This is a genomic window from Algibacter agarivorans (genome assembly GCF_039543245.1).
GTDB lineage: Bacteria > Bacteroidota > Bacteroidia > Flavobacteriales > Flavobacteriaceae > Algibacter_G > Algibacter_G agarivorans.
In genome coordinates this window covers 1-57,671 of record NZ_BAABJJ010000010.1, presented here as the reverse complement: position 1 = coordinate 57,671, position 57,671 = coordinate 1, and the positions used below count along the sequence as shown (strand labels likewise).

54 protein-coding genes and 1 pseudogene (1 of these 55 running past the window's edge) are annotated in these 57,671 nt (G+C 33.1%); 19 read left to right on the top strand and 36 right to left on the bottom strand.

The genetic code is table 11. The features are described from left to right. The 3 genes from ABD935_RS03525 to ABD935_RS03515 all read left to right on the top strand — a co-directional run. Positions 1 to 951: the 3' portion of an elongation factor G gene (locus ABD935_RS03525; RefSeq protein ID WP_345190205.1), read on the top strand. The gene continues 1,170 nt to the left of window position 1, outside the view; the window shows 951 of its 2,121 coding nt (coding positions 1,171-2,121); its start codon lies off the left edge, out of view; the stop codon is at positions 949 to 951. 17 nt (positions 952 to 968) lie between these two features. Next, complete coding sequence (locus tag ABD935_RS03520) at positions 969 to 1,349, top strand: hypothetical protein (RefSeq protein WP_345190204.1); 381 nt, start codon at positions 969 to 971, stop codon at positions 1,347 to 1,349. A 388-nt stretch (positions 1,350 to 1,737) separates the two neighbouring features. Beyond that, on the top strand, positions 1,738 to 2,298 hold the full coding sequence (locus tag ABD935_RS03515) for a DUF7486 family protein (RefSeq protein ID WP_345190203.1): 561 nt from the start codon (positions 1,738 to 1,740) through the stop codon (positions 2,296 to 2,298). A 321-nt stretch (positions 2,299 to 2,619) separates the two neighbouring features. Here ABD935_RS03515 and ABD935_RS03510 read toward each other — a convergent pair whose 3' ends face one another. The 13 genes from ABD935_RS03510 to ABD935_RS03450 form a co-directional block, all read right to left on the bottom strand. Next, on the bottom strand, positions 2,620 to 4,731 hold the full coding sequence (locus ABD935_RS03510) for a lipocalin family protein (RefSeq protein ID WP_345190202.1): 2,112 nt from the start codon (positions 4,729 to 4,731) through the stop codon (positions 2,620 to 2,622). A gap of 1,096 nt (positions 4,732 to 5,827) precedes the next feature. Beyond that, positions 5,828 to 6,988 (bottom strand): SAVED domain-containing protein, encoded by a 1,161-nt coding sequence (locus ABD935_RS03505; RefSeq protein WP_345190201.1) that lies wholly within the window; start codon positions 6,986 to 6,988, stop codon positions 5,828 to 5,830. Positions 6,989 to 6,993: 5 nt separating this feature from the next. Beyond that, positions 6,994 to 7,470 carry a type II CBASS E2 protein gene (locus ABD935_RS03500; RefSeq protein WP_486303759.1) on the bottom strand — a complete coding sequence of 159 codons (477 nt, stop codon included), beginning with the start codon at positions 7,468 to 7,470 and terminating at the stop codon, positions 6,994 to 6,996. Further along, on the bottom strand, positions 7,463 to 8,710 hold the full coding sequence (locus tag ABD935_RS03495) for a nucleotidyltransferase domain-containing protein (protein WP_345190199.1): 1,248 nt from the start codon (positions 8,708 to 8,710) through the stop codon (positions 7,463 to 7,465). Before ABD935_RS03495 ends, ABD935_RS03500 begins: the two co-directional genes overlap by 8 nt. Further along, positions 8,707 to 8,841, bottom strand: a complete 135-nt coding sequence (locus ABD935_RS03490; protein WP_345190198.1) for a hypothetical protein — start codon at positions 8,839 to 8,841, stop codon at positions 8,707 to 8,709. Before ABD935_RS03490 ends, ABD935_RS03495 begins: the two co-directional genes overlap by 4 nt. A gap of 8 nt (positions 8,842 to 8,849) precedes the next feature. Then, positions 8,850 to 9,494 (bottom strand): transcriptional repressor LexA, encoded by a 645-nt coding sequence (gene lexA, locus ABD935_RS03485; protein WP_345190197.1) that lies wholly within the window; start codon positions 9,492 to 9,494, stop codon positions 8,850 to 8,852. A gap of 375 nt (positions 9,495 to 9,869) precedes the next feature. Next, entirely contained in the window at positions 9,870 to 10,208 is a 339-nt protein-coding gene (locus tag ABD935_RS03480; RefSeq protein WP_345190196.1) for a DoxX family protein, read from the bottom strand. A gap of 41 nt (positions 10,209 to 10,249) precedes the next feature. Then, on the bottom strand, positions 10,250 to 10,615 hold the full coding sequence (locus tag ABD935_RS03475) for a DoxX family protein (protein WP_345190195.1): 366 nt from the start codon (positions 10,613 to 10,615) through the stop codon (positions 10,250 to 10,252). 33 nt (positions 10,616 to 10,648) lie between these two features. Beyond that, positions 10,649 to 11,185, bottom strand: a complete 537-nt coding sequence (locus ABD935_RS03470) for a CIA30 family protein (protein ID WP_345190194.1) — start codon at positions 11,183 to 11,185, stop codon at positions 10,649 to 10,651. Positions 11,186 to 11,595: 410 nt separating this feature from the next. Then, a complete protein-coding gene (locus ABD935_RS03465; protein ID WP_345190193.1) occupies positions 11,596 to 12,948 on the bottom strand; it encodes a hypothetical protein in 1,353 nt (450 codons plus the stop codon). 210 nt (positions 12,949 to 13,158) lie between these two features. Beyond that, positions 13,159 to 14,610, bottom strand: a complete 1,452-nt coding sequence (locus tag ABD935_RS03460) for an RtcB family protein (RefSeq protein WP_345190192.1) — start codon at positions 14,608 to 14,610, stop codon at positions 13,159 to 13,161. Beyond that, complete coding sequence (locus tag ABD935_RS03455) at positions 14,607 to 15,020, bottom strand: archease (protein WP_345190191.1); 414 nt, start codon at positions 15,018 to 15,020, stop codon at positions 14,607 to 14,609. Before ABD935_RS03455 ends, ABD935_RS03460 begins: the two co-directional genes overlap by 4 nt. Further along, positions 15,017 to 15,655 (bottom strand): class I SAM-dependent methyltransferase, encoded by a 639-nt coding sequence (locus ABD935_RS03450; protein WP_345190190.1) that lies wholly within the window; start codon positions 15,653 to 15,655, stop codon positions 15,017 to 15,019. Before ABD935_RS03450 ends, ABD935_RS03455 begins: the two co-directional genes overlap by 4 nt. Positions 15,656 to 15,915: 260 nt before the next feature. On the opposite strand from ABD935_RS03450, the gene ABD935_RS03445 reads away from it, so the two are divergent. From ABD935_RS03445 to ABD935_RS03435, 3 genes and pseudogenes are all read left to right on the top strand, one after another. Further along, on the top strand, positions 15,916 to 16,551 hold the full coding sequence (locus tag ABD935_RS03445) for a hypothetical protein (protein ID WP_345190189.1): 636 nt from the start codon (positions 15,916 to 15,918) through the stop codon (positions 16,549 to 16,551). A gap of 498 nt (positions 16,552 to 17,049) precedes the next feature. Next, a pseudogene (locus ABD935_RS03440) lies at positions 17,050 to 18,423 on the top strand (APC family permease); the annotation flags it as partial. A gap of 48 nt (positions 18,424 to 18,471) precedes the next feature. Further along, on the top strand, positions 18,472 to 19,269 hold the full coding sequence (locus ABD935_RS03435; protein ID WP_345190300.1) for an APC family permease: 798 nt from the start codon (positions 18,472 to 18,474) through the stop codon (positions 19,267 to 19,269). 132 nt (positions 19,270 to 19,401) lie between these two features. Here ABD935_RS03435 and ABD935_RS03430 read toward each other — a convergent pair whose 3' ends face one another. Next, the gene (locus tag ABD935_RS03430) at positions 19,402 to 20,004 is read right to left on the bottom strand and encodes a T9SS type A sorting domain-containing protein (RefSeq protein WP_345190188.1); all 603 of its coding nucleotides are present in this window, start codon (positions 20,002 to 20,004) and stop codon (positions 19,402 to 19,404) included. Between the two features lie 62 nt (positions 20,005 to 20,066). Continuing rightward, positions 20,067 to 20,849, bottom strand: coding sequence for a hypothetical protein (locus ABD935_RS03425; RefSeq protein WP_345190186.1), 783 nt, complete (start codon positions 20,847 to 20,849; stop codon positions 20,067 to 20,069). Between the two features lie 652 nt (positions 20,850 to 21,501). On the opposite strand from ABD935_RS03425, the gene ABD935_RS03420 reads away from it, so the two are divergent. Continuing rightward, positions 21,502 to 22,254 carry a slipin family protein gene (locus ABD935_RS03420; protein WP_345190185.1) on the top strand — a complete coding sequence of 251 codons (753 nt, stop codon included), beginning with the start codon at positions 21,502 to 21,504 and terminating at the stop codon, positions 22,252 to 22,254. Between the two features lie 73 nt (positions 22,255 to 22,327). Further along, entirely contained in the window at positions 22,328 to 22,897 is a 570-nt protein-coding gene (locus ABD935_RS03415) for a Crp/Fnr family transcriptional regulator (protein WP_345190299.1), read from the top strand. Between the two features lie 20 nt (positions 22,898 to 22,917). Here the strand turns inward: ABD935_RS03415 and ABD935_RS03410 are convergent, their stop codons facing one another. Next, a complete protein-coding gene (locus ABD935_RS03410; RefSeq protein ID WP_345190183.1) occupies positions 22,918 to 23,040 on the bottom strand; it encodes a hypothetical protein in 123 nt (40 codons plus the stop codon). 78 nt (positions 23,041 to 23,118) lie between these two features. Here ABD935_RS03410 and ABD935_RS03405 point away from each other — a divergent pair, with 78 nt between their 5' ends. Both ABD935_RS03405 and ABD935_RS03400 read left to right on the top strand, forming a co-directional pair. After that, positions 23,119 to 23,859, top strand: a complete 741-nt coding sequence (locus ABD935_RS03405; RefSeq protein WP_345190182.1) for an acyl-CoA desaturase — start codon at positions 23,119 to 23,121, stop codon at positions 23,857 to 23,859. An 81-nt stretch (positions 23,860 to 23,940) separates the two neighbouring features. Continuing rightward, positions 23,941 to 24,840, top strand: coding sequence for an EamA family transporter (locus ABD935_RS03400; RefSeq protein WP_345190180.1), 900 nt, complete (start codon positions 23,941 to 23,943; stop codon positions 24,838 to 24,840). Positions 24,841 to 24,910: 70 nt separating this feature from the next. Here ABD935_RS03400 and ABD935_RS03395 read toward each other — a convergent pair whose 3' ends face one another. From ABD935_RS03395 to ABD935_RS03315, 17 genes are all read right to left on the bottom strand, one after another. Next, positions 24,911 to 26,224, bottom strand: coding sequence for a DEAD/DEAH box helicase (locus ABD935_RS03395; protein ID WP_345190179.1), 1,314 nt, complete (start codon positions 26,222 to 26,224; stop codon positions 24,911 to 24,913). Positions 26,225 to 26,229: 5 nt separating this feature from the next. Next, positions 26,230 to 27,570, bottom strand: coding sequence for a DEAD/DEAH box helicase (locus ABD935_RS03390; protein ID WP_345190178.1), 1,341 nt, complete (start codon positions 27,568 to 27,570; stop codon positions 26,230 to 26,232). A gap of 121 nt (positions 27,571 to 27,691) precedes the next feature. Next, positions 27,692 to 28,141, bottom strand: a complete 450-nt coding sequence (locus tag ABD935_RS03385; protein ID WP_345190177.1) for a KTSC domain-containing protein — start codon at positions 28,139 to 28,141, stop codon at positions 27,692 to 27,694. 127 nt (positions 28,142 to 28,268) lie between these two features. Further along, a complete protein-coding gene (locus tag ABD935_RS03380; protein WP_345190176.1) occupies positions 28,269 to 28,517 on the bottom strand; it encodes a cold-shock protein in 249 nt (82 codons plus the stop codon). Positions 28,518 to 28,698: 181 nt separating this feature from the next. Further along, positions 28,699 to 28,890: a cold-shock protein gene (locus tag ABD935_RS03375; protein ID WP_203253448.1), complete on the bottom strand. Its 192-nt coding sequence runs from the start codon at positions 28,888 to 28,890 to the stop codon at positions 28,699 to 28,701. Between the two features lie 332 nt (positions 28,891 to 29,222). Beyond that, positions 29,223 to 30,677, bottom strand: coding sequence for a DUF3360 family protein (locus ABD935_RS03370; protein WP_345190174.1), 1,455 nt, complete (start codon positions 30,675 to 30,677; stop codon positions 29,223 to 29,225). A gap of 380 nt (positions 30,678 to 31,057) precedes the next feature. Next, positions 31,058 to 34,753, bottom strand: a complete 3,696-nt coding sequence (locus tag ABD935_RS03365) for a metallophosphoesterase (RefSeq protein WP_345190173.1) — start codon at positions 34,751 to 34,753, stop codon at positions 31,058 to 31,060. 192 nt (positions 34,754 to 34,945) lie between these two features. Then, positions 34,946 to 35,569: a hypothetical protein gene (locus ABD935_RS03360; protein ID WP_345190172.1), complete on the bottom strand. Its 624-nt coding sequence runs from the start codon at positions 35,567 to 35,569 to the stop codon at positions 34,946 to 34,948. 457 nt (positions 35,570 to 36,026) lie between these two features. Further along, positions 36,027 to 37,328 carry an MFS transporter gene (locus tag ABD935_RS03355; RefSeq protein WP_345190171.1) on the bottom strand — a complete coding sequence of 434 codons (1,302 nt, stop codon included), beginning with the start codon at positions 37,326 to 37,328 and terminating at the stop codon, positions 36,027 to 36,029. A gap of 149 nt (positions 37,329 to 37,477) precedes the next feature. Then, complete coding sequence (locus ABD935_RS03350; protein WP_345190170.1) at positions 37,478 to 38,524, bottom strand: glycosyltransferase family 9 protein; 1,047 nt, start codon at positions 38,522 to 38,524, stop codon at positions 37,478 to 37,480. Between the two features lie 290 nt (positions 38,525 to 38,814). Continuing rightward, complete coding sequence (locus ABD935_RS03345) at positions 38,815 to 40,194, bottom strand: NAD(P)(+) transhydrogenase (Re/Si-specific) subunit beta (protein ID WP_345190169.1); 1,380 nt, start codon at positions 40,192 to 40,194, stop codon at positions 38,815 to 38,817. Further along, on the bottom strand, positions 40,194 to 40,502 hold the full coding sequence (locus ABD935_RS03340) for an NAD(P) transhydrogenase subunit alpha part 2 (RefSeq protein ID WP_345190167.1): 309 nt from the start codon (positions 40,500 to 40,502) through the stop codon (positions 40,194 to 40,196). Before ABD935_RS03340 ends, ABD935_RS03345 begins: the two co-directional genes overlap by 1 nt. Positions 40,503 to 40,512: 10 nt before the next feature. Continuing rightward, on the bottom strand, positions 40,513 to 41,613 hold the full coding sequence (locus ABD935_RS03335) for a Re/Si-specific NAD(P)(+) transhydrogenase subunit alpha (RefSeq protein WP_345190166.1): 1,101 nt from the start codon (positions 41,611 to 41,613) through the stop codon (positions 40,513 to 40,515). A gap of 214 nt (positions 41,614 to 41,827) precedes the next feature. After that, positions 41,828 to 42,634: a DMT family transporter gene (locus ABD935_RS03330; RefSeq protein ID WP_345190297.1), complete on the bottom strand. Its 807-nt coding sequence runs from the start codon at positions 42,632 to 42,634 to the stop codon at positions 41,828 to 41,830. A gap of 16 nt (positions 42,635 to 42,650) precedes the next feature. Beyond that, positions 42,651 to 43,565, bottom strand: a complete 915-nt coding sequence (locus ABD935_RS03325; RefSeq protein WP_345190165.1) for an EamA family transporter — start codon at positions 43,563 to 43,565, stop codon at positions 42,651 to 42,653. Between the two features lie 57 nt (positions 43,566 to 43,622). Continuing rightward, complete coding sequence (locus tag ABD935_RS03320; protein WP_345190164.1) at positions 43,623 to 44,075, bottom strand: cold-shock protein; 453 nt, start codon at positions 44,073 to 44,075, stop codon at positions 43,623 to 43,625. Between the two features lie 146 nt (positions 44,076 to 44,221). Then, a complete protein-coding gene (locus ABD935_RS03315) occupies positions 44,222 to 45,781 on the bottom strand; it encodes a DEAD/DEAH box helicase (protein WP_345190163.1) in 1,560 nt (519 codons plus the stop codon). Positions 45,782 to 45,951: 170 nt separating this feature from the next. Between ABD935_RS03315 and ABD935_RS03310 the strand changes: the two genes are divergently transcribed. Then, positions 45,952 to 47,262, top strand: a complete 1,311-nt coding sequence (locus tag ABD935_RS03310) for a sulfatase-like hydrolase/transferase (protein WP_345190162.1) — start codon at positions 45,952 to 45,954, stop codon at positions 47,260 to 47,262. Between the two features lie 84 nt (positions 47,263 to 47,346). Then, a complete protein-coding gene (gene mgrA / locus ABD935_RS03305; protein ID WP_345190161.1) occupies positions 47,347 to 48,360 on the top strand; it encodes an L-glyceraldehyde 3-phosphate reductase in 1,014 nt (337 codons plus the stop codon). A 53-nt stretch (positions 48,361 to 48,413) separates the two neighbouring features. On the opposite strand, the gene ABD935_RS03300 is transcribed toward mgrA, so the two are convergent. Next, complete coding sequence (locus ABD935_RS03300; RefSeq protein WP_345190160.1) at positions 48,414 to 49,085, bottom strand: hypothetical protein; 672 nt, start codon at positions 49,083 to 49,085, stop codon at positions 48,414 to 48,416. Positions 49,086 to 49,478: 393 nt separating this feature from the next. On the opposite strand from ABD935_RS03300, the gene ABD935_RS03295 reads away from it, so the two are divergent. Further along, the gene (locus ABD935_RS03295) at positions 49,479 to 50,036 is read left to right on the top strand and encodes an ExbD/TolR family protein (RefSeq protein ID WP_345190159.1); all 558 of its coding nucleotides are present in this window, start codon (positions 49,479 to 49,481) and stop codon (positions 50,034 to 50,036) included. Here ABD935_RS03295 and ABD935_RS03290 read toward each other — a convergent pair whose 3' ends face one another. Then, positions 50,037 to 50,438, bottom strand: a complete 402-nt coding sequence (locus ABD935_RS03290; protein ID WP_425550194.1) for a 3D domain-containing protein — start codon at positions 50,436 to 50,438, stop codon at positions 50,037 to 50,039. Positions 50,439 to 50,478: 40 nt separating this feature from the next. Next, a complete protein-coding gene (locus ABD935_RS03285) occupies positions 50,479 to 52,455 on the bottom strand; it encodes an alpha-ketoacid dehydrogenase subunit alpha/beta (protein ID WP_345190295.1) in 1,977 nt (658 codons plus the stop codon). Between the two features lie 163 nt (positions 52,456 to 52,618). Between ABD935_RS03285 and ABD935_RS03280 the strand changes: the two genes are divergently transcribed. The 6 genes from ABD935_RS03280 (at position 52,619) to ABD935_RS03255 (ending at position 57,614) form a co-directional block, all read left to right on the top strand. After that, on the top strand, positions 52,619 to 53,566 hold the full coding sequence (locus ABD935_RS03280; protein ID WP_345190158.1) for an isopenicillin N synthase family dioxygenase: 948 nt from the start codon (positions 52,619 to 52,621) through the stop codon (positions 53,564 to 53,566). Positions 53,567 to 53,653: 87 nt separating this feature from the next. Continuing rightward, positions 53,654 to 53,983 carry a translation initiation factor gene (locus ABD935_RS03275; RefSeq protein WP_345190156.1) on the top strand — a complete coding sequence of 110 codons (330 nt, stop codon included), beginning with the start codon at positions 53,654 to 53,656 and terminating at the stop codon, positions 53,981 to 53,983. A gap of 3 nt (positions 53,984 to 53,986) precedes the next feature. Further along, on the top strand, positions 53,987 to 54,928 hold the full coding sequence (locus tag ABD935_RS03270) for a DUF1835 domain-containing protein (RefSeq protein WP_345190155.1): 942 nt from the start codon (positions 53,987 to 53,989) through the stop codon (positions 54,926 to 54,928). Next, complete coding sequence (locus tag ABD935_RS03265; RefSeq protein ID WP_345190154.1) at positions 54,918 to 55,787, top strand: nucleoside phosphorylase; 870 nt, start codon at positions 54,918 to 54,920, stop codon at positions 55,785 to 55,787. Before ABD935_RS03270 ends, ABD935_RS03265 begins: the two co-directional genes overlap by 11 nt. Positions 55,788 to 55,799: 12 nt before the next feature. Continuing rightward, complete coding sequence (locus tag ABD935_RS03260) at positions 55,800 to 56,654, top strand: substrate-binding domain-containing protein (protein WP_345190153.1); 855 nt, start codon at positions 55,800 to 55,802, stop codon at positions 56,652 to 56,654. A 177-nt stretch (positions 56,655 to 56,831) separates the two neighbouring features. Further along, on the top strand, positions 56,832 to 57,614 hold the full coding sequence (locus tag ABD935_RS03255) for an alpha/beta fold hydrolase (RefSeq protein ID WP_345190150.1): 783 nt from the start codon (positions 56,832 to 56,834) through the stop codon (positions 57,612 to 57,614). The last annotated feature ends 57 nt before the right edge of the window (positions 57,615 to 57,671 follow it).

Here is a 57,671-nt window from a genome sequence, read left to right as displayed (position 1 = left end):
CCTATTAATTTTCCAAAACCAAGAATTAAAAAAAGCGTAACAGCAATCGAAAAAAAGGATGAAGAAAAATTAATTGATGCACTTAAAAAAATCCATAGTCAAGATTTAACTGCTTTTTTAGAATACTCAAAAGAATCAAAACAGCAATTATTAGGGTGCCAAGGTGAATTACATTTAGCGACAATTGATTGGACGTTAAAACATGTTTACGGTATGGAGGCAAAGTTTGAAAAACCAAAAATAATGTATAGAGAAACTATACAACGTACATCCACAGCCAGCTATAAGCATAAAAAACAATCTGGTGGGTCTGGGCAATTTGGAGAAGTACACCTAAAAATTGAACCCTGGAATGAAGGCATGCCAGAACCAGAAGGGTTTAGTTTAAGAGGTAAAGAAGAAGTTGATTTACCATGGGGTGGAAAACTCGTATTTTATAATTGTATTGTTGGTGGCGTTATCGATCAGCGTTATTTACCATCCATCAAGAAAGGCATTTTAGAAGTCATGGAAGATGGGCCTTTAACAGGGTCGTTTATTAGAGATATACGTGTCATGGTATATGATGGCAAAATGCATTCCGTAGATTCTAACGATATTTCTTTTAAAATAGCAGGAGCCCATGCATTTAAAGAAGCGTTTTTAAAAGCAAAGCCTAAATTATTAGAACCAACAAATGAGTTGGTAGTAAAAATACCCGAAGAAATGATAGGTAGTGTGATGACAGATTTACAATCTAGACGCTCTATTATACAAGGCATTGATAGCCAAAATAATTATCAAATATTAAAAACCATAACACCCGCAGCAGAATTATACGGGTATTCAACAGATTTACGGTCGTTAACACAAGGTCGAGCAACATTTAATACCAAATTTTCATCGTATCAACCAGTGCCAACAAATGTTCAAATGGAGTTGGTAAAACAATTAGAAATAGTAGAAGTTTAATATATAAAACAAACCATATGCAAACTAAAGTATCATATTTAAGCGATTTAAAGTTCAATTTAGAAACTTGGAGAAGGGAATTACGTTTTCATTTTAACGAAATGGATACGTTTGAAGAAAAACTAGAGGAAATAGCTGGTAGAGAATTTGGAAAGCGGGCAACCATACCTTTAGAGAATTTCCAAAATAGAATTATGATTGAAAAAGCAGCCATATCAAAATTAATGCATCGCTGTAAAAATAAATTGAATACTATACATACAGCAGATTATAATGAAAAAATTGATGGTCGTTTAAGTAATGAACAACATACATTAAAAGAAGACATGAGAACGTATATTAAAATGCATTACGAATTAAAAGAGGAGATGATGACATATTTTCTAGAATGGCTCTAATTCCTCAAGAATAGGAGTTTAATAGGCTTTCTGAAAGTGTATTATTAACTTTTTGTCACATTGAGCGCAGTCGAAATGTTATGTTTCTTGGTTTGGATTGTCCCCTAGAGGATTATCGAAATGAAAATATATTTTCATTGAAGATACCGAGCGTAGCTTATTAGGGGTGTTTTTTTTTAACAACTTGATAAACATATAGTTACAAAGCGCGTCAATGGTAGCGCAGTCTAAATACATTGAAAATCAAAATAATAATGTTTTCGACTGCGCTCAAACTGACGAATGGAAAAACTTTTAGGACAGCCTGTTTTTTATAAATAACATTTTACAGCTGACTTATATCACGATATTAGGACGCAATTATCAATACATTTAAAACCAAAAACAAATGAAAACCAATAGATTATTTTTACTGATATTGGCTATTGGTTTTGCATTTAATCAAGGGCAAACACAAGATAAAAAAGCGTTCGAAGAAATTATTTGGCATATTAAAGCTTTTAAGCCTCAAGTTAAATTGTTAAATATAAAAGCCATTGATAAGAAAGGGAAAAAATATGATGTTAAAGCCATTCAAGATTCTGAACAAACTAGTATTTTAGATATAAAAGCCTTTATAAAAGGTAAAAGACTTCCCGTAAAAATGTTGGTTAGTGATGACAGGTACTATCCAGTGAAAGCAATAGGACTAGATGGCACTATTTATGATATTAAGGCATTTACTGAAGATGGCACAGCGCTGCCAGTTAAAGGTGTTAGTAAATCTGGTAATATTATACATATTAGAGCTATATATCAAAATATGATTTATTATAATGTTATTGCTGTTTCTCCTGATGGTAAAACGAATGCCGTAAAAGGTATTAAACTAGGTGATGATATTATTGAAACGACTGTAAATGGTGTTCAAGTTTATGCTCACGTAAAATCTATCACACATACCAAGTAGGTAATAGAGAATAAATGATAAATGAATTTCCCGACATCGGAGCTATAAATTCTATTTTACATAATATAAATTATAATTCATTTTGAAATTATAATCAGTCATTATATAAAATGTCTTTGTAACGATAAATTCATGAATTATATTGTATGTAAATATAATCATCCTCAGAATAATTGTATTCGTATAGCATAAAAAATGTACGTTCAACTCACCAATTGTTTTACCAAAATTTTATGAGGCCAAGTTAAAATCGATATTCTATTTCACATAATAGTTAAAGATTTGCAACGAACTAAAATTACGGCTTTTATGGTTGAACTGTTATGGTAAATCTAGTTGTTCTATAAAAATATCAGCCTTTCCGTTAATGTTTTCGTATAACGACTCTTTTTTAAACCCTGTTGAAATGCTGATGATGTTACCAATATAGTCTTCGAATATAAAATGTGGGTAACCTATGCTTGTTATCTCTTGTACCAGTTTTGAATTTCTATCATAAATAATCGCCTCTCTCTTGTATGGACTATCTGTGTTTACCTGCCAATCCGGGTCATTGTTAGTACCGAAGATCTTGACACCATCTGTGCTAGTAGCTGTTGGAAAATTCGGAAATTCAAACGATTCAATCTGTTGAAATGTATCAGTATTATATAGCCTGTTTTCAACTGCATCTAACATATACTCCGCAAAGGTATTGTTCAAAGTTTTCTCATTATTTAAAACTCTAATACTAAAATCTACAGTTTCTGTACTAACGATTAACCCATTATCATCTAAACTTTTCACAATACTATTTGGTTCATTTGGATGCCCAATTAATACCCGGTTATTACTTAGCACGAAAAGTCTATGCCATATATCTCCTTGATGTTTCGTAAAATGTGGCGCACTATCAATTAATGATAGGTTAGTATTATCTCGTTTCAAGGTAAATATTTCACTTCCGCTAGCAAGTATCCAAAGGTCTGATTCTGGAGAATACGTGAAATCTAAAAAATTAAATACATCTTCAGGGTCTATGGCATATTTGAATTCCATAGTAGTTGCATCGTAGAAATGTAGTTCTAATCCTTGTTGAATCAATAATTCTTTACCATTTTCAGGTGAATTGAAAACTTTGATTCCAGAAAAAGTTTGAGTCTGCGGCGGGATATCTGAAATGGATTCTGTCTCTTGGGTATTGTAATTGTAACGACGAATATTTACGCCTGTGATACCATTTCCGCTGAGTTCCCCATAGAAGTATACAATAGGCTCTTCTGAATCCACATCCAAAGAAAGAATTTTTTTATAATCAATAACTTCTTTTCTTTTGAAAGGTACCTCCCAAAAACCAATACTTTGACTATCCCTCAAGGTGCTTTTATTCCCAAAAATATTATGAGCATAAACCTTATAAAATGGGTTCTCTAAATAAGGAGGGTTGTCATCAATATAGGCATTAACATCAATATCATCAATCTCTGCTATAGGATATTCTTGGAACCCACTACCACTGCCCTCACCAAAATTTGAAACCGTTATTTCATAATGTGAAAAGTAAGGGGACTCAGATGGCTCCCACGAAAGTGATATGTTATTATCGCCAACAACCGGTTCATTTAAAGAAATTGGATCAATGTGTATAAAAAAACTTGGATGGACACCATAATAATTACTTTCTCCTAGCAATCCTTTATCCGTATACACTTTTAGATAGTAGCATAATGATTCAGCAGCAGGTGGAGTTAAATCGGTATACTCGGTTGTATTGACATTGGTAATAGTCGCAATAAGCTCTGAATTGGCTTTAGTGCAATTCTCACCAGCACTTCTATATATTTCGTATCGGTTAAAACTATTGAATCCATCATAAGCCCCCCACGTAAAGCTCAACAAATTTTCAAAAGTCTCATCTGAATTTTGATTAAAAGTATTTGTAACTAAATCTAGTTCTTCTGGAATGTATCTGTTTGCAGTCAAAATAAATACATCTAATTCACCATCTTCATCTACATCAAATCTGACTTTAAAAACTAGTTCCTCACTATTTAATTTGGTGATTACAAAGTCATCTGTTTGACCTAATGAATTAGTGAATGTAAGAATGCCATTGTTTAATTCCCATTCAAGTTTACTAATTTGAGGGTCACAGGAACTGCTTTGATATATATATTCGGTGTAAGTACCATTCCTTGAATAAACAAAGAAGTCCCTGCCACATTCAGCATAATTTATTGGAACTTCTGCCTTTTCTCCCTCAAACTCTGCGCTAAAAATTGACCAAACCCCAACAAGGTCCTCTATTGAAGCAGAACTATCTGCACCATTAAAAAAATTATTAATATTTTCAGAACTATCATCATCTTTTGAACAACTATGGAAAAAAACTATAATGAAAAGGAAATATAACGTTTTGTTTTTCATTATTTTGAAATGTTGAATGTGTGGCATAGACATGAGTTTTGTACTACAAAAGAACAACATTTTTTGCTAATAATTGTGGAGAATTGGGTATACTCACAACATTTGGTGAAAATGCATTCAAAACCTATTCCCTTAGCCTTTGTGTAGTGAAAAAAAGTAATATTTCTAACCTATTTAATTAGGAATTGATTAAAAATAATCCAAAATTAACTCAAGATGATTTTGTAAATGAATTATCTGGAAATTAACGTTATCATAAATCATTCCACACACATTCCACTACGCTCCTATCGTCGCTTCGTAAAAAGAGTGTTCCATTAACATTGTAGAGAAAGTTTTTAGAAAGAAAAAAATAAGAAAATGTAGAAATTCAACTTCGCTTTTGCCAAAGCTCAAGTTACATAACGCAGTACATTATAGTACATTTTATAACAATTAGCGAAATAGCGCTTTTGTGCGATATTTGACATAATTGCAGATATAATGTCTTTTGACTTATATCGACAGTAATTATGTCAAGCTAATTGTGGCTTCGTTAGAATAATTTAGATGTGTAGCTATATCGCTCGATTGCTTTTTAAATATTTAAATGCCTTATATGGCATTTATTTTTTAACACAATATCCAACCGCTTTGCCAGCGCCAAAAAAAGCTAGCTTTTAGATTGTTATCAAAATTCTCGTAATTGAGCATTCCATAAGAGCTTAAATTTTATGAAGGATAAAATTCTAAGCACTTATTCTATTCTCGTTACTATTTAATCTTTTTTAATTGTAACTATTATTATTATGTATAATAGAATTTGAAGATTTGAACTTCTTAAGTTTTGATTTTATCTTTTTTTCTTGGATAAAAAAAGAAACAAAAAAATCATGACTGCATGTAATTTTGGAAACAATTAACGGCTCATTCGCTATAATTTAGACTATTTGGCGTTAAGAAAATGTACAGTGTACATTATTAGCCAAATACAATTTGAACCTTTAAATTGCTTTAATACTGTATCCAAATCAAATCATCCACTGGATAATTTGTATTTGTATAGCCTAAAATATGCACGCTCATTTCACCTATTGTTTTAACCAAAATTTTATGAGGCCAAGTTTAACATCGAGATTCTATTTTACATAATAGTAACATGAATATCTCCATCTAATTCAATAGACTTTACGAATTTTTTGGTTTTATAATTTTGGTCATAAATTAACCACGGCATATCAGCTTTTGGCATTCTTACTCGACCAAATTCTATTGCACAAGAAATTGGCATTACTGGAAATATATGTAAGGGTGTTTTATTCCCTTGTTTTTCTTTTATCTCAACCATCAAATTACGAACTAATTCTCTGAATTTTGAAAGCTGAATCTTTGATTTCATAAAGTCATTATTGGGATTATCAATTGTTATTTCCCAAATATTAATATCTTCTCCAAGTATCTCAAATATCCTATCTCTAGAAACGTGGTCGCTTAATGATATAATTAATGCAGATTTATTGTGATTATCATTTGGGCGATTTAATTTGTAATTAAAGTTTTTGGGACTTTCTCGCCATTTCCAATTAACGGGTTCTCTATGTAACTGAAAAGTTTCAACCCTTATTTTATCGGTCAATAACGCACCTAATTGTATTAATAATGGTTGTGGAGCTAGACAGAATAATGAATATGACTGGCATTCATCTTGTTCAATTATTGGAGTTATTTTTTTCGTAAAGGCATTTTTCAAATTCGCAGATTCTGCTAACCAATATTCTTTACTACTATCCTTTAAATTTGATGTCATTGAAAGAATTTGTGGTCTTTCAGATGCAGGATATGAATCGGGAAACATGGCTTCTACACAACTTGAATTGTTTATCAAAGATTTTTCAGAACCTATGTTCGCTCCATACATTAGGACATGAGATTTTTTTTCTGGTTTAATTCCAGTTACAATTTCAATTCTCTGTTCATGTTCATTCTTCCAATGAATTAATAAATCAGCACTATACCTAATACCTTCAATATCTTGGTCTATTTTTTTATGACAACCATGGCACATCAACATTAGATTACTGATGTCATTTAAACTTGTAAGATTTAATTTAAAAATCCCCCAACCTCTTGGGCCTTTCTCAGAAAATGAATAAATATGTGCTTTTTGAGCTAAATTTACGGTTTCATTAGTGACAGCAGATTTATAAAGAAGAATGTTACAACTACTAAATTGACACCTACCTCCTGCTCTAGCCCAAAGTTCTCTTTCTACTGTATTTTTTATGTAGCGTGTTACTTCTTTCATAGTTATTAGTCTTCAATTGATTTTTTCTCTACATACTCGCCATATTCATCATGACCTCCACCTAACCATTTTCCAGAAATCAACCAAAGTTCATAAAATTCTAACCATTCACTTGCCCAAGGAATTATTGTAGATGATATTAGTTTCTCCTTTGTCCATTGTCGCTTTTTCCAAGAATACAAACAAAGTTTTTGCTCTAAATGTGAATAAACATGTGGCAATGTTTTCCTGTTTGCAGCTACTTCTAATTTTTCATTAATGACATATATATCTACTCCAGAATACTTATCAAAGCATATTTTTACATCATAAGCTTTACTTACAGGTGTTGGCTTTAATTTAATTTCAACTTCAAATAAATTCCCTTTGATTTTAATCACTTTCATGTTTGGAAACAACTCTTTTATTTTCTCGAGTTGCTTATTAGCGGAAAAGCCTTTTTTTCTAGCCTGTTTTGAACTTTTAATATAACTACTACCCATTTAATCCTTCAAAATCATGTTTTTTGATTATAGGTCCTGAAACAGTAGCTCCCAAAAGTCCTGTTCCTGCCTCCATTTTACGTTTTCCTGTTTCAGTTAAAATTCTATTTTGATTACCATAATTTATAAATGCTTTTTCTGTTATAGAATTTCCAAACTGACTTGACATAGACTTTTGAAGATTATTTAGACCAATACCATCACTACTAATAATAGATGCAATATCTTCTTCTAATTTGTTAAGCCATTCATAGAAATATTCTCTTTTTTTATCCTCTTTAACCCATTTATCAGCAAAGTTCTCTTCACTATTTACAGGGTTTTCGATGATTTTTTCGATTTTACCTGTTTCAGGATTATATTTTTCTTTGATTTCACCTCTCATATTGCCAACTGCATTAACTAGAGCATCTAAAATATTATCTTCTTTGTCATAAGATTTAGCAGCTAATGTTGTAATAATGATGGATATTGGCTTATGGTCTAAATCATAATCACTATTCTCTGAAAACATTATATCTCTATGTCTTTTCAAAATCTGGACGACTCTCTGTAATGGCAACTTTTCTTTATCAAAATCTCTTATTGGCTCAATTGCCTCTTTTAAAGAAATGAATCTAGTGGAATTAATTATTGCTCTTCTAAAAAACCATTTTGCATAACCAAAAGGATTACTTTTTAACCAGACAAGATGATTTGTTGTATAATTATAACCAATATCTTCTCTATCTGTAATTCTTATAGCTAATTCATCAGCATCTTTTAATTCAGCATTACTAAATGATTTTTCAAATACAATGTTATAATTTGAGTCTACAATACAAGGTAAAATGTCCATATGATAATTAGAGTCTTCAGCATAAATTAAAGTCCAACATCTTCTTCCTTCTGGTTTTTTAATCATTTTCTCATATGTCTTGTTGTCTTTTATTTGATTTCCAACTTTTTGCTTTAAATCATATTGTGTCCAACTCGCATTTTTGTTTATTAATTGGCAAACTAAATCAACGTCTAATTTGCTACCTTCTACTACCGGTTTGACCATTGTTCCTAGCATAAATGAGCCTTGAGGTAAAATTTCTGGCTTATAAGGTAATAAAGCTGAATTATCTTTAGTAAGCTGTTCCGCTAAAGCTTGGTAGCTTTTAACTGCTGATTCAAATTGAGTTTTAGTAATATCCAGTTCTCCTCCTAAAAACTCTAATATTCTATTTAATAAATCTTTATGTTCTATTCTCATTTCTTTCTTTTTTTGGTTGGACCAACTTTAACTGTTTCAATAGTTGTAGTTTTCGGTCTTCTTTTAGCCTCTTCTATGGAAATAAATTTACCAGTACCAGCATCTCTACCTCTTTTACTTTGTCTTGCCATAATCCTTTTTAAAGTGATATTACTTCCTCGACAACTCCTTGAATTCTGAAATTGCTTGTTAGTATTATCGGTTGATGTATTTTATTAGTGGATTTTGGTTTCAAAATAACCATACCACCATTTTTATTATATTCTTTAACTGTTGCTTCATCATCAATTAAAGCCAATACTCGATCTCCATTATTAGCATCTGGTTGCTGTCTGATTAGCAATAAATCTCCATTATTGATACCAGCTTTGTTCATTGAATCTCCTTCTGCTTTTAATAAAAAGTATTTATATCCACTTTTAATCATTTCTACAGAAATGGAAACTTCTGCTTCAATATTTTCATCTGCAAAAATTGGCATTCCACAAGCCACACTTCCTATTAAGGGTATTTTTACAGTTTGTGCTCTAGACCCAAAATCTTCGGGTATTTCAAAATCAACAATCTGATAACTCCCATCAATTTTCTTCCTTAATATTTCCTTTTCTTCAAGACTTTTCAATAAAACGGCTGATGAACGAGGGGATTTATATCCCAATCCAATCATTAATTCACGTACGCTTGGTATTCTTCCTTGATGAACAATTGAATTTCGAATAATCTTTAGAGCTTCTAATTCTTTATCAGATAAATTATAAAACATACACAAATATACACTTTGCATACACTTAAAATATATTTCTAAACCACTAGTTATAAACTTGTTATTAACATTTATTGAATTATTTGTGTAAATATAACCTGACTGTAAATTGTATCCTTGTGGATTTCCGTAATGAAAACATACTCTATTCTAAATAATCCCATTTCATACACATTCCCACTTCGCTCCTATCGTCGCTTCGGGCAAAGCGTATTCCATTACATTTTTAAAGAAACATTTTAGAAGAAAAAAATAATGAAAAAGTAGTAGTTTAAACTTCGTTTTTGCCAAAGCAAAGTAACATAGCGCAAAACATTATAGTACATTTCACAACAATTAGCCGATTTAAAATTGCTTTAACTTTTAAAAAGTGAATTTTATTATTGTTTAAAACCGTTAACACAACATTATTAATATAATTGCATTAAGTAAAGCATAACTTAAAGAAGGCGCAGATTGAATTAAGGAATCTTGAATCCTTATTCGGACTAAAAAACCTAATATCATTAAAATAGAAAGACCTAATGCAGATATAGCTTGCAGCAACGGAGCATATAATGAACCAACGAGCAAACCCAGAGCTCCCAATAACTGCAGGGCACCAACTAGCTTTCTTGAATTCTTGAGACCATATCGTTTAAATTCAGATTTCATTTGGGACGTCGTTAAACTAGCTACACCAAAAAATAGAAATGAAATTCCAGAAATAAATGTCAAAAAAGTGAGTAGGTTCATAAATTTCATATAACTGAAAAATTATTAGAGTTACGGCTTGTTTAAAGCGGGAAGGCTATATACAAACTCATCACTAAGAATAAAAAAGCAGGAAGGGACTTCTTTAATGGATCTTTAATTTTTAAATGCATTGCAATGGAGCCAAGCAATAGTAAGGCAAGACCTAATGCTGAAGGTTCTTTAAGTTCAGGATACCAAATAGCTGCTAAAAGACCAACAGCTAATAATACTTTTAAGATACCAACAACATAGCACATCCAAACCGGAAGCCCATAAACTTTAAATTCCTCGATGATGGTCTTGGCATTACCTCCACGCCATTGAGTACTTTTGTTCTTTTGTACAAGCCATACATTAAGTATGCTAAAGGCGACGATGCATTGTAATGCAATTGTAATATAATTCATGTCTTATTTTTTTATTGATAGTCTTTAAATAGGTTAATCTAATCCTATGTTTTCGATTTCAAGTGAAAATTTTTCTTTCTTCTTATTGCCAATTAAAATCGCAATTTCTTCCATTACTCCTCCTAAATAATTAGGTTTGTCTAAAGTATTACCTCTAAAACTAGGGTAAAATGAGCTTAATGGTATTTTGATAGTTTGCCATTCGCCAGTAGTCCTAAAAGTGGATATGTAAGAATAGCGCTGTGATGACTTTTCTTTTATCCTGAATTGATAGTCTTTCCCATCACCTTTTACTTTTATAACGATATGCTCGAATTTTGAAACATCTTTTTTGTTGAATTCATGACGAATTGATGAAAAGCCTCCATTGTTCTCTGTAGTCACGTAGCCTTTGAAAAGTCCGTTTCCTGCATTGTTAATTGAAAGTGTTCCCTGAGATAGACCACCCATAACGCCATCGTTTACAACGTACCAATTAGACGTGTTTTTTTCATTTTTAAAATCGAAAATAGTAGATGTATTGTCTTGAAACATAAAACTTAGAGATAATAAGATGATTAAAACTTTCATATTATTGTTTAATTATATTTAATTTTTGTTAAACAAAAATAAGAAATAATTAACAGAAGATAAAAAAATTAACCTTAATTTGGCATATAATTATTGCTGCTAAAATATTGAATATGAAAATTTTGTATTGCCTTCAATCGATCTAAATCAATTTTATCACTAAAGTTTTCGTCATTCCTAATTGCTGGATTATATATAACTGTACCTTTTCCAGAGTCACCTATATAGGCAAGTTAATCAAGAATATTAATATCGTTCAATAATAATCCTTGCTTCTCAAGAACACGATTCAATAAGAGCATACCCCAACCATCTGGCAGGGAATCATCAAACACTCCAAACATTCCATGAAAAGCATCTGGATGGGCTTTGCTTCAATAAAAAAAGTTTAAACCAGTTCTGTCTCAAATTTAGATTTGAGATTGTTGTATTAAGGATATTAGCCCATTGATTGCCCCCAAAATTTCATCTTTAGTAAAATTGCAATGGCCATATCGTCCGGTAATTTTTATTGGGTATAAAAAAGAGTCCGGCCAGATAGCGCCAACTTTATTTGCATAATAAGTTTGATGCCAAAACAGAGAAACATGATCAAATTCGGTATGCATGGTTACAAGAGGCGTCAACAAAGCACCTTCTGTTTCGTAGAAATTAGCCACGTTTTGAGCAGATTGCTCCCATTCAGATCTTTTAATTCTTTCGACTGTTAAATTCAACTTTCTGTCATTGTCAGATCCTTCATAGATTATTTTTGGATTTTTATTGTTAAATGGACTTCCTTCCAACCTTACAATGGCATCATTGGTTGCCATTATTGGAAATCTTAATACCTCCAGTATGGCAGTCACTACAGCGGAATGATTTGATTTGTCTACATGATCACCTATACTGGTGCCACCCACTCTGGAGCAATTTAAAAATTGCCTGATTTTATTTCCTCCATTATATTGGTAATCATCCTCCAATTCTTGTTTAATAGCTGAATATAGGGGGCCGTTTTTTCTCCAGGCTTCCATAGTTCGTTTTGAAACTCCTTTTGGGCTGCCCAGATTTATACCATTTATACTTGGCCCAAAGAAATATTTAAATAAAACATGAGCATCGCCATAATATTGTAATTGCTTATAAAAATTACCTATAGGGCAACAGGTTGCTATTGCACCATCAAACATCCCCGGGTTCTGCTCAATAGTAAGAACGGTAATCAAACCACCTTCTGAAGGTCCAACTAGAAAAATAGCATCATATGGTTTAGGTTCAGCAGGGTTTTCAGGATCGTCAAAGAATTCATCAATAGCTATTTTTAACTCTTTGATATCTTTGATTGCATCTAGCACTACCAGCCCATTGTCGCTATAGCTGGTAGCGGCATAAGCTGCTTTTTCAAGAATAATATCTTTGATTGCTACGGTTCCTCCCATCCCATCAAGAATAGTGTCTGAAGGTAATTCTATAAGTTCTCCTGGATCAACATAACCATGAGCGTAAACCAACACAATCCTTTGACCATCAGGAATAAAATTCCAAAAATTAGGTAAAGCTATTTCATAAGAGGCTCCTCCTTGGAGTGTTGATTTTAAAGAAACCGCTTTCGTCAGGCCATCTTTTTCAGCCTTAAGATCAATACCCGAGTTTACTTTTAAATCAATAGGGTCTTGATTAAAGTCCATAGGCTCTTGCTGACATCTAAAAAACATAATGGCCAATAGTAAACCAATCAATATTAAAATAGATTTTCGAATAATAGTATAATGATTTTTCATAGTGTTAAATTTTTGATTTCAAATTCATTAATAACATTTACAAATTATTATTAACACTTGACTACCAAAATGATCTTCATCATTTATCTTGTTTTTTTCTAGTTTATGAATATTTTATAGAGGTTCTATAATATTTAGTGAGATGCCTACCGGCATTACCACTCCGTTTATATTATGCCTCCCTATTATGTAGTTAATATGCTAGTTTGCTCATCCTTTTATAACAGCAACAGGTTTTAATTTTGCTACTTTTTTAGCCACTCCAGAAGCATGAACCGTTTCTACGACTAAATTCACGTCTTTGTAAGCAATAGGCGCTTCTTCAGCAATGCCTTTAAAAGAACCTGATTGAATATAAATGCCTCTTTCTTTTAATTTTTCTTTTAAAACAGGGGCGTTTACTTCTTTTTTTGCAGCCGTTCTAGACAAGCGTCTTCCAGCGCCATGGCAGCAGGAGCCAAAAGTGATGTCCTTGCTCTTTTCTGTGCCTGCCAATACATAGGAACAGGTACCCATACTGCCAGGTATAATAACGGGTTGACCTGCATTTTTATAAGCCTGAGGAAGTTCTTCAAAACCAGGTCCGAATGCGCGCGTAGCACCTTTGCGATGCACAATTACTTTTTGTTGTTTGCCGCTAATGGTATAGGTTTCAATCTTAGCAATGTTATGTGCAACATCATATAATAGTTTTAGATTGGCTTCTGCTTCACCAAAAATAGTTCCCCAAGCTTTTCTTGCTTCCCAAGAAATAACTTCTCGGTTACACCAAGCATAATTGGCTGCTGCGCACATGGCTTTGAAGTAGTTTTGACCTTCTTTTGAATTGAAGGGGACGCATGCCAATTCCCTGTCTTTTAGTTTGATATCATATTTAGCCATGGCGTTCATCATAATACGAATATGATCGGTTGCTACCTGATGTCCTAAGCCTCTTGAGCCTGTATGGATTAAAACCACCATTTGCCGATTTTCTAAACCGTAAGCTTTTGCAATGTCTTCATCGTAAATTTTATCTATATAATCAACTTCTACAAAATGATTCCCCGAACCAATGGTACCTAACTGATCTGTTCCTCTTTTTTTAGCCATTTCTGAAACCATAGAGGAATCTGCCTCCATTAGTTTTCCTTTGTTTTCTATATAGGTTAGGTCTTCGTGAATGCCATAACCATTTTCAATGGCCCATTCTGCTCCTGTGGTTAACACGTGATTCATTTGTTCTTCAGAAAGGATAATATGACCTCCTTTACCCATTCCCGAAGGTATTTGAGCATACATTTCTTTGGATAGCGCTTCTATTTTATCTCTTACATCATCAATTTTTAAAGTTGAAGTCAATAACCGAACACCGCAATTGATATCGTAACCAATGCCACCAGGAGAAATAACACCATCAGGATATCTGGTTGCTGCAACGCCACCTATAGGAAATCCGTAGCCTTCATGTACATCTGGCATGACTAATGATGCTTTTTGAATACCTGGAAGTGTCGCCACGTTTACCAGTTGGCTTAGCGATCTATCTTCAATAATATCATCTAAAAGGGATTCAACCGCAAGGGCTCTGGCAGGAACTTTCATATCGTCTCTAAAAGACATGGGGATTTCCCATAAGTAGTCTTTTAATTTGTTGATATCGGATTTTTTTACCTTTTTCATATATCAAAAATTATATACGTTTCCCACAGATTATTTTTGTTCTTTTTTACTTCAGCTTCATGGTAGGTTACCGCTTTAATTTCTTCATCAAAATCATGGGTTTCAATACCAAATACATCTGCTACAATCTTATGTCTTTCTAAACTTAAAATATTGATTTTACAGTAAATGGTTTTATTGGTGTATGTTTGTGTAAGTACGTCTGATAAAAAATCAATGAGCAAATTTGTATAGTCTAACGAACACGTTTTTATTCTTGTTTTACTGTTAAATTTATGGGTATGGTCGCAAATATTTTCTTTGAGTATGTTTGCCATCCCCTTTACACCGGCCTTAAATAATTTTTGAAGAGTTTCTCCTTCAATAAACATTCTTATATCGGCTGTATGTGGGAGGTATTTTATTTTCATTTTTTTACAGCCTTAACAACTACAAATGACCCTTCACCATAGCCTTCTTTTGGTGTTTGAAGGTCTTTTATTTCGTTTAATTCTCCAAATAGGGTTTGGTTGAATTCTAGATTTTTAAATTTTGTTTTTTTAAGTAAATCTTTCACGCTTTCTACTGAATAGTAGGTTGCATTTTTAAAAAAGGTGCTTCGATGTCTTTTCGCTTCGTATTGCTGTGCTATGGTTTGCGCTTTGTCTAAAAACGCTAGAATTATAGATCCTCCCGGCTTTAATACCCTATGCGCTTCGTTTAATGCTGCTTTTAAATTATCAAGATGGCAGATGGTAACAAAAAGTATAAAATCGAAATGATAATCACTATACGGAAGTTTTTCCGCAACGCCTTTCATAATTTCAACACCTCTTTTTATGGCCTTTTGTGCCATTTCTTCAGAGGGCTCTATGCCTTCTTTAATTCCCAAAGCTTTAGAAAATCGTCCTGTACCCAAACCCACCTCAATGCCGTAAATAGCTTCGGGTAGTTTTAAAAGTTGCTCTTTAATTGCTGCTACTTCCGATTGAAAAACTTCTGGGTAAGTATCATACCAAGCTTCATAAGCTTCTGCATTTTTGTTGAATATTTCTGTTTGTAACATGTTTTCTAATATTTTATGGTAGTTACTAAATTATAAGCATAGGACATACCATTGATTTTTAAATGAATAGCAATGCTCTAAATTTAATAATCACATATCAAGAGCAAAATGATGTAGGTCATCTACCTATTTTATTTCTGTTGATAATCAATATTTTGGACTAAAGCCTTTTGTTAACTGCTGATTAAAATCATTGGTGTTTTGGTTTTTGTTATATAGATTTATGTTTTAGGTCTCAATATTAACAAATAAGGTTATTAATGACCACTCATAAAAATAGAGTCGATCCGGTAATTACTTTGTTGCCATTAATAGGAATTGCTCTATTTGTAATTTTTTATATCATTGCTGCTATCTATTATCCTGGAGGGTCGTATGCTGCACCAAATCGGCCAGGGTTTAGTTTCAAGAACAATTATTTATGTGATTTGCTGGATAATCATGCCATAAATGGAGCTTTTAATTCTGCACGTATATATGCGCGTATAGCATTAGCCATACTGTGTTTGAGTTTGATATTACTTTGGTATTATTTACCAAAATTATTCAATAGAAAAAATAAAGCCCAAACCATTATGAGTATTGCTGGCATGTTATCTATGGTAATTACCCTGTTTTTAGCGTCTGAAGTGCATGATATAATTGTAAGAACAGCAGGGGTTTTTGGAGTAACCGCATTACTCATTGCTTTTATCGAACTTTATAATGCCAATTATTACAAACTATTAATCCATGGTATTATTTGTTTGTTCTTTTTTTTAACTAATTACTATATCTATGAAACAGAAATACTAATAGACAAGCTTCCTGTAATTCAAAAAATAACATTTTTGTCCTGCATGAGCTGGTTTGTGTTATTGAGTATTCATTCTTACAGGAAGTTAGTTAGCACATAAGGGTTTTTAATTCTCTTAAATTTTTGATTGAATTCCTGGTAACATTTAACTAGAAATTCGCTCTAAAGTTACTTTGATGTTACTACGGTTTTGCCAACAGTTCTGCCATTTTCTAATTGAAGATGCGCTTCTCCAATATTACCAAAAGAGTAGACGACGCGTATACACTAAAAAACAACTTTTAATACTAGAATCTGCTTTAACATCTTTAGGTAAAAGTTTAGCACATGTACTAACAGCCAACGCTCAATGGGGAAAAACTGTAGCTGATGAAAAGCAGAAATTATAAAATGTAAGCAAGATTCGTTTTAAACTATCCCAGTCCACACCCATTGCACTCCCCCTCCCCTCTTATAACATGATGCATTGTTTAAAACAAGGTTTAATTTATTAATAAAGTCACCAATTTAGTACAGTGTAAATTTTATATTAATTAGAATATCACATTTAAATTTACATTATCTTTATCAGTAAGCGATTAATCAACTTACATAGAAGATGAACAAAGAACCACATAAATTTGGTACTTTTCTAGGCGTCTATACACCCAGTATATTGACCATACTTGGCTTGATTATGTACTTGAGATTTGGTTGGGTAGTTGGAAATGTAGGCCTAATAAAAACCATTGTTATTGTATTAATGGCCAGTTCTATAACATTTATAACTGGTTTAAGTGCTTCGGCAATCGCCACTAATATTAAAGTTGGTGTTGGTGGTGAGTATTATATGATTTCCCGCAGCCTTGGTTTAGAAGCTGGTGGTGCTATTGGCATTCCCTTATATTTATGTAGAACTTTAAGCGTTACCTTCTATTGTTATGGGCTGTCAGAAGCCATACTGGTATTATGGCCAGAAAGTCAAGGTATTTTGCCTTCATATGCCTTGCAAAGCCTGACTATTATTTTTATTGTTTTAGTAACGACACTTTCTGGAAAAAGTGCAAAACTGGTATTAAAATCTCAAATCCCGATTATGATTATTGTTGGAGCTTCTATTTTAGCTTTAATTATTGGAGTGCTAAGTCAAGACCTTCATGCACCGATTACTAAACCGACTTATCAAACGGCACCTTAAGGCTTTTGGTATGTATTTGCCGTATTTTTTCCTGCCGTTACAGGGTTTACGGCTGGAATTGGTTTAAGTGGCGATTTGAAAGACCCAAAAAAATCGATTCCTAAAGGCACACTTGCTGCAGTAATTTCTGGTGCCATAATCTATCTTATCATTCCACTACTTTTGGCAATCACTGGAGCACTAACCTTGGAGCAAATGGCAGATCCTGAAGCTGGTGTTACTATTTGGACACGGCTTGCTGTTTTTGGACCTTGGATTGTGTATCCTGCTGTTTGGGGAGCCGTTTTATCTTCTGCTTTTGGAAGTATTTTGGGCGGACCAAGAATTCTTCAAGCATTATCTATGGATGGTTTGATGCCAAAATTTTTAGCTAAGCTTTCTAAATCAGGTCAGCCCACTATTGCCACATGGATAAGTGGTGTTATAGCTATAGCTGCCGTTTTTCTAGGCGGATTAAATACCATTGCACAATACGTATCTGTTCTGTTTTTAACTTTGTATGTCGCCGTTAATGTTAGTGCTGCCGTAGAGCAACTCATTAAAGAACCGTCTTATCGACCAAAAATACATGTGCCTTGGTTTATATCGTTTTTAGGTGCACTAGCTGCCATGGTAGTTATGTGGTTAATCAATCCATTGGCATTCATATTTGCTTTGGGTCTTGAGGCTGTTATTCTTATCTATTTAGTAAGCAAAAAACTCGAACAACAATGGGGAGACGCTTCTACCGGAATATGGATGCATTTGGGTAGATATGCCTTACTTCGATTGAATTCTATAAGGGTACATAGCAGAAACTGGCGCCCCATTATTGTTCTATTTGTTCATGAATTAAAAGGGCAAATGCCATTAATTAAATTAATGGAAATGCTAGGGCAAAATAGTGGTTTATTAACCATTTCGAAACTCATTACTTTTGAGGATAAAGATGAATTAATAAAACGTAATACGATTGCCTTTGAAATGCAAAAAGAATTAGCAAAAGAAGGGTTGCAGGCTTTAACCGAAGTCAATGTAGTTAACGATTTAAAGCAAGGTATTTTACAAGTTTCCGCTTCACATGGCATTGCAGGTATAAAAACCAATACCGTAGTATTTGGTTGGGCTAGTACCTTAGAAGGCAAGATTCAGGAACTACAAATTGTGAATAAAATTGCGGCATCTGGTAAGAATGTTTTAATTGCACATTTCAACAGTCCATTTGCTGAACGCCCAGATAAGCGCATTGATATATGGTGGCGCGGTGAAGATAGAAATGGTGATTTGATGCTCCTACTCTCCTATTTGATTCGATTGAATAGAAAGTGGAAAAAGGCAGTAATCAATATTTTTTCGGTGGCTGATTCTGAAAAAGAAAAACTGGAACTAGAACGCCTTATTCGATATTCAATAAGTGAAGCACGCATTGATGCTGAAATTCATGTACTAATAAAAGATAGTGATGACATTGTTGGTGTGCTTATAAAAAAGAGCAAAACCGCCGATATTGTGTTTTGTGGATTAGCCAGAGGTAATGGTACTTTTGAGAAACGTACGGAAATTATAGAACGCATTGTGAATAGTTTAAATGTGGTTGTGTTTACACAGAATAATGGTATGGAGAATGATATTCCTGTAATTTTTAGTTTGACAAAGGCATAGTATCATGCCTCTTTTAAATACACTAAATATGATCTGCTATTTAGCCAAGTGAAACTCTAAAAATTCCAAATTATTGCGCATAAAAAAGCCCACCATTACTATGATGGACTTTATAATACAGTATAAACCGGTTTACTGTTTAATTATCTTTGTTGTAATAGTATTGTTTTCAGATTGTATTTTAATAATATATAAGCCAGCAGATATATCATAAACAGGTATGGCATTAAAATTTGAATTGAATTCTTTTACTTTTTTTCCTAATATGGAATATATTCCTACTTTATCTACGCGCATTTTAGAATCGATTACTAAAATATCAGTTACTGGATTCGGGTAGACTTTTATAGAACTCACTAGTTTTTTACTATCTATATTTAAAGGGTTATTATAATCTGAATAATAAAAAAGTGTTTTACTAACATCTTCCCAGATTTGACTTGTAAATTCATATCCTCGGTAACCAATTACCATATTATTAAACATAAAGACCGTATCATCAAGTTCATCATCGTAATTGAATGGTCCTATGAGATTACTAAAATCAAATGCTAGGTCGAAAATAAATTCATCTTTGTAATATGGAGCCCATTCTCCAGGAGTCTCAATCCATTCATAATAGGTTCCTAAAGACCTATTATCATTGTTATCATATTGATAGTCATCTTTATATTGATATCCCCATTGGTTCATACTTTCATCCCAAGTATATTCTGTTTCGTTTGTTAAAACCAATAAAAAATTAGGTCGATCATATTGATATTCATATTTTGATTCATAAACCCAGTCTGTATTATTTATATCCCTTCTGTATAAATTTCTAGATTTAAGAGTGAAGTAGATGGGTCAATAATGTATTCCCATTTAGAATTAAGAACCCAATCACTAATACCATTATTCCAGTATGAATTAATTTCATAAGGCATAAGAGGGTCTGTATAAAAATATTCATCCCTATATAAATTTACCCATTGATTTATTCCTGAATCCCATGTGTAACCTTTATCTAATGTTACCTTTTGATCCAAATTATACGCTATTTCATTTTTAAAGGTTTTAGCCCATTGATTCGAATTCCATTCATAATTTTCTTCAAGAATTAAGTTTCCACTACTATCATAAGTGAATTCAGTTTTACTGACAAATTCCCAAATATTTGGTGTGTTTTGAAATGATCGCATTTGTGATGATAAATTTCCATTAGAATCGAATGAGTATTCATCCTTTATATAAGGATCCAAGGTAGATGTTACACCATTCCAAATAAAACTAATAGTCATTTCTATATTATTTCCATTATAGGTAAATTCCTGTTTAGCAGAATACCTCCATATATTAAAATCATTATCCCATTCTTGAATTAATATACTATCCAAAGTCTTGCTATCTGCAGTGATTGTTTTATTTAATGAGGATGCCTTATAACTTCTATTTTTCACATCTTTTATACCTTTTTTATGAATTCTAGATATTTTATCTGCCTTTGTTATTTCAAATTCTTGGTTAATCTTTTTAGTAATCTGCGCTGTGGCAAATGACGAAATAAGAATAGCTATGAGTAAAGTAGTTATTCGTTTCATAATACATAGGTTTTAATTAAACACCCTTTTGAGTAATGAAGATGAGATAATTATTAAAAATGTGAAATGATATCAATCAGTGAGTCATAAAATATTTACTTTTTTGTTATGTTTTAAAAAGAAGGTTCCTGTACTAACATCATTTGCACAATGGGAAAACTATAGCTGATAACAATTACCATAAAAAAATCATATAAAGCTTGCTACATTTACGTTAAAATTAAAGTATAAATTGAAGAATCAAATTAAATTATTAGCCCTAGTTTTTAGCGCATCAATATTGTTTTGCTGTAAGGACAACAAAAGGAATATCACCACAGACAATGAACTAACAAAAACTAGGAATTAATTCAACCTTCATTCTTTTATCCTTTGTAACACAAATGCCATATTTGCTCATTTCGTAAACACCTGGATTTTTACAGACTTCAATCATAAGACATTCACAATAAGCAACATTCAGCATGAAAAACGCAATTTTTACCTAAAAATTCCGTAACTTTAGGATGAGCCATTATCATCGTTTAATTGAACCTTAAAACTCGATTAGCGATTTAGTTTTAATAAGGCAAAGCACCCATAAATAACTCTGTTTCGTGGGTTCATTGACTTTAAATATACAAACAGACAAATAACTTTAACACATTGTATCATGAACCGGTTTGGCATTCTCATTATAATTATCGGGGTATTTCTTGCTTTAGGTATTCGAATCATTTTTGAATACAAAAGAGCTATTAAATTTAGATTTGGAAAATATATAAAAACCTTAAAACCAGGGTTTCGATGGATTATTCCTTTTATTGAAACCATCCAAATTGTAGACATTAGAGTTATTACATTTAACATTGATTCTCAGGAAGTTATGACAGAAGATAACGTACCTTGTAGTATAGATGGTGTTGTGTTTTTTAAGATTAACGATCCTGAAAAAGCAGTTTTGGAAGTTGAAGAATATAAGTTCGCTATTACCCAATTGGCACAGGCTGCACTTAGGGATGTTTGTGGGAAGGTGGAATTAGACACCATCCTTTCTAAACGTGAAGAAATGGGTAAAAACATTAAAGAAATTGTTGAGCAAGAAACCAAAGATTGGGGTATTGAAATTAGCGATGTTAAGATAAAAGACATTCAGTTGCCCGAGAACATGCGGCGTATGATGGCAAACCAAGCAGAGGCAGAACGTTCACGCAGGGCTCGAATTATTTTGGCCTTGGCCGAAGAACAGGCGGCAGACAAGTTACTTGCGGCAGGGAAACTAATAGATCAATCGCCTTCTGCCATAAAACTAAGGTTATACCAAACCTTGTCGAATATTGCAGCAGAAAAAAATTCAACCATACTCTTCCCGTTCCCAGAAGAAGTATTGCCTGTTAAAAAAAAGAAATCCAAACTTGTTAAATAAGGGGCAACCAATCACTTTATAAGCACATATGAATTCCTATCTTTGTGAACTCAATAATAACGGGTTACATCATTTGGAACAGATAAAAGCTTACTTAGAACAAATAGCAACCATATCTAATGAAGATTGGGCGTTTTTTACGTCGAAATTACAACGTCGTGTTATTCCAAAGAAAACGATTTTTTTAAAGCTCAATGAAATAGAAAATCATATCTCTTTTATAGAATCTGGGGCTGTTCGTTTATTTATTCCTAAAGAAGATCCAGAAAAAGAAATTACTTTTGGCTTTAGTTTTGAGAACCAGTTTATTAGTGCTTATGATTCCTTTTTAACACAGAAACCTTCAGCATATCAGTTACAAGCCCTTACAGAAACTGTGCTTTTAAGTATGACTTATAATGATTTGCAAGCGGTTTATAACCATACCCAAATAGGAAATCTTATTGGCAGATTAACGGCAGAACGTCTCTTTTTATTGAAATCTAAACGTGAACAAAACTTATTGAATTTGACGGCCGAGGAACGCTATATGAAATTATTTAAGGAGCGTCCAGAACTCTTAAAAGAGATTCCTTTGAAATACATCAGTTCTTATATTGGTGTAACCGCACAAGCGTTAAGCAGGATTAGAAAACGCATGTAATCTGAGTTCAATTAATATTATTATAATTCACCGCATTTTGGCAGTAACGAACAATATAGCCCTAATTCAACCTGTTTTTGGTCTGGGTTGTCCCCTTGTGGGACTTTAGGGGTGTTTTTTAATGCTATTGTAACCGAATTCATGTTTATAAGCCCAATTTTTATTAATCTAGGTTCATTGTTTTACTTGAAATAACAAATTATCTTTGCAAAAAAATAATTATGGTTATCATTCTTTTCGTTTTAGTGCTTTGGTATGGAGGCTTGTTTTTTCAGTCGTTCTTTTTACATCGCTATGCCGCACATCAGGTATTTACCATGTCGAAAACCGTAGAACGTATTACTTTTATTTTAACATGGATTTTTCAAGGCTCAAGTTATTTAAGCGCTTATGGTTATGGGATTATGCACCGCATGCACCATGCCTATACGGATACTGAAAAGGACCCACATTCTCCATCTTATGATGCTAATATGTTTGCCATGATGTGGAAAACAAAAACAATTTATCAGGATATTAATAAACAACGTATTGAAGTTGATCAGCGATTTACCAAAAACGTTCCGCAATGGAAAAGCTTTGATAAATTTGCGAGTTCTCGCTTTTCTAGATTACTTTGGATTGCGGGTTACATTCTGATCTTTGCTCTCTTTGCAACGGCTTGGTGGCAATGGTTATTATTACCAATAACATTTATGATGGCGCCTATTCATGGTGTGATTATAAACTGGTTTGGTCATATTTATGGCTATGTGAATTTCAAGATGAAAAACACAAGTAAAAACCTATTCCGTTTTGATTTCTTAATGATGGGTGAAGGCTATCATAATAATCATCATAAGTATGCTAGTAGCCCAAATTTTGGGGTGAAATGGTATGAGATTGATATTACCTATTTGATTATAAAAGTACTGAATGCTTTTGGAGTTATTAAGTTGAAGCCAATTAGAATCAAAGATTAATAAGTCCAAATTCAAAAAACTTTTAATACGTATTAAAAGTTTTTTTATCCATATATAAATAAAAGTATCTTCGCGCGCATTATGTGGATGTATTTAGGACTTTTATCAGCCTTGTTTTTAGGCTTACACAATTTATGTAAAAAACATGCTGTACAAGGAAATGAAGTTTTTCCTGTGCTTTTAGGCACTATTTCATCAGGTTTTTTATTAATTCTTCCTCTTTATATTGGTTCCCTATTGTATCCAGAATATATGTCTGAAATACAATTATACATTACCGTTATACCATGGGAAACACATGGTTTTATTTTTATAAAATCAGCTATGATGGCTGCTTCTTGGATATTGGCATATGAAGCTTTAAAGCATTTGCCTATTACTATTGTTGCACCTATACGATCTGCGGGGCCTTTTTTTACGTTTATTGGCGCTATTACTATTTACCAAGAAAAGCCTAACTTTTGGCAATGGATTGGATTTTTTCTAATTATTTTTTCGGTATTATTATATTCCAGAATAGGAAAAAAGGAGGGGATTTATTTCAAAAGAAACAAATGGATATTTGCCATTATTGGTGCTACTTTTTTAGGTGCATCCAGCGGTTTATATGATAAATTTTTAATTCAGAATTTAATACTAAACCCACAAACGTTACAATTTTGGTTTTGCTTTTATACCGTGCTTATATTACTCGTTATTTTAACGGTAACTTGGTTTCTTAAAGCAGAAAAACGAAACGTTTTTAAATGGCGTTGGTCTATACCTGTAGTTGGCGTTTTATTAATAGTAGCAGACTATTTTTACTTTAAAGCTTTACAAGATCCTGAAGCTTTAATTATGCTTCTTTCTGCCATAAAACGCAGTCAAATCATTATTGCTGTTGTTATTGGAGGGTTAATTTTTAAGGAACAAAACAAACGTAAAAAATTGGTGCCGTTAGTAGGTATTATGTGCGGAGTATTTTTGATTTTGTATTCTTAGATTAGTGCTTATAGTTGTTTCTTCAAATATCCAGAGGGTTTGTTCTGCATAGCCCTAAGAAAATAAAGTGTTATAAAATGGTTACTCGTACTTTTTTCTTTTTTAATCGGGTATTGTTAAGTTTTTCTACTAATTCATCTGCCATAGTAAGCGGAATGGCCACAAATGCACAATCAGGTTTTAGTTCTATAGTTCCTAATTGATCCTTATTAATACCACCTTGTTTAAAAAATAACCCAGCAATATCGCCTTTGGAAATTTTATCTTTTCGCCCGCCAGAAATAAATAAGGTTTCCCAGTATTGTGGCTTATGAAGTGCTTTCTTCGAAATATTGATGCCTTTTACATTTTGAATAAATTCTGGCAGTAATTGGTTTTCCCATTTCAATACATAAGCCGTTCCTTTTGCATTGACTCTAGCTGTTCTACCATTTCTATGAATAAATTCTTCTTCATGTCGAGGTAATTCATAATGAATAATATAATTCATTTCTGGAATATCGATGCCTCTAGCAGCTAAATCGGTTGCAATTAATACTTGGCAAGTGCCGTTTCTAAATTTAATAAGAGCCCGTTCTCTATCTTTTTGTTCCATGCCACCAGAAAAACAAGCATGACTAATTTTATTTCGCTTTAAAAAACGACTGACTTCATTAATGCTATCTCTTAAATTACAGAAAATAATTCCAGGTTCATTGCCTATATGCTGTACCAATTGCAGTAAAGTTTTCAATTTGTTTTTGTCTGGAGAAACTACTGTTTTAATGGCTAATTTCGACCCTTTTTTTTCTCTTAAATAGTTGATGATCGTTGGCTTGTCTAATCTTACAAAACCAGGAACCTTAACGGCTTGAGTAGCAGATGTTAATATACGCTTATTTACACTAGGCAATTGAGTGATAATTCCTTTCATTTCTTCCTCAAAACCATCTTCTAAAGACTTGTCGAATTCATCTAAAATAAGCGTTTTTATACTTGCTTTAGAAAACCTGTCGCTAACAAAATGATCTAATATTCTACCTGGTGTTCCTATTAAAATTGCTGGGTTGTGTTTAATTTCAATTTTATCTTTAGACATGGGCCTACCTCCATAAACCGCATTTACTTTATAACCTGAACCCATAGATCGAATGACTTGCTCTATTTGAATGGCTAATTCTCTTGATGGTACTAATATTAATGCTTGAATGTCTTTAGATTCTGGTTTTAAGGTTTTTAATAGGGGCAATGAAAATGCCAATGTTTTCCCTGTTCCCGTAGGTGATAATATGATGGTATTTGTTGTTGTTTCAATAACAGAAACAGCTTCCTCTTGCATGGGATTCAAAGCATGAATATTTAATTTAGCTAAAATATCCTGCTGATTTTTAATACTATTTGCCATAATGACTATTTCTTTTTGTGCTTTTTAGACACCTCTGGTTTTGGATGTACTGTAGCCGATTGCGCTAAGTAGTTTGCTAATATTTTATCGACTAATTCCTCTTTTGTTAAATGATGAAATATCGTTTTTACCTTCGCTTTAAAATCTTCTGACACCTCTCGATTAGGCTTGGTTTTAAATATTTTTCTCGCCCATAGCAAACCATTGTTTTCTTCGATACTTTGGGCGTCTGCTTTTTTGAATTCATTAAAAGTGATGCCTAGCTCATTTTCAAATTCAGGAATATCTTCAAGTTCCTCATTTTGTATAACACTTAACGAAAGTCCCTTTGCTCCTGCTCTAGCCGTACGGCCGCTTCTATGTACATAAGCCTCATAAGTGTCTGGTAAATGGTAATTAACCACATACGATATGTCTTTAACATCAATACCACGTGCTGCTAAATCGGTAGCTACCAAAATATCGATAAAGCCTTCTCTAAATTGTCCCATAATACGGTCACGAATACCTTGAGACAAACTACCATGAATAGCCCCTGATGAGAATTTATTAATGGCTAATTTTTTTGCTAATTTATTGACCGCTGCTTTGGTCTTACAAAATATAATGCCTCTTTCTCCTTCTTTAGTATTTAAGAAATGAAGCAAAACCTCTAGTTTTTCAATAGGTTCTACAACCACATATTGATGATCGATTCCCTGATGCCCAACCGTCGACATGTCTGCCTCTATATGCACAACATGCTTTGACATGTAATTTTGTACCAATTGTTTTATGGCTCCAGGCATGGTTGCTGTAAAGAGTAAAGTCCGTCGAGATTTTGGAATGTCTTTGATAATAAGATCCAAGTCGGTTTTTAAAGCACTCACCATTTCATCGGCTTCATCCAACACTAAATACTTTAAATTTTTAATGTTAATAGCGCCTCGTTTTATCAAATCGACTAAACGTCCGGGTGTTGCCACTACAATATGAGTAGCTGTTTTTAAACGTTCAATTTGAGGTTTTATAGGAATCCCTCCGCATACAGCCGCTATAGAAATAGCAGGACTATGGGAAGTAAAAGACAATAAATTGGCATGAATTTGATGCCCTAATTCTCGCGTGGGTGCTAAAATTACCACTTGTACGCTAGTATCCTCAGTATTGATTAACTGTAATAAAGGTAATCCAAAAGCAGCAGTTTTACCTGTTCCTGTTTTTGCCAAAGCCACAACATCTTCTTTTTGATTAAGTACAACGGGAATTGTTTTTTCTTGGATATCTGTTGGAACAGAAATTTGTAAATCAGCTAAGCTTTGTTGTAGCTGTTCATTAATTCCTAAATCAGAAAACGGTTTTGACATAACATAATTTTAGGCAAAGATAACTATACAAAATCCGAGAATCGTGTAAATTAGTGCGCTAATTCCTTTTAAAAGCGTGATATAAAAAATTCTCAATAACTAATAAGCCAATATCTATATATTAAGCTTCTTGAAGGGTACGCTTTGATTTTCTGTATATGTAGTTAGGGTAGATGCTACGTTTAGCGAAACGATTCAGTTTATTAGAATTAATCATCTTTATATATAAAGGCTTCGTAACTCCAAAATACTCGTAAGTGGTGCCATCTAAAAAAGTGATTTCTAATACTAAACCTTTGTGAATGTAATCTGCTATTCCTGAATTTGTTATTGTTTCGGTATAAACATCTAAGTTAGCTGCTAGAGTTTCAGGAGCTATACTCACCAAAAAATGATAACCATCAATGATGTTGCGACTATTTACTTCAGCTTCTTCAAGTTTAGCATCGCCTTCTTGAAACTTATCTGGATGCCATTCTTTTGCTAAATTGCGGTAACGCTTTTTAAGTGTTTTAAGATCAATCTCATTTTCTATTTCAAATAACTTTTTATATTGACTTATACGTTTCATAGACCTGTTTTTTACAAGCCGCGAAACTACATCTTTATTCTGAAGTACTTAGTCTAAATACAGCGTTTTTTATTTTTGTAGAAATTGTATAGTACATGACAGGGATGATGTTTTTTTAATTGTTCTTTTATTTTTTTACCACACGTACATTAATAGCAATTGGTCCTTTATCACTTTTTTCTATGTCAAATGTGACATGATTTTTATCCCTTATCTTGTCTATGAGGTTTGTTGTATGTACAAAGATTTCTTCATCAGAATCTTTTACTGTTATAAACCCAAAACCCTTTTTATTATTAAAAAACTTGACAGTACCTTCATTTGTACCAGTTTTGGTGTTTGAATTAAATAATTTTTTTATGAATTTTATAATCATTAGTTCTTGTTTTTTTTATACTATTTAAACAGTAATATGTTATTTCAATTGATAAACATTACAAAAGTAGTATAAATAAAAGAGTTAGTGAAAAATCCACTAAACAATAAATAAATGAGATACTGCATAAAAAAAGCCCATCAATATTGATGGGCTTTTGTAAAACTTGAAAGTATATGTATTAGATAACTTTTACGTTCACTGCATTTAATCCTTTGTTTCCTTCTTGAAGATCAAATTCAACTTGGTCGCCTTCGCGAATTTCGTCTACTAATCCTGAAATGTGTACAAAGTGGTCTTTTTCAACGCCTTCTTCTGTGATAAATCCAAATCCTTTAGCGTCATTGAAAAATTTTACTGTTCCTTTACTCATTGTAATGTAATTTAATTTATAATACTTATTGAATCGCAAAGATGGTGCCAATTTTTCAACATACAATAAATTAGTTGGCTTATTTTCAATTTATTATAATCTAGTCGATTATTCTACTGATGTTAATGCTGTTGAAAAAGGATAAATTCTAAGTATTGAAATATAATTTTTAGGTTGCTTTTTTAACATCTAACATTGGCAAAAACTGGTCTGTTATATTAAAAATTGCATGAAAGATATCTAGCAACCTTTCCAGTTTTATTTCACTTGATCTTTAATAGTTCTAATTTTCATTGTCTTTTCATACTTTTATTTTTAAGTGCCAAATATTTTTAAAATATCCCGGGTATACCAGGAAGTTGTCCCGCTAGTGCAAGAGAAACAACACAAACTAAGAACATAGCCCCAGGAATAATTAATCGCTCTTTTAAAGTCAATTCTTTTGCTCTTTCACGATCTCCAATCAGACCTAAATTATCAAGTAGCATAGTTAAAGCCCAACCAAAAACTGGGTTTACAAATGCACAAGCAAAAATACAAGTACCCGCACTTAAAGAATCATTTTCCTTCTTCACCATTTGCATACCGGCTTCAAGTAAGGGTAAAAACACGCCAACTATTAAGGCTACTCTCAATACAGGTTCCCACATAGCAAGATCCATAGGATATCCAAAAACAGAAGCCAATACACATAACAATGCTGTAAGAACAGCACCACCTGGAATAGGTCTTTTTGCAATAGCTGCTGGAATCATATATGTGCCCCATGAAGATGCTATATTTCCACCCCCTAAACCTGCTCCAACGATTTGACGAATAGATGCTACGGTCATGGTATCATCAACATCCATTAGAACATCTTTTGCTTTCTTTGGGTAATTAAGTTCTTGAAAAACACGGTGTCCTAAATAATCTGGAGACCACATGGCTACTGCTAAAATGGCGAAAGGAATAACCGCAATAAAATGTCCAAAATCAGGCCAACCTAATTGCCAACCTGTTGTTTCTCCCCACCACCAAAAAGGATTCATGTGCGGAAGTCCAGGCTCGGTAGTAAACTCAAAATTAACACCCATTGAATAAGCTATTACACCTGCAAGTGCCGAACATAACGGAATCGCCAACCACCTTTTTTTAATTCGAGCTAAATATGCATAAATAAGAATTGTAATGCCGATTACAACAAAAGAAACTGTACTTGCGTTTGAATTTGCAGACCAAGATTCAAATTTTGAGATTTGTGAAATAAGACCTACTGCACCAAGGTAAATAAGCAATCCTCCACGTACCCCAACGCCAGTTAAAGACATTAATTTAGAGCCTCCTTTGGTAATACTTAATATCAGGCCAAAAACACCTATTAAAATCCCCAATGCTAGCGGATGTCCTCCTGCTGCAGCAATTATTGGAATTAATGGTATCATAGGTCCGTGTGTTCCAGCCAAATTTGCTCGAGGGTTTAAGATAGCCGAAAATAATATCACAAAAATACCTCCTGCAATAAGTAATTCGTAACGAACATTTTCTGCAACAAATTCTGGTGAAAGTCCAAACTGTACAGCAAAGGCAGCTACCATGGCAGTTACCATAACCACCTTACCTATTGTAGCAGCTAAAGCGGGTACTAAATCTTCGAGTTCTATATTAAAATCTCTGAAAGGCAGATGAATTCTCCATCTACGGAATTTCATAATTAATAATTCGTGCTCTAAATAATCTTCTCTTTTTTCAAATTCATGAGATTTTTTTCGCTTTTCCTTATAAGTGTTCTCGTAATCATCTTTCATATTCTAACTTAAATCAATGGCTTACTAAATTGAGAGTCCAAAATTACTGCATAATTAACTTTCAAACATGAGAATTGTCAGTTTAAATACGGTTTTTTTTGTTTTAGCGCAAAAAATAAGAGAAGTTTTAATGATGTTTGCATTAAAATACAACTTAATATATTTTAATTATTTAAAATGCAAAACCCTACCTAAGTTCAAACCATATTAATTAATCCATTTAAATTTGCAGTATCATTAACAGTATCTGCTCATAGAGAAAAATTATCTAACAAAGTATGGGAGTAAAAATAAAGAGTAAGACGGGCTGAATATCGTTTTTTGGTGCTTTTCTAATTATCATGATATATATTAAATCATGAATCTATTTCAATTTTAGGCTAAAACCCAAAGCCTATTTTAAAAGCGATTCGCAATCCGTCATCGCTTTTAAAAGCCGATACGTTTGCGGTCATCATACCTGCCATATTTACAAAAAACCCACCACCAAAAGACGTGTTCCAATCATTTTTGTTAAATGCAGCATCCATTACTAGATTGTTATCAATCCATACACGTCCGTAATCTGCCCCTCCATAAACGCCTATACTTATTGGAAGCAACCCTGTTTTTAAACTCATAAAATTCCACCGCAGATCGGTAGATTGTACAAAGGCACTTTTTCCTGTGAAACGTTCGTTTCTGTAGCCACGTAATCCGGTATTGGCGCCCAAAGTTGCCCCTTGATAAAACTCAAAATCATCACCTGAATTTACATGTGCTCGCAAATTGGTTGCTAAAACTAACTGACCACTTGGAATTAATTTGTAATCAAATCCTAATTCTGGAATAATATATGCAAAGCCTTTACTGGTATCTACATTATTTTTATACCCTATTTGTAAACCGAATTGCATGCCTAGCGTTGGAAAGGCGTCATTGTCTTTATTTTCAAAATAATATTGTGCGTCTATACCATAGAACTCGTCATTAATTTCAGTATTATCCGGGATAAAATTATTTATATAGCGTCCTGTAGTGTCTTCAACTTCATTGGATTCGAAAAAAACACCCACTTTAAAACTAGCGCCTTGATCGCTGCGCCAGATTAAGGATGGTATGGCCTTAAAGGTTCTAATTTTTACTCTGTTATAATCTAGATTTGCATCCAAGCCATCATTCTCGTCAGCTTCAGGATTAGGTGTGCTATTACCAAAACCAAAGAAATTTACGGCATAATTAGGGCTATTAAAATGTGCGTCTAAACCAAGGTTTAAATTACCAATAAAATTGGTAAACTCGCCTTTATAATCTAAATCAAAACCTTGAGTGGCAAAATAATAAGCTGCTGAAAGTGTATGCTGAGATGTGAACGGATTTCGCTCAAAACCATAAGCTGTATATGTATTAGTGATACCTATTTTAAAGCCATCGTCTGGATTGGAACCAATAGTTGGAACAAGCTGATTGGTATTGTTTTTTAATTTTTTATAATCATAAACATTGATGTCATATTTATCTGTGAGTTTCAACTTTGCCTTTTTTGCTTGTGACACATCATTGGGCTTGCTTTTGTAATCGTACACAACTATTTTACCGCCTTCTGGAATCATATAAGTATCATTATTTTGGCCTCCAATTAATCGAATTTTAATCTTATTATTCTTCCCTGTTGCTTCAAATACATCATCATCGTCTAAACCGTAAATCCATATTTCCTTCGTATGTTCTTTATTGTAGGTGCGTTCATGAAACACCTCCCCTTTTGCGCCTTTCTTAATACGTTGGGCTATGATTTTTACGTTTCCATTGTTAAGACATTCTATTTTAAAATAGTCATCTTTATTGGTCCCCTTTATAACCGCAAATTTGTTGACCAAATTATAATACCTATCGGCTATGGCTTGAAGGTTACCACGCCTAGCTTTTAATTTTCTTTTAATGTCTTCAAGGTTTTTATCACGAACTTCTTCAGGAAAATTTAAAAAGGCTACTTCAATAACAGCGTCTGTAATGCCATTTTGAATCGTTTTTACTTGAGCATCCCAAACGGTTTTGTCAGATTCTTGAATGAGTTCCATATCTAAAGGATAAGGCTCCACATTCATACCTTTTACATCTACCAAATCATCATCATACTTTCTAAGTAATCTTGCCGTTGGCATTATAGCTACAGCAGCACTCAATAACGCACCATCGGACATAATAGAAAACGCCTGGTCGCGGTCTCGAGGCAAAGGACGGTAAACTTTTTTGCCATGTTCTTTAAATTCTATCCAACGCCATTGGTCTTGGTGTCTGTCCCAATCGCCAATAAGCATATCGAACAAACGCGCACGAATATAAGATGCTTCATCAATAACAATATCTTCATCTTTATGAATTTTTTTCATCACATCGTCCGTACTAATAATATCATCTTGAAAGCCAAAACTCGCTAAATTACTATGCCCTTCGGAAGTGTGTTCTTCAATCATATACAATTCATCTCCAAATTCATTATTATAATGACCTAAAGCATTTTGTTTAGGTATATAATAAAGTGTTGGGTTGGTATGGTAAACGCCAATAGCATCGGATAATGTTCCAATAGCAAAAGGCGCGTAGGGGTGTGAACCTGCAAAGACATCAAGAATTAAATTTTCAGTGCCTGTATTATCAAATTGATTTTCGATATATTGATCTTTAAACATGACTGCCTGTAAATATTGTACAGCGTTTTTACGAAGAGCGCGCATAACATATTGTGCGCCATTATTATCTTTAAGACGAAGTGATTTAGATTGGTTTCCTCCGCCTTTTCTAACAACACTTAATCCGCCATACATGGTGTCTAAATTTACCGTTGGTGCTGTTACTTTTGTGCTATACAATGTTCTGTAGCGATCACCCCAAAGAAATTTATAAGCTCCTGATTTGTCAGTTTCTTCTTCTGAATAAATTGAGGCTGACTTTTGTTTTGGAAAACTAAAAGGATAGGTTGTGAATGTTTTTTTTACATTAGGTTGAAATACCTCTGTTTCATATACGGCTTTATCATTTTCAACAGCATAAAAACGCGCATAAGAAGACCCATCTTTAAAAACGTCTAATTTAACATATCCTGGTGTTCCGTAAGAGAATTGTCCCCCTCCTGCATTGCGAGTGGCCGTAACTTTAGAACCAGAACCACTTACAATCTGGCGTAGGTTATCGGCTGTTAAATATTGTAAATTATGTTCATGTCCGGATACAAACACCACTTTTTTATTTTCTTGTGATATGGTAACCAAGCGTTTTTTTAATTCGTTATAGCGTGAGTTTTGCAAATCGACATTGGCTATGCCGCTGGTTTTTCTAATCACGTTTTTTAATGTCCCCAGTACAGGAAGAGGTTTCATGTGGCTACCAAATGTAAACTGACCGCCATGCGAACCATTAGTATACATGGGATGATGTACAGCTACGATTGTGGTTTTGCCTCTTGCTTTTTTTATAAGACTGCTATACTCATCGAAAAAAGCGGCTCTCGTTTTAATATCGCAAGCATCATTAAGTGTTGGATGCTTATCCCAATTAGTTATGTACCATTGGCTATCGATAATAATTAACTCAATATCATCAGAAATGTGAATATTCTCAATCGGACACCCATTTTCCGGTAAGAACGTATTTTTCCCTAAAATAGTTTCAACAAATTTTTCTTGACGTTTTAAGCCTGCTATGCCATTACTATACCAATCGTGATTGCCTGGGATAAAAATCGTTTTTCCTTTAAAACCGGAAACCGCATCAGTTTGTATGTTCATTTGATGCTCTGCAAAAGCTCTTCCTACATCTTTTGCTTTAGGTATGCCTTTTGGATAAATATTATCACCAAGAAAAATAGCTGTACTGTTTTTTGATGCTTTACTTAATGCTGCTTTAAAAGCTTGTAATGCTTTGGACGACTCTCCTAATGGTGAATTTCCTGCATCTCCAATGAGATAAAATGAATGTTCAACCTCGGCATTAGGTATATCCACATTTGTATTAGCATTTTTATATTGAGGCTTAAATGTAGCGCATGAGCTAAACAAAAAAATAACTAATATTTTGTAATATGATTTTTTATTCATTTAAAGAAAAAATTTCAAGTGACTAAGATAAGAATAACTTATGCCTAAATTCGGCAATAGAAAAGTTTAAACAGGATAACACTTTAAAAATATTAAGCCACGTCCCAATAGCTATCGAGACGTGGCTTAAAATAAGAATATTGTTTGATGCGTTAAAGTAAATGAATTTAGTAGGATGACATAATATATTATTTATAATCCGCCATCTTTTTGGCCAAGTACAATATCTCTTGTAGCAACAAACATACCTTCTTTTTTATCTAATTTAAGAATGTTATCAATGCCTTTTTTTTCTAGTTTTTTACGACAAGACTTTGTTAATGATGGGTCATCATCGAAAAGAAAAGAGTACATTTTATATTCTGGCTTTCCAGGTTCTTTAATAACAGGATGAATCGTTTTAAATTCGCCTTTACCATAATATTTACCAGGTACAAAGGTGTAGAACGTATACTTTCCGTCGGCATCAGTTTTTATCCAACCTCTATTATGGACATAACGTTTTTGGTTGCTAATTTTCATTTCATAATCTCCATTATCATCGGATTGATAAATGAATAGAATGACGTCCTTAGCAGGTGTAACGCCGTCATTTAGAAAAATGGTTCCTGTAATTTTCAGTTTAGCAGACTGGGTTTCAAAATCAGGAATAGTATCCGTATTGTTTAACCTATTTTCAGAATAATCATAAATAGGGTTGCGTCCAATATAATCAGAAGGAACTTCTTTTAAAACGGCCCCAACTTCTTGAGCATTTAGCATGCCATTAGCGTTTATAAAAGAGGCAAAGCACAATAGGTATATTAAATTTTTCACGGGGTAATTATTTGTAATTACTTCAAAATTAAATGATTAAATCTATTTACAGCAAGAAATCTTATGAACGAATAAATTTGACGATGAAAGGATTAAAGATTATATGAACGTATAAATTCATCGATGAAATGAGGTTGATATTGAATAATGCCATATATTATATAAATAAAACATGTAAAATAAGTCTCATTATATATTCTATTAAATATGGGTAAACCACTATATTAACTAGTTGTAATTCCAATCACAATAGATATGATTTATTTTACTCATAAGGAAGCTACCGCATATCTATAAACGCTGGTAAAACCCCAGATAATACCAATTATAATTTAAAATGAGATTAAAGGAAAAAAGGGCGTTTTTATTGAGCTTGTTTTTAAGTTGTAATTGGTATAAGTAACTAAACATTAAAATATCCTCATTTCAAATAAACAGATAAACCAATTGGCGATTTTTATTGAGGCCTTTTTATCTTTATAGATGCAATAACTAAAAACACAAGAAACGCCAATGTTATGTAACTTATATAACTGTAAGTGCCAAAAGTTGTAAAACAATAACTAAACAAACTTGGTGCTATTGCGCTTGCTATAACAAGAAAACTCATTACTTTTCCTGTTATGGCTCCTAAATATTTTCTACCATAAAACCTTGGCCATGTTACAGCATTGACCACAGCAAATAATCCCCCAAAAACTCCTAATCCTATTATTAAATAATATACTCCGATTGGATGCGATAAAAACAATAACCCTAAAGACGCTATAACACCACTTGTTAACATGATGTACAAGTAAATTTTGTGTTGAATATAATCACTAAGGATATTACAAAGTGTAGATACAGAAATAGCAATAATTGATATAGGGAGAAAAATAGCAATAGCTTGTAATTTCGTATAACCTTGACTTCCAAAAATGGATACAACATGAAAGGTAAAACCTGTTATAAAAAAACTATTGAATGCTAATGTTAATCCAAACATCCAAAAAGCTCTAGTTTTCTTTGCTTCTTTTAATGTGATATTGGTTTCAACTTTTTCTATTTCAATAGCTTTAGTTTTTTTTACATACCCATCTGGTATTAAATTAAAATCTTCCGGTCTGTTGCGATAAAACTGTAAAATGCAAAGACTAAAAATAAACAAACAAACTGCTAGTATCTGCCAACTCACCTCCCATCCATGATTATCTATAAGTTTATCTATTAAAATTGGGGAACTAGAGAAACCTAATGATACCGCAATGCTACTTATAGAATTAACCTTTCCTCTGTTTTTGTCAAACCAAATCATTACCATATTGCGAGAAGCCATGGTTAATACACCTTGACCGCAAAACCTTATGAAAAAGAATAATATAGTGATTAGCATAAAGGGAATCACCCAAGAATCAACATCAGTTAGGGATTTTACACCTTCACTTATATCAACAGATATAGAAAACAAAAGCAATGAAATGCCCAAAAAAGCAGCAGCAAAAAAAGCTACATATCTTGCGCCATACCTATCAAACAACACACCAGCTCTCGATACAAAAAAGGCACTCAACAACGTACCGATCATATATGCATTGCTAAACTGATTTCTACTGAGTCCTAAGGCATCTTTTACTGGATCCGTAAAAACAGAAACGCCAACAGTTTGTCCTGGAATACTAGCTAAAACACCAATGCTTCCAATAAAAAGCACAACATAACCATAAAAAAAAGGTGATTTATTAGGGTTTATTATTGAAAATCTATTTGGATTGGACATGCTAAATTTAAAAAGCCAAAAGTAACTTTTAATTTACGGTATTGTGTTATATTTTGTTCAAGTTTTTATTTGCTTTTTTAATATTTAATATGGTTTTGGAAATGGAGACGCTTTGAAATTTTCAGGACGAAGACGACGTTAATTAGAATCTATTTAAGAATTCGATCAATGGCTTTAATCCAATCTTCAATATTAGTTTTATCCGTATGAAGCGCAACACTGCCATTTCCATAAGGGCCATAAATATTAGGATCTGTAACCGAAAAGAATCCAACAGTTGGTGTTAAAGTAGCACTTGCTAAATGCATAACACCATTATCAGCAGCAATAAAAACAGATGTGTTTTTAATAATAGCTCCCATTTCGCGAATATCTTTACTATAGAAATTAGGCGATTTAAAATTAATCTTTGAAATGTTTTCAATTGGCAACATTTCAACAATGTTATAATCTGGATATTCCTTTAATAAACGATTATAAAAGCTTAACCACCACGTTTCAGAATAGCATTTGGCACCGGTGGCATTGGTATAAATACAGATGGTTTCTTTTTTATTTTTAATAATACCGTCTAATATTTTTTTGCCTTCAGAAATTTCTTGAGCATTCAACTTAATATCCAATACTGGCACAGGATTGTTATTTTTACTGAATCCTAATTTCTCTAAATAGCGTCTTAAATTATATACTGGATATTTTGAAATATGTTGATAATCTGGGTAAGCTAGCTGGATATCTTCATGAACATCACCAAAAACCTTAAAAGTAGATCTACTAATTTGTGTAAGTAATCGTCCTGACGACGAATTCTTATCGCCATTAATGACTAAATCATAATGTGTTCGCTTAATGGAAACCCAATCCTTTGCGTATTTAAACAAATGATTAAATGGTTTTTTAGGAAGCTGAATTATTTTATTTATTGCCGCATAATTTTGAAAAACGGGATTAGCAACGCCTCCTTTTACAAACAAATCAATTTTACAATCTGGAAATGTATTAATTACCTCTAGTATTAATGGTGTTAATAATAGCTGGTTACCTAAGCGGTGGTTAGGTCTTATGATTAAGACTTTTTTAATATCCAGTTTTTTAGAAGTGTCAACTGTTGGATCAGTGTAAGAGTTTCCAATGTTTTTTGTAATGCTATGCATTACTCTTCTTCTAATACTATTTATACTTTTTGGTACTTTCATTCAAGCTTATAAAAAGCGTGTAAATTACAAATTATAAGAACAATTTTAATTTAAATAGATAGATAATTTTAAAGAATTTATTGATCTCAAATTTAGTTAAACTGTGCATTTAAATGCAGTTCGCTTTAGTTTCTAAAAATTTCAGCCACGAATTTCACTAATTATCACGAATCTTTTCATAATTTGAAAATATGGACTATCAGTATTGTTAAGATTTCACAAATGAAACAGACTTTCAGTCTGTAAAAAAACCATGTAACTTTTGTCCATGGTTTAATAACAAAAACCTTTTACATATTTTTCAACTCACTTACTAAGTCTGTTAATGCCGCTTTTGCATCACCGAAAAGCATGGCCGTTTTAGAATTATAAAATAACTCATTTTCAATGCCTGCATAACCAGCATTCATGCTACGTTTGTTTACTACAATATGTTTAGCATTTTCAACATCTAAAATAGGCATGCCATAAATAGGGCTTGCTGGGTCGTTATGTGCTGCTGGATTTACAACATCGTTAGCGCCAACTACTAAAACAACATCAGTATTGTTGAATTGCGGATTAATATCATCCATTTCTACTAACAAACCATAATCGACATTTGATTCTGCTAATAGCACATTCATATGTCCAGGCATTCTACCAGCAACAGGATGAATTGCATATTTAACGTTCACACCTTTTGTAGTAAGTATTTCTTCTAATTCGTGGATAACGTGTTGCGCTTGAGCAACAGCTAAACCATAGCCTGGAACAATAATAACGTTTGATGCGTAATTCATCATAATGGCAGCATCACTAGCATTTGTTTTTTTAATAGTTCCTAAACTTTTATTAGCTCCAGAAATATCATTTGTAGCTGTAAAAGACCCAAAAATAACAGAGCTTAAAGTTCTATTCATAGCTTTACACATAGCAATAGTGAGTATAATACCAGCGGATCCTACCAGTATACCACCAACAAGCATTACCATATTATCATATAATATACCAGTAATAGCAGCAGCTATACCTGTTAATGAGTTTAATAATGAGATTACCACAGGCATATCCGCACCGCCAATAGGTAAAACAAAAAGAATCCCATAAACCAAACCACCAGCTAATAATCCGTAAAGGAATAATGGGTTATATCCTCCTATAGCAACCATATAAGCAGCAAGTGCAATGATGCTAATAAAAACCAGATTGTTAACAATATTATATTGTGGAATTTTAATGACACTTTTTAATGAACCGTTAAGTTTACCCCAAGCAATTAAACTACCAGAAAACGTAATTGCACCTATCACTATACCAGAAACAATGGTAGTTGCCTGCATAGTGCTATCTACATTTTTACTAAATTCTACTACGCCAATTAGTGTAGCACTGGCACCACCAAAACCGTTAAATAACGATACCAACTCAGGCATTTTTGTCATTTCTACTTTTACTGCAATCAACCAACCAATAATTGAACCTATAAGTATGGCAGCACCTATCAATATATAAATGATTATAGGTACTTGTAAATCATGAATAAAAATAGTTCCTATAATGGCTAGTCCCATACCAGCAGCAGCTATTAAATTTCCTTTTTTTGCTGTTTCTGGATGACCAAGTTTATTTAAGCCTACCACAAACGTTACGGTTGCTATTAGATATATAACACTTAATAAAACACTCATTATTTTTTCTTTTTAAACATTTGTAACATTCTGTGAGTTACTGCAAAACCACCAACCACATTTAAAATTCCTAAAACCACAGCTAAAAAACCCAAAGTCAGAGCTAAATAATCATTTGGATCTGAATGGAGCATGACTAAAATGGCACCTACAATAACGACGCCACTCAAGGCATTGGCGCCAGACATTAAAGGCGTGTGCAATACTGCAGGAATACTTTTAATCACTTCTATGCCTACAAAAATAGATAGAATAAGAATATAGGTGATTTGAATATTATCGCGAATAAATTCTATTAATTGGTTCATAATGGATTATTTAATTTTTTCTGATTTTACCGTTTTTAACAATAAGTGTTTCATCTGTGATTTCTTCTTCTAAATCCCATTTAAAAGCACCATTTTCGGTAAGATGGATAATAAAATTATAAATATTTTTTGCAAATAATTCGCTTGCATTTGTAGAAACACTTTCAGGAGCTATAGTTGTTCCAATCACTTTTACGCCGTTTTTAACAACGGTTTTATTAAGTTTGCTCACCTCGCAATTTCCGCCTTGAGCAGCTGCCAAATCAATAATTACTGCGCCATTTTTCATTTGTAAAACTTGTTCTTCAGTAATTAAAATTGGTGCTTTTCTTCCTGGGATATTTGCTGTGGTAACTACTAAATCTGCTTGAAATAAAGATTTATTAACGGCTTCTTTTTGCTTAAGGGCATAATCATCTGAAGCTTCTTTAGCATAGCCACCTTCCGATTCTTCACCTTCATTATCAACCGAAATAAATTTGGCACCTAAAGATTCTGCTTGTTCTTTGGTTTCAGTACGAATATCTGTAGCTTCAACAACTGCTCCTAAACGTTTGGCTGTAGCAATGGCTTGTAAACCAGCAACACCAACACCATAAATAAGAACTTTAGAAGGTGTAATTGTACCAGCTGCAGTCATCATTAATGGGAATATTTTTGTCATTTCATAAGCGCCCAAAATAACGGCCTTATACCCTGCTAAGTTATTTTGTGAACTCAAAACATCCATGTCCTGCGCTCTAGAAATCCTAGGCATAGCATCAAGTGAAAATGCTGTTGCACCTTTTGACGCAATAGCTTCAATAAGTTTTGGGTTTGATTTGTGATATAACTGGCTTATTAAAACTTGTCCTTTGTCAACAAGTTTTAAATCCTCTTCATCAAAAGGGTTAACCTTTAAAAGAACATGAGCATCTTTGAATACTACGCCTCTTTTTTCAACTAATACACCAGCATCTTTATAATCTGAATTTTTATACGATGAGGCTTCACCTGCACCTTCTTCAACAATAATTTCAAATCCTTTTGCAATAAGTTGTTTCGAGATGTTTGGTGATAGTGAAACCCTCTTTTCTCCTTTTTGGGTTTCCTTAAGTATACCTATTTTCATGGTGGTTGATATCATTTTAAGGGAACAAATATATCCAAAAGCGCGTCAGGAAAGTAGCTGTTGCAATTACTTTTACGAATAGTGTAGCATTCAATTAAATTCGTTGAAAAGACAATAAAAATATTAGGAATATGCCAAAATACTTCAACAATCTATAATAATTAATGTTTTAATATTTAAACGTAATTATACCCTACATTAATATGATATTACCTCATTTTTTATATAATGCATTTAAAATCAAACCTCCAATAATTAAAGCAATGCCTAATAGGCTCCATAAGGTATAAACTTCACTAAAAATGAAAACTCCAAATAGCACAGTGAATATAACTTCTAAATATTTAAGTGGTGCCACTTGATTTGTTGCTGCTATTTGAAAGGCTTTAGTCATGTATACTTGGCCAAAATAGCCAAACACACCCAATCCGAGTAACATGAACCATTCTATACCTACGGGATTTATCCAATGGTTAATCGATAATACACCTCCAACTATTGTAGAAATGACCATAAAATAATTAACTATAACGACAGGGTGGTCCTTCCTCCCTATTTTACTAATAACAATATAAACCAGACCACTAAAAACTGCAGAGAGAAATATTAATAATAACCCGTAACTATTTAATTGTGTATCTAAACCTTTTAAAACCAATACACCTGCAAAAGCCATAAAAAAAAAGAACCATTGCGGTAGTTTTATATTTTCTTTCAATAAAAACACAGCAAATATTGCTGCGAAAATCGGTGCCATATAACGTAGTGAAACTGCAGTGCCAATAGGCAAATATTTAGTAGACATGAAAAACAGTGTCATGGAAGTAACACCAACCACACCTCGTAAAACAAGCAGTTTTCTATTATTTCCTAAAAGCGGAATATTGTTTTTTAGAAGAAAGCCGAAAGTAAAAAAAAGGGAGCTTACCGATCTAAAAAAAACAATTTGGTAGGCGTTAATATGTACTAAGTGCTTAACAATACCATTCATACAAGCAAATGCCATGGTACTTATAATCATAAATTTAATAGCCAGTTTAACGTCCAATAGGTCTTGGTTTTAAAACGCGTTTAGTATTTATAAAATAAACACCTGTAAGCAATACAACTGCGGCTATTATAGACTGAAGAGAGATGTGCTCATTTAGTACCCACCAACCTAAAATTAAAGCAATAATAGGGTTAACATAAGTGGAAGTCGCTACTTTTTCTGGAGATACTTCTTTTAAGAGATAATTAAATGCAGTAAACGCAATAATACTTCCAAAAATTATAAGACCTAACATGGACCACTTTACATCGGTTTGCCATGAATTAGGCAAGGACCAAGATTCATTTAATAACAAACTAATTATACCAAGCATAATACCACCAGTAAGCATTTGGTAACCTGTATTTACAAAATGATTTTTCGGCAAATCTGCCCTTCCGGCAAAAATACTTGCATATGCCCAACTTAACATGCAGACAAAAATTAAAATCATTCCTAATATTTGTCCTTCTTGAGTAATAATCTGTTTTTGACTTACAAGAAGAAAGATTCCAATAAAGCCTAAAACGACCCCTATATAAGACATAAGCGCAATACGTTTACCATGAAGTAATCGCATCATAATAAGTACTACAAGTGGTTGTGCCGAAATTTCTAATGCAGCAAAACCACTATCTATATATTTTAAAGCTAAAACGGCTAGCCCATTGCCCAAAGTTAAAAACAAGAACCCAGCAATTGTACAGTTTGTTAATTGTTTTTTAGTTACAGAAAGGCTGACTTTTAAAGATTTAGCTATTATAAAAATGATAATACTAGCGATAATGAACCTAACAGATGCCAGAAAAAAGGGAGGTAATTGCGAAACCGCGATTTTATTTAACATGTATGTAGAACCCCAAATAATATAAATAGCAAAAAAGGCTAAAATGATTAGAACCGTTTTACGCGATACGCTCATAATTAGCCTTTTTCGTTATATAAAATTAGAATTTGAAGATATTTTTCTAAAAGAACACTAAATCTTCTTTACTCTAACGGCATTCATGCCTTTTTGACCACGCTCTAACTCGTAAGTTACTTTGTCGTTTTCCTCAATAGGTTCAAGAGTTCCGCTAACATGAACAAAATATTTTTCTTGATTAATGCTGTCTAAAATAAAACCAAAACCTTTAGAGTGGTCAAAGAACGACACTTTGCCTTCTTTGTTTGTTGGCTCCTCTTCTTCTCTATCTTCTTTTTTAGGAATGCCCAACTCAATGCTTTCAGCTTCTACTTTTTCACGCATAGCTGGGTCTGGTGGTGTGTTGGTTAAATTACCGTTAAAATCTACATAAGCAAACTGAATACCTTGTGGGTTCTCTTTAGCTTCAGCTCTACGAGCATCTTTCTTTTTTTGCTTTTCTTCTCTCTTCTTTAAGCGTTTTTTTTCTTTTTCAATTTTGTTAAATGTGACTTGTGATTTTGCCATAGTTTAAAATATCCTACTTTTTTTGTAAATTAATATGCTGTAAAGATACGTCTAATATTTATGATTGCTATAATAATCAATCCATTAATGGCTATTTCCGTATAAATTACCCACAAGATTATTATTAAGCATAGTTTATAAACAAACTAATCTTCTGGAGGATACCCATGAACTTGTTCAAACACCTCATCAAAATTAGAGCGTAAATAAGAATTTAGTTTCTTTCTGTAGTCTCCTTTAAGCCAGTCCACAAAATTAAATGTGCTTTTGCTAATACATTTCGTGTAACGCTGTATTCTAAAATCAACATCATCACCCAACATTTTTGCTAATGCCAGTGCATCATAGACATCTTCGCTATTTTCAATACAAATTTTAGCATGTTGCTCTATGGAACGTTCTAAAACCACTTTTGAAGATTCTCCATTTCTAATAGAATCTACATACGTTTTTTGAATATCGAAATGCACGTCTTCAGATTTTGAAAATTCTGCACGCAATTCATCGGGCATTTCATATCTAAAGTTGCTTTCTAGTTCATCATCAGTTAAAATAGAATCCAAATAATAAGTAGGCGATTTAAAAATCCGCTGCCAATCTAAACCATCGCCCCAAGGACCAAATCGATGGAAATTATTACCTAAATCTATAACAGAAAATGTTTTTTTATCTTTTAAAATACGCGAACCACGACCAATCATTTGGTAATACAAGGTCAATGATTTTGTTGCTCTATTTAAAATAATACTATCTACTGTAGGCTCATCAAAACCCGTGGTTAAAATACTAACCGAACTTAAAATAGCGTCAGGCGTTTTCTTAAACCATTTTAATATCATGGCACGCTCCTTTTTGGTATTGGTATTATCCAAATGCGCTACAGGGTACCCTGCTCTTCTAAACGTATCATAAACATGTAAAGACGTATTGATACCATTATTGAAAATTAATGTTTTTTTATTTTTACATCGCTCTTCATAAGCTTGTAATAACTTAGATAACATATCGTTATCAGTATAAAGATCTTCTGATGACTTAACTGTATAATCACCATTTGCACCAACTACTAACGAGGTTAACCCAACATTATAAGTAAACATTTCAGCACGAGCCAAAAATCCGTTCTCAATAAGCGATTCTATACTTTCACCAACAATTAATTCGTCATAATTATCAGTCATAGGTAATTCAATACTTGAACTTAAAGGTGTTGCGGTAACCCCTAGAATAAACGACTGACTAAAAAACTTAAATAATTTTGTAAACGAATTATAGTGTGCTTCATCAATAATAACCAAACCAATATCAGAAATGTCTAGTTTATCATCATTAAGCCTATTGTTAAGGGTTTCAACCATCGCCACAAAACAGCTATATTCTGCTTGATCGCTTAAATCTGCTTTACTATCTACTACTTTGTTGTGCACTCCAAATTCTGTAAGCATATTTGAGGTTTGCTTACACAACTCAATACGGTGTGTCATCACCAACACTTTCTTTTGATGGTGCTTTAAGTACTGCCTTACTATTTCAGAAAAAATAACGGTTTTACCACCACCTGTTGGTAACTGATACAATAAATGATAGTCTTCTGGAGATTCTTCAAAAGCTGTAAAAATTTTATCTATAGCTCCTTTTTGGTAGCTGTATAAATCCTTACCTTCTTTTCTTTCTTCTAATTCTAATTCTGCTTTTGTACTGGACATACTTTAAATTTGGTAACGTGCAAAAATAACACCTTTAAAGGGTTTATTTATCATGATTGCTATGAAAATTTTCAAGGAATATTAACAACTTTATAAATAATTAAAAATTTGTTCACAAGTTTAAACTAGATTGGGCATCTAAACTATTGAAGAGCAAAACACTTAAATTTATGAAATACTATTTTTTCTTACTTTTATTATCGATTTCTATCATGGCATGTAGCAGTAATTCTGAAAATATAGATGACACAGACATTGACATGGAAACTCCTAAAGAAACGAGTGAACATCCTAATATTCTATTAGTAATTGCTGACGACATGGGCTTAGATGCATGTCCAGGATACGACATAGGTTCTGTTAAACCAAATATGCCGAATCTTCAAAGCTTAATGAACTCTGGAATTAAGTTTAACAACTTATGGTCTAATCCAACATGTACGCCTACTAGAGCAGGCATAATTACAGGTAAATACGGACTTAGAACCTCGGTTTTAGCTGTTGACGATCCACTTTCTACTTCTGAAACTTCATTACAAAAATATTTGGATTTAAATACAAATAATGAATATGCTAATGCTGTAATTGGAAAATGGCATTTATCAAGAAATACTAATCATCCTAATGACATGGGCGTTGACTATTTTGCAGGTTTTACAGGAGGCGGCGTCCCTTCTTATACAAATTGGACTTTAAACGTTAATGGTTCAACAAGCACTTCAACGGATTATACAACCACAAAATTTACAGATTTGGCTATTAATTGGGTAGACCAACAATCAAAACCTTGGTTTTTGTGGTTAGCTTTTAATGCGCCACACACACCGTTTCATTTACCCCCAAACAATTTACATGCCCAAGGCGCATTGCCATCTGATAATGCAAGTATAAACACAAACCCACTACCCTATTATATGGCAGCGATTGAAGCTTTAGATACAGAAATGGGTAGATTAATAAATTCATTATCTGACGCCGAAAGAGAAAACACCATAATCATTTTTATTGGAGATAATGGTACGCCTGGGAAAGTGGCACAAGGATATAACTCTAGACGTGCTAAAGGCAGCATTTATCAAGGCGGTGTAAACGTACCTATGGTAATTTCAGGAAAGCATGTTACAAGAGTCAATGCTAGTGAATATGCCCTAATAAATGCCACTGATTTATTTGCTACCATTGCTGATATTGCTGGCACAGAAACTACAGAAATAAATGACAGTAAGAGTTTTAAAGGTTTATTAAGTGATTCTGATGGTGGTAAACGGGATTACGCATATACTGAAAATGATGATTATACCATAAGGAATACAACTCATAAATATATTTATTTCAACGATGGTTCTGAAGCATTATACAATCTAAGTGATAACCCTTTAGAAAACCCAAATTTATTGAATGCCAATCAATTGCCTTTAAGTTCTGAAAACGCTTTAATCAAAGATGAATTAACTGCCAAATTACTAGAAATAAGAAATTAGATAATTTTTTTGGTTTTTACCCAATATTTAATCAAGTTTTGAAAAAACTAATTTATACATTTACGTTTCATAAATTTCAATATCATGCAGATTAACGACAAGTCAGGAGTTCAAAACTACTTAGCAGATACAAAACGATACGATTCCATGGCCTATAATAGAACTGGGAAAAGTGGCGTCCTTTTACCTGCTATATCCATTGGATTATGGCATAACTTTGGGTTTGTTGATCCTATTCAAAATGGCAGAAACATTTTAAGAACAGCCTTCGATTTAGGAATTACGCATTTCGATTTAGCTAATAATTACGGTCCCCCTTATGGATCTGCTGAAGAAAACTTTGGCACTATATTCAATAAAGATTTTAAGCCTTATAGAGATGAACTTTTTATTGCCACCAAGGCGGGTTATGATATGTGGCCTGGGCCTTATGGCAACTTAGGGTCTAGAAAATATTTAATATCTAGTTTAGACCAAAGCTTAAAACGTATGGGGATAGATTATGTAGATATCTTTTATCACCATAGACCAGACCCAGATACACCTCTTGAGGAAACTATGGGGGCCCTTGCCGATATTGTTCGTCAGGGAAAAGCATTATATGTTGGCATTTCAAATTACGGTCCTGAGGATACCCAAAAAGCTGCTGAGATATTAAAAAGCTTAAATGTGCCTTTTATTTTGCATCAAGCTAGATATTCTATGTTTGACCGCTGGGTTGAAGATGGGCTTTTGGATACTTTAGAAAAGAATGGTGTGGGTTGTATAGCCTTTTCTCCATTAGCTCAAGGTTTGCTAACGGATAAATATTTAAAAGGCATCCCCGAAGGTTCTAGAGCATCCAAAGATTTAACGTACCTAAATAAAGAAAACGTTACTACAAATATTGAAAAAATTCAAAAACTGAATACTATTGCACAGGAACGTGGACAGAAACTATCACAAATGGCTATTTCTTGGATTTTAAGACAACCACAAGTAGCTTCGGTATTAGTGGGCGCTAGTTCTTCTAATCAATTAAAAGAAAATGCAAAGGCTTTGGATAATTTAGGGTTTAGTGATGAGGAATTGAAGTTGATTGATAAAATTGTTTCTTAAGTAAGTCGGTGTGCTTTAACTAAAACCTTAATTAATTAGGAATTGATTTAATATCACTCTTTAACAACAATAATAGTAGCTTTTACACCAGTAGCAAGATTCCAACGATTTGCTGATACTAGAATTCCAGCATCATCAACAACTTTAAATTCAGCAGTATTAGGTCCAGATTCTCCTTGGTTTAAAGCAACAAAATCAATTTTATTAAACCCTTTTTTTAAATCCAGTTTAAAACCTTTGAAACCTCCAGATAGAAATACTCTGGCGTGAATAATATCATCATTAACCCGTACTTGAATAATATCGCCATCAACATAACCATGATCTCTATACACTACATTAACAAACTTGGCTTTGCTTTTAAAATCTCCAAAATACTGATCGGTACTACTGCCATTTCGTTGTTCAACTTCTTCTGGAGTTAATTTTATATTTTCTAAATTTTTATCAACTTGTTTGGTGTAAAGTTCCCCTGGGTTACCAAATTCTTCCTGAGGAAACATTGAAAAATCTTTTTTAGGCATTTCAAGACTGGGAGACACTTTAGGTCTATTCATTCCAAAAGTATTGTTGCTATTTGGAATGGGCTTTGATGGTGTTATATCTGAAGAATTTTTTTTGCTCTCAACGGCAGGAATAGCAACAGATTTCTTTTTACTATCAATCTGTGCATAGTTTGATAGCGAAAAAAGAAATAGTACAATACATAAAATATAAGGTTTCATCAATCTTATATATTTTTTTAATTAGGTTAAAATTATACAAAAAAACTTCAAAATAATTGAATAAATCCGCTTCTATTTCCTTTATACTTCAATACAAAATATAACTTCAACTAAGGCTATACTTATATTTTCTGCCTTATCTAAAGAACATATATTTCAAATCTACCATCAATCACTTTAAAATTCATTGGCATTAGAGGCATCAAAGCTATTATTTTTATCTGAAAATAGACCTAGGTACCATTCAATATTTAGTATGAGTTTAACAATAACCATTCCTAAAATCAGTAAATAGCATTATAAGTATGCTTTTTCCAACTCTTATCCTTTTACAAAATGTTTAAGGTATTGTTTTTATGAACGATAATTCACATTAACATAAAATCCATAATCATGAGACATTCAAAATTAATTCCGGAAGTCAATGCAGGGTCTATGGTAGACATTGCTTTTTTATTACTTATTTTCTTTTTGGTTACCGCAACAATTTCTTCAGACAAAGGCATTAAAAGGATGCTTCCTAGAGAATGTCCACCCGGAATTAAATGTACAAATCTGATAAATGAGCGCAATATTTTGCGCATCATGATTAATAATAACGATCAGGTCATGATTGAAGATGACATTATTGCTATTGAAGATATAAAAGACATCACTAAAAACTTTTTAGACAATAATGGCGATGGTTATTGTAATTACTGTAACGGAGTAAAGAACTTGAAATCTTCGGATAACCCAAATGAAGCGATAGTTTCATTACAAAACGGAAAAAAGACCACCTACAAAAAGTTTATAGCTGTGCAAAATGAATTAACTAAGGCTTATTTTGAATTACGACATGATTACAGTATAAATGCGCTTAAAAAGCCTTTGGATAAATTATCAAAAGCAGAACAAAAACAAGCAAAAGAGGCTTACCCGTTTATAGTATCGGAGGCTGAAACAAAGTAACTACTCCTTTATAGGAATCCCGTAATCTATGCAAACTCTTTTTCTACCCCACTGTTTTGCCGCTTTTACATCTATACCCATGTAAATATCGATACGTTTTGTCCATCGAGAATGCATTTTATCTTTAACAAAATATATCCCTTCAAGACCTTCAATCTTGACAGGTATATTATGTTTTAAACCTAGCCTAAGCAAATCTCTTGAGACTGCTATATATTTAAATCCAGGTTTTAAGCTATCCCCAAAAGCTGTAATATTTGGATCAGAATCTGTTTGATAAGCTAGTGAATTATAGGCTGATGCTGTAACATCTATAGAGTCCCAAATGTAACCATCCTCAAAAGCAGGTTCGTCATTTTTACAGCCAAAAATCACGATTACAAATAGTAGTAGAATTCTCAAAACAACAAGTTTAATGCTTCTTAAAGATAAACATTAAAAATTAGTAAGTCAGTAATTCTTTTAAAGCCACTTCAAATCTGTTTTTTGGCAAATACTGATCTTCTAGTTGTTTTGCAAAAGGAATGGGTGTTTCCATACTGGCAACCCGTTTTACTGGTGCATCTAAGTATTCAAAACAATGCTCCATAATTAATGCAGAAATATCACTAGAAATACCGCCAAACAAAGAATCTTCTTGAAGAATTATGGCCCTCCCGGTTTTTTTAACCGAGTTGAAAATCGTTTCTGTATCTAAAGGTTGAAGTGTTCTTAAATCAACAACATCTGCTGAGATGTCAGGATTATTCTCTAAAGTCTCTAAAGCCCAATGTATCGGAGCGCCAAAACTAATAATAGTGACCTCATGCCCTTCTTTCAAAAGAGAAGCTTTTCCCAAAGGCAACGTGTAATAATCTGTTGGAACATCTTGACGAATACTTCTGTACAAGCCCTTATGCTCAAAAAACAAAACAGGATTCGGGTCATTAATGGCAGTTGCCAACAATCCTTTTGCATCATAAGGAAAAGCAGGATAAACCACTTTTAAACCTGGGGTTTTAGTAAACCAAGCTTCGTTTGTTTGTGAGTGAAACGGTCCAGCAGCAACCCCACCACCGCAAGGCATCCTAATAACCACATCGGCATTTTGACTCCATCTATAATGAGACTTTGCCAAATAATTAACTACAGGATTAAATCCAGAGCTTACAAAATCTGCAAATTGCATTTCTACAACACTCTTAATACCGGCAATAGATAATCCCATGGCAGTTTCAACAATAGCCGATTCACAAATAGGTGTATTTCGTATGCGATCTTTACCAAATTGCTCTAAGAAACCATCTGTTATTTTAAAAGCCCCGCCATATTCTGCTATATCTTGCCCCATAATAACCAAGTCGTCATGCTGCTCCATACTTTGTTTTAAACCTTCGGAAATAGCATCGATAAAACGCATCTCTTTCAGTTCTAAATTGTTATTAAATTCTTGATATTCAAACTCTTTAAACACATTATTTAATTCAATAGTTTCATCAGGAATAATATCTTCTTCATTAAAAGCTACTTCTAAATGTTCATTAATTTCATGAACAATAGCTTCCTTTATTAAAACTTCTTGGTTCTCATTTAAAAGGTTTTCGTCCTTTAAAAAAGCTTGAAAGTTCATCACAGGGTCTTTCATTGCCCATGCGTCCAATAGACCTTGCGGAACATATTTTATTCCACTAGCTTCCTCGTGACCACGCATTCTAAAGGTTTTGAATTCTAATAAAACAGGTCTGGGTTTACTCCGAACACTTTCAGCTATTTTACTAACTTTTGTAAATACTTCAACAATATTATTACCATCAATAATATGAGATTCCATGCCGTAACCCAAGCCTTTATCGGCTATATCTTTACAATTGTATTGTTCGCGAGTTGGTGTAGACAATCCGTAACCATTATTTTCAATACAAAACAAAACAGGCAATTGCCATACTGACGCTACATTTAAAGCTTCATGAAAATCGCCTTCACTAGTACCGCCTTCACCTGTAAAAACAGCAGTGACTTGGTTTTTGTTTTTCAATTTAGAAGCTAATGCTATACCATCGGCAACTCCTAGTTGTGGCCCTAAATGCGAAATCATGCCTACAATCCTATATTGCTGTGTTCCAAAATGAAACGACCGATCACGCCCTTTTGTAAAGCCTGAAGCCTTTCCTTGCCATTGTGCAAACAATCTATAAAGCGGAATTTTTCTTGTGGTAAAAACGCCAAGGTTTCTATGCATTGGCAAGATATACTCATCATCTTGCAAAGCCATCGTAACACCAACAGCAATGGCTTCTTGCCCAATGCCGGAAAACCACTTACTTATTTTTCCCTGACGCAATAAAATAAACATCTTCTCCTCTATTAATCTTGGTTTTAACATGTTCTTGTACAATGCGAATAAGGTCTCGGTATCAAGATTTTTAATAGTGTATGTCATGTAAATTGAAGCTTTTGTGGTTTTCATAAAAATAGCGTCATTTCATTATCAAATATACCATAAAAAGTAAATATCACTTATATATTTCCACAAAACTCAACTAGTAAAACTTTGCAATGTTTTTGTACATTTGTAATAGACACATATTTAAATAAAAAATAAGATGAACACCATACCAAGTGTTAATTTGACTGACTTCATTTCAAATGACCCCATTAGAAAGCAAAACTTTGTAGATGCTATAGGAAAAGCTTATGAAGACATTGGTTTTGTGGCCCTTAAAGGTCATTTTTTGGATGATAATTTGGTCGATAATTTATATAGTGAGGTTAAAAATTTTTTCAGCTTACCGACAGAAACCAAACGTAAATATGAAATCCCTGGAATTGGTGGGCAACGTGGCTATGTGTCCTTTGGAAAAGAAAGTGCTAAAGGCAAAAAAGAAGGTGATTTAAAAGAATTTTGGCATTTTGGACAATACGTTGAGAATGATGAAAAACTAAAAGCAGAATATCCAGATAATGTGACTGTTGAAGAACTTCCAGAATTCAACAAAATAGGTAAACAAACCTATAGAATGCTTGAAAAAACAGCCAAGTATGTTTTACGTGCATTGGCGTTGCATTTAGGTTTAGAAGAAACATATTTTGACGCATACATCCATAACGGAAACTCAATTTTGCGCCCCATACACTACCCACCTATTACTGAAGAACCCAAAGAAGCGGTTAGAGCTGCTGCACATGGCGATATTAATTTAATTACACTATTAATGGGCGCTCAAGGTCGTGGGTTACAAGTTCAAAACCATAAAGGCGAATGGCTTGATGCTATTGCAGAACCCGATGAACTTATGATTAATGTTGGAGATATGCTTTCAAGACATACCAACAACAAATTAAAATCTACCATTCATCGTGTTATAAACCCACCAAAAGCACTTTGGGGAACATCACGCTATTCTATTCCATTTTTCATGCATCCGATTAGCGATATGAAATTAGATGTTTTAGAAGGCTGCATAGATAAAAACAACCCGAAAGCCTTTGATGATATTACAGCAGGCGAATTTTTAAATGAACGCTTAATAGAATTAGGATTAAAAAAATAAGTAAGCAGTCCTCTGTTAGCAGTAGGCAGTTGCTTACTCTTACGGTTATTGACTGTAGACTGAAGACTGAAAACTGAAGACTGAAAAATGGATTTACAAGACCAATTAAAGAATTTATTCCCAGAACATATTGAAGAAGAAACAACTTCTGATACTAATAATTCTCAAGGAATTTGGATGCAAGACGACCCTATAATTTGCAAATACGAAAAACGAAAAGGCAAACCAATAACCATTCTTGAAGGCTATACAGGTGCAACAGAAGATTTTAAGATATTAGCAAAAGAAATTAAAACAAAACTCAGTGTAGGCGGTAGTTTTAAAGACGATAAAATCATTATTCAAGGTGATTATCGCGATAAAATAATGCAGATGCTTAAAGATAAAGGATTTAACGTAAAACGCGTAGGCGGATAATTTATGAACAAACAACCTCTTCATATTACCAACGGAACTCATTTAACCAACACCCTAAATCAATTAGGAATTGAAGGCGAAAAGTTAACATGGCAGGAAATGCTTTGTGAAGGCCCCACTTCTGAAATGGTTTATTCGGAAGAATTCTTAAACCTAAGAAAAACTTTTTTTAAAGCGTTTTATGATGTTGAATTAGACACAGATTTTATTAAAGAAGAATTAAACAAATTAAACCATACGGAAAATTACTCTGAAATTGTACTTTGGTTTGAATATGATTTGTTTTGCCATATAAACATGGTTGCTGTTATTAGTTTAATTCAACAAAAAAAAATAGACCTTCCTATATATTTGGTTTGTAGCGGTAGAATTGAAGGCAGCAAAAATCTAAAAGGTTTATCTGAAATATCACCAGAACAATTAATGAATCATTATAAAAACAAGGTTTTGCTTGACGAAGAAGGTATCGATTTAGCCACTACAATTTGGGGAATCTATTGTGGTATCGATCACAATTTGTTAAAACCATTTATTGTAAAACCATCAGCCTTTGAATATTTAAGCAACTGTTTAAAAGCGCATTTAAAACGTTTTCCGGATTCAGTCGATGGCTTAAACACACTCGAAAGAAATATACTTGAAATAATAAACAAATACACCATCACCTCAAAGCACCACTTACTTGGTTATGCCCTTAATTACCAAGGATTTTATGGCTATGGCGATTTACAGTTTTCTAGAATCATTGATCAACTAGACATGTTTTATACGGTAGAAAAAGATCGTTTAGTGCTAAACAGAAAAGGTCACGAGGCGCTATTAGGGCAACATAATTTTTTATCAGAAATCGATAATGGTATGATGTACGGTGGCGTTAAAAAATTCGATTTCCAATTCAGTAAATCAGAAAACAAACTCATAAAAACTGCTTTAAATGCCCATTAAGGAATCCGAACTTATATTAAACCCCGATGGCAGCATTTATCATTTAAACTTAAAGCCCGAAAACGTTTCAAAAACCATCATTTTTGTTGGCGACCAAGACCGTGTTGATACCGTATCAAAACGTTTTGACAGTATTGAATTCAAGACTCAAAAACGGGAATTTAAAACACATACAGGAACCTATAAAGGAAAACGAATTTCTGTCATTTCAACAGGTATTGGCCCTGATAATATTGATATTGTTTTAAACGAATTAGACGCACTTTTTAATATTGATTTTACCACTAGACAAGTTAAAGAAAAACTCACCAGTCTTGATATTATTAGGATAGGAACGTCGGGGTCGTTACAAAAAGACATACCTGTGGATGCTTTTGCTTTAAGCACTTACGGACTCGATATTAATGGAATGCTTCACGCTTATAAAGTTGGAGATATCAGCCATTCAGATATTGAAAACGCCTTTATAGAACAAACAAATTGGCACTCTAATAAGGCAAGACCAATACTTATTAAGGGCAGTAAAAAACTAGAACAAAAATTTACAAGCAATAAAACACATAAAGGAATAACCGCTACTGCTGGAGGTTTTTATGGCCCACAAGGACGCGTTCTACGGTTAGCCATTCAAGACGTAAATTTAAATTCTAAAATGGATGATTTTAACTTTAACGGCCATCGCATTGCAAATTTTGAAATGGAAACTTCGGCTATTTATGGCTTATCCAAATTACTCGGACATCATGCCCTATCTTTAAACGCTATTATTGCCAATAGAGCTTCCGGAACGTTTAGTAAAAACCCTCAAAACGTTATAGAGAATCTAATTACCTATACACTAAACAAAATTATAGAATAAACGATTGATCTAATGAAGAAAGTTAACATTGGCGGTGTGCCAGAACATTTTAATTTAGCATGGTATTTAACATTAAAAGATGGCGAATACAAAGAGAAAGGCATCAATTTACGATGGCATGATTACCCAGGAGGCACTGGCGCTATGTGTAAAGGGCTCAGGAATGGAGATATCGATGTTGCTGTTATTTTAACCGAAGGTATTATTAAAGACATCATAGCTGGAAACCCTAGTAAAATTGTACAAACTTTTGTGCAAACGCCATTAATATGGGGCGTTCATGTGGGGCATGATTCACCTTATAAAACCATAGAAGATTTAAAAGGAACCAAAGCCGCTATTAGCAGATACGGTTCTGGGTCGCATTTAATGGCATACATCCATGCGGAAAATAATAATTGGGATTTAGAAAAAGATTTAGATTTTGAAGTTATAAAAGATTTAGATGGCGCTGTTAAAGGTTTAACAGAAGGCGATGCTGACTATTTTTTATGGGAAAAATTCACTACAAAACCTTTGGTAGACAGTGGTGTTTTCAGGCGTATTGATGATTGCCCTTCCCCATGGCCATGTTTCGTTATTGCTGTTAGAGAAGATTTTATTGCATCTAATAAAGACCATTTACAAACTATTTTAGAAATTATAAATAACACCACCCAAGAGTTTAAAGACATTCCGAGTATTGATAAAACCATTGCAAACCGTTACAAACAACAACTGGACGATGTGCAAGAATGGTTGGGCATTACAGAATGGTCTCAAGAATTGATTGATAAAGGCACCATAATGAATGTTCAAAAAGAGTTGTTTGCTTTGGATATTATACCTGAGATTGTTGATTATGAGAGGTTAACTTGTAAATTGTAAGATATACCAAAAATAAAATCACTTTAGAAGTAATTTTTATTTTCTATCGTAATGATGATTTTCATTAAAAATCCTGATAATTTCTGTCAGGATTTTTTGATTATTCGTAAGAAAAATTAATTATATTTACAGGATAAAAGTGATAAAAACTTATCATATCCTGCTTACTTATGGGATATGAGTGATAAAAGTAACTATAAACGAGTTAGCAGAAATTATAATAAAAATGGATACAAAATGAATACGACCGAGGAATTTAAAAGAACAAGAAAAATACTATTTGACAAGGAAGGAATCCAACCCCAATCAAAGATAGTGACCACCAACGGCCCAGTAAAAAATGTCCATTACCTCGAAATCGGATCAGGCAAACCGCTTATTTTAATTCATGGTGGAGGTAGCCATTCGAGTGAATGGTTTAATATTATTAAACCCCTTTCAACTAAATATCATTTATATGTGGTGGATCGCCCAGGATGTGGTCTAACTGATAGCTTTGACTACACTGGAGTGGACTTTAGAAAAAGTGCTGTTGAATTTGTTGACTCGTTTATGAATGCTTTAGGACTGGACAAAGCCTTATTCACGGGACATTCTATGGGAGGTTATTTTAGCATTTGTTTTGCTATGCAATATCCCGAAAGAGTAGAAAAACTTTTGTTGATCGGTGCACCAGCAGGAGTGAATTTATGGATTCCTCTTGTTTTAAGGTTATTAGGAACAAAAGGGCTAAATCGTTTTCTAGTTAAATCTGTTGCTAAACCAAGTATTAAAAATGTAAAAAATGTTCACAAACAAATTTTAGTAGCCGATGTAGAGAAACTGTCAGAAGATTATTTGAAACATTCTTACTATGGCCAATTAATCCCAGGGAACGAAAAAGGATTTCTTACTTTGTTAGAAAATGTCCTCACTTTGGCCGGCTGGAAAAAAGATTTATATATAGTGGACTTGCAATAAAAAAGTGGACAATTAATTGCGAGATTTAAGCTGCTACATTTTGATTATACATTTCTA

What these genes read in the sequence shown, in the direction of transcription:
- ABD935_RS03445 (WP_345190189.1), top strand. Translation starts at nt 15,916, where the DNA reads ATGACCACTCATAAAAATAGAGTCGATCCGGTAATTACTTTGTTGCCA.
- ABD935_RS03480 (WP_345190196.1), bottom strand. Translation starts at nt 10,208, where the DNA reads ATGAACCTACTCACTTTTTTGACATTTATTTCTGGAATTTCATTTCTA.
- ABD935_RS03325 (WP_345190165.1), bottom strand. Translation starts at nt 43,565, where the DNA reads ATGAGCGTATCGCGTAAAACGGTTCTAATCATTTTAGCCTTTTTTGCT.
- ABD935_RS03475 (WP_345190195.1), bottom strand. Translation starts at nt 10,615, where the DNA reads ATGAATTATATTACAATTGCATTACAATGCATCGTCGCCTTTAGCATA.
- ABD935_RS03265 (WP_345190154.1), top strand. Translation starts at nt 54,918, where the DNA reads ATGCCCATTAAGGAATCCGAACTTATATTAAACCCCGATGGCAGCATT.
- ABD935_RS03425 (WP_345190186.1), bottom strand. Translation starts at nt 20,849, where the DNA reads ATGAAACGAATAACTACTTTACTCATAGCTATTCTTATTTCGTCATTT.
- ABD935_RS03395 (WP_345190179.1), bottom strand. Translation starts at nt 26,224, where the DNA reads ATGGCAAATAGTATTAAAAATCAGCAGGATATTTTAGCTAAATTAAAT.
- ABD935_RS03500 (WP_486303759.1), bottom strand. Translation starts at nt 7,470, where the DNA reads ATGGGTAGTAGTTATATTAAAAGTTCAAAACAGGCTAGAAAAAAAGGC.
- ABD935_RS03300 (WP_345190160.1), bottom strand. Translation starts at nt 49,085, where the DNA reads ATGAAACCTTATATTTTATGTATTGTACTATTTCTTTTTTCGCTATCA.
- ABD935_RS03380 (WP_345190176.1), bottom strand. Translation starts at nt 28,517, where the DNA reads ATGATTATAAAATTCATAAAAAAATTATTTAATTCAAACACCAAAACT.
- ABD935_RS03295 (WP_345190159.1), top strand. Translation starts at nt 49,479, where the DNA reads ATGAGACATTCAAAATTAATTCCGGAAGTCAATGCAGGGTCTATGGTA.
- ABD935_RS03515 (WP_345190203.1), top strand. Translation starts at nt 1,738, where the DNA reads ATGAAAACCAATAGATTATTTTTACTGATATTGGCTATTGGTTTTGCA.
- ABD935_RS03455 (WP_345190191.1), bottom strand. Translation starts at nt 15,020, where the DNA reads ATGAAAATAAAATACCTCCCACATACAGCCGATATAAGAATGTTTATT.
- ABD935_RS03275 (WP_345190156.1), top strand. Translation starts at nt 53,654, where the DNA reads ATGGATTTACAAGACCAATTAAAGAATTTATTCCCAGAACATATTGAA.
- ABD935_RS03260 (WP_345190153.1), top strand. Translation starts at nt 55,800, where the DNA reads ATGAAGAAAGTTAACATTGGCGGTGTGCCAGAACATTTTAATTTAGCA.
- ABD935_RS03410 (WP_345190183.1), bottom strand. Translation starts at nt 23,040, where the DNA reads ATGAATTCGGTTACAATAGCATTAAAAAACACCCCTAAAGTCCCACAA.
- ABD935_RS03345 (WP_345190169.1), bottom strand. Translation starts at nt 40,194, where the DNA reads ATGAGTGTTTTATTAAGTGTTATATATCTAATAGCAACCGTAACGTTT.
- lexA (WP_345190197.1), bottom strand. Translation starts at nt 9,494, where the DNA reads ATGCAAAGTGTATATTTGTGTATGTTTTATAATTTATCTGATAAAGAA.
- ABD935_RS03470 (WP_345190194.1), bottom strand. Translation starts at nt 11,185, where the DNA reads ATGAAAGTTTTAATCATCTTATTATCTCTAAGTTTTATGTTTCAAGAC.
- mgrA (WP_345190161.1), top strand. Translation starts at nt 47,347, where the DNA reads ATGCAGATTAACGACAAGTCAGGAGTTCAAAACTACTTAGCAGATACA.
- ABD935_RS03495 (WP_345190199.1), bottom strand. Translation starts at nt 8,710, where the DNA reads ATGAGAATAGAACATAAAGATTTATTAAATAGAATATTAGAGTTTTTA.
- ABD935_RS03510 (WP_345190202.1), bottom strand. Translation starts at nt 4,731, where the DNA reads ATGCCACACATTCAACATTTCAAAATAATGAAAAACAAAACGTTATAT.
- ABD935_RS03405 (WP_345190182.1), top strand. Translation starts at nt 23,119, where the DNA reads ATGGTTATCATTCTTTTCGTTTTAGTGCTTTGGTATGGAGGCTTGTTT.
- ABD935_RS03355 (WP_345190171.1), bottom strand. Translation starts at nt 37,328, where the DNA reads ATGTCCAATCCAAATAGATTTTCAATAATAAACCCTAATAAATCACCT.
- ABD935_RS03420 (WP_345190185.1), top strand. Translation starts at nt 21,502, where the DNA reads ATGAACCGGTTTGGCATTCTCATTATAATTATCGGGGTATTTCTTGCT.
- ABD935_RS03315 (WP_345190163.1), bottom strand. Translation starts at nt 45,781, where the DNA reads ATGTCCAGTACAAAAGCAGAATTAGAATTAGAAGAAAGAAAAGAAGGT.
- ABD935_RS03270 (WP_345190155.1), top strand. Translation starts at nt 53,987, where the DNA reads ATGAACAAACAACCTCTTCATATTACCAACGGAACTCATTTAACCAAC.
- ABD935_RS03465 (WP_345190193.1), bottom strand. Translation starts at nt 12,948, where the DNA reads ATGAAAAATCATTATACTATTATTCGAAAATCTATTTTAATATTGATT.
- ABD935_RS03375 (WP_203253448.1), bottom strand. Translation starts at nt 28,890, where the DNA reads ATGAGTAAAGGAACAGTAAAATTTTTCAATGACGCTAAAGGATTTGGA.
- ABD935_RS03340 (WP_345190167.1), bottom strand. Translation starts at nt 40,502, where the DNA reads ATGAACCAATTAATAGAATTTATTCGCGATAATATTCAAATCACCTAT.
- ABD935_RS03335 (WP_345190166.1), bottom strand. Translation starts at nt 41,613, where the DNA reads ATGAAAATAGGTATACTTAAGGAAACCCAAAAAGGAGAAAAGAGGGTT.
- ABD935_RS03330 (WP_345190297.1), bottom strand. Translation starts at nt 42,634, where the DNA reads ATGATTATAAGTACCATGGCATTTGCTTGTATGAATGGTATTGTTAAG.
- ABD935_RS03255 (WP_345190150.1), top strand. Translation starts at nt 56,832, where the DNA reads ATGAGTGATAAAAGTAACTATAAACGAGTTAGCAGAAATTATAATAAA.
- ABD935_RS03370 (WP_345190174.1), bottom strand. Translation starts at nt 30,677, where the DNA reads ATGAAAGATGATTACGAGAACACTTATAAGGAAAAGCGAAAAAAATCT.
- ABD935_RS03385 (WP_345190177.1), bottom strand. Translation starts at nt 28,141, where the DNA reads ATGAAACGTATAAGTCAATATAAAAAGTTATTTGAAATAGAAAATGAG.
- ABD935_RS03400 (WP_345190180.1), top strand. Translation starts at nt 23,941, where the DNA reads ATGTGGATGTATTTAGGACTTTTATCAGCCTTGTTTTTAGGCTTACAC.
- ABD935_RS03280 (WP_345190158.1), top strand. Translation starts at nt 52,619, where the DNA reads ATGAACACCATACCAAGTGTTAATTTGACTGACTTCATTTCAAATGAC.
- ABD935_RS03490 (WP_345190198.1), bottom strand. Translation starts at nt 8,841, where the DNA reads ATGGCAAGACAAAGTAAAAGAGGTAGAGATGCTGGTACTGGTAAATTT.
- ABD935_RS03450 (WP_345190190.1), bottom strand. Translation starts at nt 15,655, where the DNA reads ATGTTACAAACAGAAATATTCAACAAAAATGCAGAAGCTTATGAAGCT.
- ABD935_RS03365 (WP_345190173.1), bottom strand. Translation starts at nt 34,753, where the DNA reads ATGAATAAAAAATCATATTACAAAATATTAGTTATTTTTTTGTTTAGC.
- ABD935_RS03310 (WP_345190162.1), top strand. Translation starts at nt 45,952, where the DNA reads ATGAAATACTATTTTTTCTTACTTTTATTATCGATTTCTATCATGGCA.
- ABD935_RS03320 (WP_345190164.1), bottom strand. Translation starts at nt 44,075, where the DNA reads ATGGCAAAATCACAAGTCACATTTAACAAAATTGAAAAAGAAAAAAAA.
- ABD935_RS03350 (WP_345190170.1), bottom strand. Translation starts at nt 38,524, where the DNA reads ATGAAAGTACCAAAAAGTATAAATAGTATTAGAAGAAGAGTAATGCAT.
- ABD935_RS03520 (WP_345190204.1), top strand. Translation starts at nt 969, where the DNA reads ATGCAAACTAAAGTATCATATTTAAGCGATTTAAAGTTCAATTTAGAA.
- ABD935_RS03390 (WP_345190178.1), bottom strand. Translation starts at nt 27,570, where the DNA reads ATGTCAAAACCGTTTTCTGATTTAGGAATTAATGAACAGCTACAACAA.
- ABD935_RS03435 (WP_345190300.1), top strand. Translation starts at nt 18,472, where the DNA reads ATGCCATTAATTAAATTAATGGAAATGCTAGGGCAAAATAGTGGTTTA.
- ABD935_RS03460 (WP_345190192.1), bottom strand. Translation starts at nt 14,610, where the DNA reads ATGAAAAAGGTAAAAAAATCCGATATCAACAAATTAAAAGACTACTTA.
- ABD935_RS03505 (WP_345190201.1), bottom strand. Translation starts at nt 6,988, where the DNA reads ATGAAAGAAGTAACACGCTACATAAAAAATACAGTAGAAAGAGAACTT.
- ABD935_RS03285 (WP_345190295.1), bottom strand. Translation starts at nt 52,455, where the DNA reads ATGACATACACTATTAAAAATCTTGATACCGAGACCTTATTCGCATTG.